The organism is Hoyosella altamirensis (genome assembly GCF_014191505.1).
Lineage (GTDB): Bacteria > Actinomycetota > Actinomycetes > Mycobacteriales > Mycobacteriaceae > Hoyosella > Hoyosella altamirensis.
This window is the reverse complement of record NZ_JACHWS010000002.1, coordinates 111,564-167,556: the sequence shown is the minus strand read 5'-3', so window position 1 is coordinate 167,556 and position 55,993 is coordinate 111,564. Positions and strand designations below refer to the sequence as shown.

The following is a 55,993-nucleotide window of genomic DNA, read 5'->3' as shown; positions in this document are numbered from 1 at the left end:
GCATCCTGGGCTACCCGCGGATCGGTCCGCGCCGTGAACTCAAGCGGGCTCTCGAGTCGTATTGGCGCGGTGGCATCTCGCAGGAGGAACTGGTTGCCGCAGGAAGGGAACTGCAGGAGCAGACCTGGAGCGAACTCGCTGCCACCGGGCTTTCTCAGGTGCCGGGGAACACCTTCTCTTACTACGATCATGTCCTTGACACAGCGTTTCTGTTCGGCGCGATTCCGCAACGGTTCAAAGCGCTAGAAGAAGAACTGAACCCGCTCGACCTGTACTTCACGATGGCTCGCGGCCGGCCCGACTTCCCGCCGCTCGAGCTCGTGAAGTTTATTAGCAGCAACTATTACTATCGCCAGCCGGAACTGGAACCGGAGATCGAGTTCGGGCTGAACGCTGATCACATCATCGACGAGATCAAGCGCGGCAACGAGGCTGGTATCGAACTCCGCCCGGTCATCATGGGTCCCGTCACCCTCCTCTTGATGAGCAAGGCGTCCGCGCAGGCGCGCGAGGGCTTTCAGACCCTCGATCTGCTCGATAGCCTGCTGACAAAATACGAAGATCTCTTCGAGCGCCTAGCGCGCGCAGGCACGACCTGCGTTCAGCTTGACGAACCGTACTTCACGCTCGAACGCACCGACGACGAACTCGACGCTTTCAAACGCGCGTACGAAACACTCGGGCATTCACCCCTGCGCCCACGGCTGCTCGTCACCGGTCAGTACGGTGATCTCGGCCCTGCCCTCCCGATTCTCGCGGCAACGAAGGTCGAGGCCATCGGGCTGGATCTGGTGACCGCGCGCAAGACTCCTGCCGAACTAGCCGAGATTCCAGGACTCCGGCGCAAGCGTATTTATGCGGGTGTCGTCAGCGGACGGAATGTGTGGAAAACCGACAAACTGGCCGCGCTCGACTACCTCCGGGAACTTCAGGAAGTTGTGCCGGACATCGTCGTGTCCACCTCGTGCACGCTGCTGCACGTTCCGGTGGACGTCCTCTCTGAGTTCGATTTGCTCGGTAGCGTTGCCGATCGCCTCGCGTTCGCCAAGCAAAAGGTCGGGGAAGTGGTTGCGCTAGCCCGTGCTCTGAAAGATGGCGCACCAGAGCGCTGGGTGTCACCGAGTGACGAGCCCATCGCTCCGCCAGACGACGCTGTGCGCAAGCGCGTCGCCGCGGTGACCGACGCTGACCGTGAGCGCGTCCCGTACGCCAAGCGCAGGGTTGCACAGCAGGAGGCGCTGCCTCTTCCCATCGTGCCCACGACGACTCTCGGCTCGTATCCCCAGTCCGCCGCGCTGAAACAGGCTCGATACGACCTCGGTCAAGACCGGCTCACGTATGACGAGTACGTGGGTGTGGTGAAGAGCGAGATCGAGACAGTCGTCCGGCTGCAGGAAGACATCGGGCTCGACGTACTGGTCCACGGCGAAGTCGAGCGAAACGACATGATTCAGTACTTCGCCGAATTGCTTGAAGGCTATCTCGTGACACGGAACGGCTGGGTGCAGGTCTACGGTTCGCGCTGCGTCCGACCGCCAGTCCTCTATGGTGATGTGTCGCGTCCGAAGCCTATGACAGTCGACTGGATCGGCTATGCGCAATCGCTTACGGACAAGCCGGTCAAGGCGATCCTGACTGGCCCCGTAACGATGCTCGCTTTCTCGTTCGTCAGAGAAGACCAGCCACTTCAGGAAACGGTCATGCAACTGGCGCTCGCTGTCCGTGACGAGGTAGCGGACCTGGAAGCCGCGGGCATCAAGGTTATTCAGGTCGACGAACCTGCGATTCGGACACTCTTGCCGCGCCGCATGGAGGGCCGCGAGGAGTACTTGAAGTGGGCGGTCGACGCATTCCGGCTCGCGACCGCGGGTGTTAAACCAGAAACGCAGATCCACACGCACATGGGCCTGTCTGGTGTCGCCGCAGTGGTGGAAGCGATCGAAGACCTCGACGCTGACGTCACCTACCTCGTTACCGCGACTAGGACCCTGTATTGGGTGCTCGACGCGTTGCAGAACGCCGGGCTTACCCGTGGCGTTGGGCCAGGCGTCTACGAGACTCACTCGGCACGGATCCCCGACATCGATGAGATCGATGAATTGCTCACTAAGGCTGTCCAGGCAGTTGAACCCGAACGTCTGTGGGCCAATCCCGATGGTGGGCTCAAAACCCGGCACTGGTGGCAGCTCGAGCCATCACTGCGCAACCTTGTGGCAGCCGCCCGGCGAATCCGGAGGCGCGCGAGCTAGGTGTGCCCGACCTCGTGTGACTTCGCCACCTGAAATCCCGTTTCGGCTCGCCATCTCGCCGCTGCGCGGTATTTCAGGTGGTGAAGTCATTTCGCATGGCCAGGGAGGTACGGCGCTGCCGTTAGGCGTCCTGCCTGAGCTTGCCTGCTCGTATAGGTCACAATGGTGCTGTGCAGCTGATGGACCTCAACGACGAAGCCAAGCGCCGCGATCTTCGCAAGATGAAGATGTTCTCGCTGGCCTTCCTGGCAGTGGCCGCTTCGATATATCTGTACTGCAGGTACCTGGAATCGCAAGAAGACCCCGCCGGCTGGGTGAGTTTTCTGCGCGCGGCGTCAGAGGCTGGCGTCGTTGGCGGCCTCGCCGACTGGTTTGCCGTGACGGCGCTCTTCAAGCGCCCCATGGGACTTCCGATTCCGCATACGGCGCTGATCAAGAAAAAGAAAGATCAGCTTGGCGAGAACCTCGGCACTTTCGTTGGGTCGAACTTTCTGTCGCGCGACGTAGTGACGCAGCGCCTCCAGTCTGCGGAACTGCCCAAAAAGGCCGGGGAGTGGCTGGCTGATCCGGCGCACGCCGACCGGATCGCGACAGAGGCAGCTGCGATGCTGCGGGCATTCGTGATGGTGCTGCGCGATGAGGACGTGCAGCAGGTTATCGACAACACGCTGGTTAAGCGCATCGCGGAACCGAAGTGGGGACCGCCACTTGGAAAGATTCTCGGCGAACTGCTGAAAGAGAACAGGCAGCAGCCCGTGATCGAGTTGCTCTGTGACCGCGCCTACCAATGGGCGCTCGGGTCGCAGGAAACGATAGACCGGATCGTTACGAGAGACTCGCCGACATGGTCCCCGAAGATGGTCGACTTGCTCGTCGGAGAGAAGATCCACCGTGAGCTAGTGGAGTTCGCATGGAAAGTCCGGTCTGATCCCGAACACGAGGTCCGCGTCGCGGCCAACCAGTTCCTCTTCGACTTCGCCGACGATCTGCAGAATGACGAGACCACCATCGCGAAGGCCGAGCGCATCAAAACAGAACTGATGAACCGGCGGGAGGTCACCGGTCTCGCAAGCGCGGCATGGTCACTCGTGAAAAAGATGATCCTCGAATCGGTGGACGACCCTAAGAGCACACTGCGGCTCAAGATCCGCGACTCCGTGATCAGTTTTGGCGAACGGCTAAAGGACGATGCGGCGTTACGTACCAAGGTTGAGCGCTGGATGACCGACGGCGCGGGGTACGTCATCGACAACTACGCGCATGAGATCACGAGCATCATCAGCGATACCGTCGCGAAGTGGGACGCAGATGAAGCGAGCGACAAGATCGAGCTGCAGGTAGGGCGGGATCTTCAATTCATCCGCATCAATGGGACGGTCGTCGGAGCCTTGGCTGGTTTGTCCATCCACTCCATCACTCATTTGCTGTTTGCGTAGCTAGTGTGAAAACCATCACACTGCATGTTCGACACAGCTATCGTGAGTGCTTGCAGCAGTTAGCACACGTGAGTACCCTCACGCACGTAGCCGGAGCAGAAGGTGGAGTTGATGGCCCAGGCTGACGGCGAGTTTGACGGCGCCAAAGATAATTCCGAGTTGATTGCCGAAGAGAGCGGCATCGACGCGGACGATGCCGCTGGCGGCGTCGATGAGCAAGACTCGCCTGAACGCTCCGCGGAAACCGACAATGAGGTCGGGGATGCGTCCGATCTAGAGAAGGACTCTGACGCCTCGCGCCAGGCTGGGGGACCTGCGGCGGTCCGCGTTGTCAGCAACGCGGCGCAGGACATCGGAAGCTTCATACGTGCGCAGCGTGAGCTGGCGCAAGTGTCGCTCCGTCAGCTCGCCGAACGTGCCGGCGTCAGTAACCCTTATCTCAGTCAGATCGAACGTGGGCTACGTAAACCGTCCGCTGAGGTACTCGGCCAAATTGCTAAGGGGCTGAGGGTATCCGCTGAGGCGCTCTATGTGCGTGCTGGAATTCTCGAACAGCGGCAGTCAAGTCCCGTGCGCGACGCGGTACTTGCCGACGCAACGCTCAATGAGCGCCAGAAGCAGGTCATCCTCGAAATCTATAACTCGTTCTGTCATGAGAACGAGGCCAGCCAGGAGTAGGCCACCTGTACTTCGCTGCTTGCTCCGCCCCGGGGTAAGTGCTCAATAGGGGGTGCTGTCCTTGGCGCACATACACGTCGACATTGATGGGGAGCAACACATGGCTAGGACAATCGAATCTGTGAAGACACCGCTGTTCGCGGCTGTCGGCGCGGGGGACTTGGCAGTAGAGGCCGTCGGGGGATTCGTGAAGGATCTCCGTGGTCGTGCGGCCACTGCAGCGACGGACACACAGGCGCGGGCGCAGCGCACCCGGGAGATCATCTCGTCGCTGCCGTCGCAGGTCCCGAGTGACTTGAGCGAGTTGCGCGCGCGGATCAATGGGGACGACCTGCGCAAGCAGGCGGAGTCGTACCTGCACAACGCTGCTGGGACATACGGGGAACTGGCGCAGCGCGGGGAGGGCCGTATCGAGTCGATCCGCCGCCAGCCTGTACTGGAGGCCCGCCTGTCGGAGGCAGCTGGAGCCACCGAAGAGGCGATCGAGGAACTTACGCGACGCTCACGATTCGTTCGTGATTTCGCAACCCGCGCTGTCGGGCGAATCGCATCGCGTTCCGAGAAGGCAGTCGATGCGGCGAGCAAGCAAGCCGCACAGGTTGCGGGCGCTGCTTCTGAAACGGCTTCACGTGCCGCCGAGACTGTAGCCGATGTCAAGGACACGGTGGTGGCGGAAGCTGCTGAGGTTCGCGACGCCGCGGCGGAACGCGTCGCAGATCTTGCCGACGAAACCAGGGAGACGTTGGCCGATGCGGCTGAGTCAGCCGAAGACACTTCGAAGGATGCGGCTGGTGCCGCGACGGATGCTGCAGAGAAGGCGAAGGAAGAAGTCGCCGAAACAGCCGAGACGGTAAAGAAGGCGCCGACGCGGCGCACTGCGACGAAGCGGGCCGCGACACCGCGCCGGAGCAGCCAGAGCAAGTCAGCCGCAGAGCAGTAAAACAGCCGCAATCTGCACGAGCTTGGGCCGCGGCAATCGGCACGGCCCAAGCTGTGTAGAACGGTCAATCAGCCACCACTAGAGTGGTGGTGTGCAAATACAGGCCTTTGTTTCGCTGCTCCTGACCCTCGCCGCGATCGGCGCGGGCGCGTTCGCAGTCGTTCACGCGGTGCGGCAGCGCCCAGACGCGTTTCCGGCTGTGGATAAGCTGACCAAGCCCGTGTGGCTCGCCATCCTCGGCGTGTCGACGTTTGTGCTGTTTGTTTTCAATCTGCCGAGCCTGCTGGGTTTCGTTGCGGTGATTGCTATCGGTGTTTATCTCGCGGACGTACGCCCTCGCGTGGATGAAGTTCAGCGCGGCCCCCGCTGGTAGCTGACACGTACGAAAGTTTCACCTTAAACCTTGACAACGGTCATTGTCTCAATGGTACGGTACTAGCGAGCCCCAACGAGGAGGCTTGATCGGTTTACGCCGATGGTGCCTTGAGGAGTGATCAATGTCGATCGTCCATGATAAGAGGCGAAGTGTCCCCGCGGAGGGGGCCTGCACTGAAGGTTCAACTCGCGTCTGCAGCGCCGCGGACGTCGATGATGTTGCCTTTCTTCAGGTGCGGACAACGGAGTCTAGCGCCGAAGAAACAGGCCGTCGACTGCTTGATTCTGCAGCTCGAAAGTCGTACGACCCCGCGACTGAGATCGATTGGGATGCGCCTCTCGATCCGTCGCTGTTTGGCATGACCCCTGAATGGTCTAGCTTGTACGGCACCGAGCTCTGGGAGCGAATGACTCCTGAGCAGCGGGTCACGTTGACTAACCATGAGGCTGCGAGCATCAGCGGCACCGGAATCTGGTTCGAGATGATTCTGATGCAGATGCTTCTGCGCGATATTTACTGGCGAGACGCATCAACCTCACACGTGCAATTCGGGCTTACCGAAATTGCCGACGAGTGCCGCCACTCGACAATGTTTGCACGCGCAGCCACCAAGATGGGTGTTCCATCATATAAGCCTGGCAAAGCCGTCATGCACCTTGCTAACGCGTTCAAGTCGGTAGCTACGGGCGCGCTGGCTTACGGTGGCACGCTATTTGCCGAGGAAATCCTCGACATGATGCAGCGCGACTTTATGCGTGACGAACGTGTGCAGCCCGTCACTCGGGCAGTCAGCCAGATCCACGTTCTAGAAGAGGCGCGCCATATTCGATTTGCGCGTGAAGAGACGATCCGCAGGATGCGAGAAGTCAACTGGGTCCAGCGCGAAGGTGCACGTTTGATCCTTGGTATAACCGCGTACTTCATTGTGACCGAGCTGGTTAATCCGGAGGCATACAAGGCTGCGGGCCTCGATGTCAAAGAGGCCAAGAAGGCTGCCCGAGAAAATCCGCACTACCAGCGCAAGGTCCGCGAAGGATCGCGAAAGTCTATCGAGTTTCTTGACAGCGTTGGGTTAATCGGCGGGCCATCGAAGTTCCTTCTGCGGCGAGCCAACATAATCTGAGGTTCGTTGAAACGGTCGGAAGAGATGGTCGCGGTATACTCCACGCAGGTGCTCACTGCGCCGAGCGATCGGCATAGTCACAACCCCTCCGTTCAGCGCGGAGGTGAGCGAAAGCGGGAGATGAAGGAATACCGGATCGACGATCTGGCACGCGCAGCAGGGATCAGTGTCCGAAATGTGCGTGTTTACCAGGACCGTGGATTACTGCCGCCGCCTCGTAAAGAGGGCCGGACCGGGTGGTACAACGAGTCCCATCTCTCGCGCCTGCGGCTGATTATCCGCATGCTTGAACGCGGTTACACATTTGCGACGATCAGTGAATTGCTCCTCGCCTCCCAACAGGGAATGAGCGTCGAGGACATACTTGAAACCGACGATATACGGGGCCCCCTGGGGTTCTTCCGATCAAAAGCAAAGGTCACACTTGGGGAGTTCCGAAAGATATTCGGCGACCCAGTTTCACCGGCGCCCGCAGAACGTATCAAAGTTCAGGGGGCCCTGGCCGCATCCGCCGACGAGTTGTCTGCCGTAAACCCGAAGTTGCTCGAGATTGCACAAACGCTCGTGGATTCCGGAGTCCCGCTTGAGAAGATTCTCGAGAGAGGGCAGATTGTGCGCGATGATTTGCGGGACGTCGCGCGCGTCTTCGTTTCCTCTATCACCGAGACGTTCCTGCCCGACGGGCTTGGCTCAGCTGAAGGAATCCACCTCGATGAAAAACGGATTGCGGAGCTTGCGGAACTGTCCAAGAAACTCCGGCCCCTCGCGAACCGCATCGTAGATGTCCTTTTCACTGAGGTTATGGAAATTGAAGTCAGCAGGGCAATCAATCGCGCTGCGACGGCACTCAACGGAGAATCTGAAGAAGGCGAGTCCGGCTCGCAAACTCGCTGACCGGTGGATGCCTGAACTTGAAATCCATCGAAAGCTGCACTGTGGGCCGAATTTTATAAAAACCCTACGCGGGGGCTTGCAAACTGGGCTATTTTGTAAAAAGATTACGTCTTAAGCGCAACGACGCGCTTGCCGGCAGTGCTGCCGGAGCCACGAACACGATGAGGTGAATCTGGTGAGATTCCCGGTGATTGGCCCAGCTATGGGGGCGGTCCCAATTACGCGGCCATTGGCGTCCATCGGGCTTGCACGTGAGGCGTTACTGGGAACAGTCTCCGCTTCAGCCCGCAAGCTTCTGGTCCCCGGGAGCGATGGCACCGTCCAGTTGCCAGATGCGGCCCCGCTGTCGAACCCCACACTTTTCTCCGAGATCACGGCTCCAGCCGCAGACCAGACGATCGTCTCGAAAGACGGAACCAAGCTGCACGTCCGCGTGTTCGGCCGCCCCGGGGCGCAGCCTCTTGTGCTCTCACACGGATGGACGTGTTCCACAGAGTTCTGGCGTCCACAGATCAATGCACTTGCGGACGAGTTCCGCATCATCACCTACGATCAGCGCGGTCATGGTCGCAGCGAACTAGGCCGCGCCAGACTCAGCCCGGAACTGCTGGCTGACGACTTCTCAAGTGTCCTTTCGGGGTCTCTGGCGCCCGGGGAACGCGCGGTGCTGGTCGGCCACAGCATGGGCGGCATGACCATCATGTCGTGGGCAGACAAGCACCGGGCGGAAGTGGCGCGCTACGCCTCGTCGGCTTTGCTGCTAAGCACAGCGTCAGACCGCCTGACGGCCGAGGAACTGGTCATCCCTCCCGTGCTCCGGAATGTGCCGGGCCGTCCGGTCCTGGTTCACGCGCTGATATCAGCCCCGGTACCCACGGGCCTGTTGCCGTCGGAGATTCTCCGCTACGCGACAATGGGAAGCGCTTCAACTCCGGAGCAGCGCGAATTCTGCCGCACGATCGTGAATGCTTGCCCGCGCCGGGTCCGCGGCATGTGGGGCACGGTGCTGGGGCGTCTGGATATCGCAAATGCACTGGATAATCTGGTTGTTCCGACGGGTGTCCTCGTCGGCAGCGCGGACCGTCTGACACCGCCGGTGCACTCCTACCGGATCAAGGATCGGCTAGAGATGTCCGGCAACCTGGAGTCGTTCAGCGAGATCGCGGGTATCGGCCACATGAGCCCGGTGGAGGCGCCAGAAATGGTGGTTTCTGAGATTCGCCGCCTCGCCGGTATCCCCGCATCGCATCGTCGCGTGGGCTGACCTAACTGAAGATCACGGTCTTCCTGCCGTGCACCTGCACCCTGTCCTCCAGATGCCAGCGCAGCCCCCGTGACAGGACGATCTTCTCGATGTCGCGCCCGTGGCGCACCATATCGGCGATCGAGTAGGAGTGGTCGATTCGCACAACGTCCTGTTCGATGATCGGGCCGGCGTCGAGTTCCGCGGTGACGTAGTGGCAGGTGGCACCAATAATCTTCACGCCCCGTTCGTGGGCTTGATGGTAGGGCCGGGCGCCAACGAACGACGGCAAGAAGCTGTGGTGAATGTTGATCGCCTTGCGCTTCCAATGCGCACACAACTCGGGCGGCAGCACCTGCATGAATCGCGCTAGGACGACAGCGTGCGGATCATGGGAGTCAACGAGTCCGCGCACCTGTTCAAACGCGGCGGCGCGTTGTTCCGGATCGGCCGGGAACGGAACATGCTGGAACGGAACGCCATGTGCCCGCGCGACCGGTTCCAGGTTCGTGTGATTCCCGATGACAGCGCAGATCTCGGCCGGCAGTTCACCTGTCGCGGCGCGACCGAGCAGGTCGTGCAAGCAGTGCCCTTCCTTGCTGACCAGGAGTACGATCCGCTTCGGCGCTCCGGTGTCATGCACGGACCACTCGGCTTCCTTGCCGAATGTGGCGGCGATTTCCGCAAAACGTCCCCGGAACTCTTCAAGACTCATCCGCACCGATGAAGCAGTAACAGCCTGCCGTGTGAAGAACCAGCCGGTATCAGGGTCAGCATGGTATGCCGCTTCCACAATCCAGGCACCGGCCCCCGCGAGGAACCCGGACAGGCGCGCCACAATACCCAGCGCGTCGGGACAGCCAAGGGACAACACGAAACGGCGTTCGTCAGAGACCGGGTTCAATACCATGCCGGTAAGTATGACAAGCTCACGAGAATGGATCCCCTCCGCAGTGTCACCCGTTCGCGTGTCGCCAGCATGATCGACCACACCTTGCTGAAGCCCGAGGCCACGACGAGTGATGTTGACGCCCTCATTTCGGAGGCACAGGAACTCGGCGTCCTCGCCATCTGTGTGTCGCCGTCGATGCTGCCGGTGAAGGCTGAGGGCCTCGTCGTCGCGACGGTAGCTGGGTTCCCTTCAGGGAAGCACCAATCACTCGTCAAAGGTGTCGAGGCGCGTATGGCTGTGGAAGCCGGTGCAGCTGAGGTCGACATGGTGATCGACGTCGGCCGGGCACTCGCAGGTGATTTCGATGCGGTACTCCAGGACATCCTCATCGTGCGTGAAGCCGCCGGCATGAAGACCGTGCTGAAAGTGATCATCGAATCAGCTGCGCTGCCCGACGAAGCCATCGTGCGTGTTTGTGAGGTCGCCCGAACTGCCGGTGCGGATTTCGTGAAGACCTCGACTGGGTTCCACCCGGCGGGCGGCGCCACAGTTCACGCCATCGAATTGATGGCGCAGACTGTTGGCGGCCAATTGGGCATCAAGGCGAGCGGCGGGATCCGCACACCCGAGGCCGCACAGGCAATGATTGCAGCCGGTGCGACACGGCTGGGCCTGTCCGGCTCGCGTGCCGTGCTTGAGGGCTTCACCGACTGACGAAGAGCGCCGTCAGAACAGTTCGCACACCACTTCTTCGTCTTCAGCGCGCTCGAGTTCCGCGCGGTCGCCTTCGAGTCGAACCTCGATGCCGTCGCCGGTGACGGTCATATCGGTGGGCTTCATCCCGAGCGGGAAATCAGCAAGACCCTCACCGATTGTCTGAATTATCGCTTGCGGGAGTTCACGCGGAATATTGATGCCGAGCAGGTTCGCGTCCGTGACCTCCAGCGAGATCGCCTCGTTCTGGATCGTCGGTGCGACTGTGACACTGAGCAATGCGCCCACGACCTGAACCTCGAGGGTCTGATCCGCAGGCCGGGGCTCGACCGCGGTGACAACCGCGAGGATGCCCTGCTGCTGCAGCGTCGCCAGGATGCCCTGTGAGGTCCACCTGATGTCAGCCGCGGAACTCTCGACCGTCGTCGCGATCTCACCGTCGTTGAACGTCTGCACACCGTTGAGCCGCAGATCCATATGCATACCGTCGGCATCGCCGAGCCGGTTGCCGGTGGTGGAAACCTCGACCCATGGTGTCTTGCCATCGACCATCTGCATGAGCATCGGCTTGCGGCTCATAGTGACTTCAACGTCAGACCCGATCGACTGGCTCATCGACTGTGCCATGCAGTCCGACACTCGGTTGCGCAGGTACAGTTCGCTGCCGACACCGACGGCGGCAATGCCAACGACAAGCACCACAACCACAATCAGGGCGATGCGGCTGCCACGGCGCTTCCGCTTGGGCGGTGGCGGATAGTTACGGTTACTTGTCATCATCGACTGCCATTCTGCCCGAGGGTTCTTCAGTCAGCGCTACGAGAACGCTGTGTTTTCCCTAAGGTCTTTCACACTGTGACTTCGGGGGCCACCTGAGCCCATTCGACGGTGAGGATGCAGTCACGCAATCTGCGGCGGGGAACATGAACGGGTACGCCCCGATCCCGCATGGCGAGAAGTGCGGCGCGCCAGCGCTGCCGTGGGCCGTAGGGCGCATAGCCCGCCGCGCGCGCCCAGCATTCGTCGGCGAGGTTCAGCAGATCAAAGATCCGCTCTCCGGGGACGTTCCGGTGGATCAGGGCCTTCGGAAGTCGCTCAGCCACATCCGAAGGCGTGGCGACAAAATGCGGATCCCACGCGAGTGTGAGACTCAGCGGCCGGTGCTTGTCGAGGAGGATCCACGCACAGCGGCGGCCAAGCTCGTCGCAAGTGCCGTCCATGATGAGACCATTCGGAGCGAGCCCCGTCTGCATCGCTGCCCACGCCGCTGGCACATCGGACTCGTCGTACTGACGCAGAACGTTGAATGCACGCACCAGGACGGGATGAAGCCCCGCGAGCTCGAATCCTCCGTACGCGAAATCAACCCTGTCCCCGCCCGTGACAACGCGGGCGGGATCGATCTCAAGCCCGACAACCCGAGTCTGGGGCGCGACGGCGCGAAGCCGGGCTGCGAGCTCGAATGTTGTTACCGGTACCGAGCCGTAACCCACGTCGGCGACGAGCGGTTCGGGCGTACTTTGGAGCACCCGCCGCACATCTGGATGGTGTACGAGCCACCGGTCGCCGCGGCGCAGGCGGTTCACCCCGGTGGTGCCGCGCGTAACCCGGCCTAACGCTCGGCTGCGAGCTCCGGTGGGGGCTCCGCGCGAGGAACGAGCCCCCAGCACGGTTACAGGTTCTTTTCGATCCAGTCTGCGGTGAACTTGTCCTCTTTCTCGTACAGATCGACGAGACTCTGCAGGACGAGCTTTTCAAGTTTGCCGCCCACGATGGGAACACTCACGCGGCCTTCGACCGTGGCGTCGACGACAGATCGGTCCCCGTCCGCCTTCAGCGTGCGGGTGCCTTTGACGTTACCCGGCCCGCCCTTCATCGTTGCAAAGAGTTCACCTGTCGACGTGCCGTCGAACTTAGTCCAGCTTTCTTTGCGTTCGATCACCATGTCGTTCTTGATGACGGTCTGAGCGACTGACGGGAGCTTAGAGCGAGGAATGAATTGTTCGAGTTCGACCGTGATGCCGGAGTCGTCCGCGCTGAACGAAGTGACGCGGGCATTGGTGCCGCCCACAGCAGCAAGACGGTCCTCCCAGTACTGCTTGGTGGCGATCGCTGTGAAGACTTTCTCAGCGGGAAACGGGAATTCTTTGTGGTACTCAGTGCGGCGAGCCATAACGGGCAGGTTACCGTTCTCTTGTGTCTGCCATCCACTCAACTGACGTTGTGGCGCGGCTCGCTGACGAGTTCGGCGCCGCGGTCTCCTTCGGCACGCCGCTCGCTGCGCACACCACGCTGCGGCTTGGCGGCCCGGCAGCGGCGATAGTGACCTGCACGACGACGGACATGCTCGCCGGCGTGGTCCGCAGGCTCGATCAGGAACAGGTCCCTGTCCTGATCCTGGCGGGTGGTTCGAATCTTGTGATCGCTGATGACGGCGTGGATGCGGTGGTCGTACGGGTGGCGGCAACGTCCTATTCAATAGACGGCGCTGTCGTCCACGCGGAAGCGGGCACGAACTGGGACACCGTGGTTGCCGCGAGTGTCGTTGCGGGCCTCGGCGGACTGGAATGTCTGTCCGGAATTCCGGGCTCAACGGGGGCGACGCCCGTCCAGAACGTGGGTGCCTACGGAGTCGAGATCTCCTCGGTTCTCCGCCGTGTGAAACTGCTCGACCGCGCGAGCGGCAACGTGCACTGGGTGGATCCCGCCGACCTGCACCTGTCCTATCGTCATAGCATTCTGAAGAACACCGACACCGCGGTCGTGCTGTCCGTCGAAATGGGTTTGCTTGACGACGGCCTCAGCGCGCCAGTCCGCTATGGCGAGCTGGCGCGCAATCTGGGCGCGGCAGAAGGAGACCGGGTAGCGGCCGCGCAGGTGCGTGACGCTGTGCTGAAACTGCGTGGCAGCAAGGGGATGGTGCTCAACTCTCAGGATCACGACACCTGGAGCGCGGGCTCCTTCTTCACCAACCCGGTCGTGTCCCGCGAAGACCTTCCACGCGTGCTTGCGGCCATCCATGAGCGCCTGGGTGACGACATCGCCGTGCCACAGTTCGCGAGCGCTGACGGCGGAGTGAAACTCTCAGCCGGATGGCTCATCGAGAGGGCCGGGTTCAGCCGTGGCTTTCCCGGCGAAGACGCTCGCGCGCGGCTGTCGACGAAGCACACGCTCGCGTTGACGAACCGCGGGGATGCGACGACCGCTGACCTGGTTGGCCTAGCACGTACGGTGCGGGACGGGGTGCGTGACGCATTCGGTGTGGACCTGCACCCCGAGCCAGTGTTTGTGGGCGCTCAGCTCTGACCTGGTTCCCGGTGGAACTTTCCGGGTCCCGCCTGTGCCCGCGGTTTGATCATCACTTGGTCGATGTTGACGTGAGAGGGACGCGTCGCGACGAAACTAATTACTTCGGCGATGTCCTCGGCGGACAGGGGAGTGAAGCCTTCGTAGACTTTAGCTGCGCGCTCGTCATCACCCTCAAAACGGACCTTGGAGAATTCCGTCTCGACTGCACCGGGAGCAACTTCCGTGAGGCGGACGGGCTTGCCGAGCAACTCGTCGCGCAGGGTGCGGTGCAGAACCCCCTGAGCATGCTTCGCTGACGTATAGCCGGAGCCTCCGCTGTAAATTTCGAGGGCCGCGATCGACGTGACTGTGACGATCAGTCCGTCACCAGAGTCGATCAGTTTCGGCAGCAGTGCTTTCGTCATCCGCAACGTTCCGAGGACGTTCGTTTCCCACATCCACCGCCAATTGTCCAGGTCAGCATCCATGACGGTTTCGAGCCCTTTGGCTCCGCCAGCGTTGTTCACCAGCACGCTGACACGGGGAATTGCTGTGGTAAACGCATGGACGGACTCGTCGTCGGTGACATCGAGTGGCAGGGCGGTACCGCCGATTTCCTGCGCCAGCGCCTCGATCCGGTCGACGCGCCGCGCCCCCACAATGACGTGGAACCCCGCGTCGGCGAGTGCCCGTGCGGTGGCTTCACCAATTCCCGAACTAGCTCCTGTCACGACCGCGACCCGAGTGTTTTCAGCGATATCCATGATGCTGATGGTAGTAGCGGCGATATAGCGTGGTCGTCATGTTCGCGATCCACCAGGCAATCAGCGCAGACGGAACCCGCATCGTGTACCGGGCGGCGGGCAACCGTGACAATCAGGCTCTTGTCCTGCTGCACGGCTGGGCGCAATCCTCGGCATGCTGGGGTGACGGCGTAATCGATTCGCTCGCGGAGTCGTACCGCGTGCTTGCTCTTGATCTGCGCGGCCATGGCTACTCGGATGCGCCAGCCGCGGGATACGACGACTCCCAGCGCTGGGCAGACGATGTCGCAGCGGTGCTCCTGCGTGACGCGGCTCGTGACCCGGTGCTCGTTGGCTGGTCGTACGGCGGACTTGTGGCATGCGATTACCTCGCCGTGCACGGCGTGCAAGCTGTGGCGGGTCTCGTCCTGGTCGGTGCGGTTACAAGCCTCGGTCGCGATCATCCTGGGGCGGTTACCGGTGACGCGATGAAGCGCGCCATTCCGGGTGCATTCTCTGAAGTGCCGAGAGACGCGATCCGTGCGCTCGGTGGTTTCGGGACGGCGCTTGTTCCGGAGCGTCTGAGTGGCGAACTCGGCGCCGTCCAGCAGGCTCTCTTCGGAGCAAGTCTGGCTACACCACCGCGGGTGCGTGAGGCGCTGTTCCGGCGAAGCGTGGACCATGACGAGATGCTCGGAGGCCTGAAATTGGCCGCGCTGGTAATTCATGGCACCGAGGATCAGGTCGTGGCCCTCGAGACCGCGAAACACAACGCGGAAATGCTGCTCAATGCGCATGCTTCCTTCTGGGCTGATTCTGGGCACGCGCCCTTCGTTGAAAATCCCGGTCGATTCGTGGAAGAGATCTCGAACTTTGTGGGTTCACTTAGGAGAGATGCTTCCGACAGCCGCCGACCCGGCGCGCAGAACCGCTGAAGAGATAGGTCAGGATATCGCCAGTGACCACCCCGGACACCCGCCGGTCTACGCGCGGGACTTTACTTAGCATGCCGTCGCTGCGCCGGATCGCTGTCATCACCGTCCACACTTCGCCGCTGGCGCAGCCCGGGACTGGGGATGCGGGCGGTATGAACGTGTATGTGCTGCAAACGGCGAAGGAACTCGCCGCGCGGGGCGTCGAGGTCGAGATTTTCACACGTGCTACCTCATCCGCAGATCCCGCGTCTGTCACGGCGGCTGATGGTGTGGTTGTCCGCAACATCGTTGCGGGCCCCTTCGAGGGCCTCGGCAAAACCGACTTGCCCAGCCAGATGTGCCCGTTCACCGCGGCAGTGCTCCGCGAGGAAGCGAACCACGCACCCGGCTACTACGATCTAGTCCACTCGCACTATTGGCTTTCCGGCCAGGTCGGCTGGCTGGCGCGCGACCGATGGTCAGTTCCGCTCGTCCATACCGCGCACACCCTCGCGGCGGTGAAAAACGCGTCACTCGCCGAGGGGGACACTCCGGAGCCGCTCGCACGCCGCGCGGGGGAGCAACAGGTGGCCGATGAAGCTGACCGCCTGGTCGTGAACACCGCGGATGAGCGGGCAGCGCTCCAGAATTACTATGACGCGGATCCCGCGAAGATCGATGTTGTTGCTCCCGGCGCTGATCTGACGGTGTACCACCCTGCGAGCAAGCATGCCGCGCGGGCAGCACTGGGGTTCGACGCGGACGAGACAGTGGTGACTTTTGTGGGGCGCATTCAGCCACTCAAGGCTCCGGATGTTCTGGTCCGAGCGGCCGCGGAGATCATTCGCAGGGAGCCCGGACTGCCGCTGCGCCTCGTCGTGGTCGGCGGGCATTCGGGCACCGCGGAACAGTCCTATTCGCTGGTCAGGCTCGCTCACCAGGCGGGCATCGCGGATCGCGTGACGTTCCTGCCACCGCAGCCGTCGGCGCAACTCGCCGACGTGTACCGAGCCTCTGATCTGGTAGCGGTACCCAGCTACTCCGAGTCATTCGGGTTGGTCGCTGTCGAGGCGCAGGCATGCGGAACACCTGTTATCGCCGCGGATGTCGGCGGACTGGGGGTCGCCGTCAATCATGGGGTTACCGGGACCCTTGTCAACGGCCACGCCCCAGGCCTATGGGCGAAAACGATCAGCGAACTCATCCATGATCATGACCGCCGGGCGCGCTATGCCGCCGCTGCGCCGGACCACGCGTCAAACTTCTCGTGGACCCACACGGCTGATGGGCTGCTGCGCAGCTACGACCGTGCGCTCAGCCGAACCGGTGTGAGCCCTGTGCTTGCGGGCGCTGACCGGTTCCGCAGCCGCGTTGCAGATCTTGCCCTGCGCCGCCAGCGAAACAATCGAACGGTCGAGCCCGCAGCGGCGCAGCGCTAACACGCAACGCGATGCCGTCTGCCGGATATCTGGCTGAAATCGATGCTGCCGGGCGTGGCACTCTGGAGGGGTAAGCATCCGGAAGGAGACGCGGAAATCATGGCTGACGAGGTCGCACGATCATTCGGCACAATCGAGGAAACGCTGACAGAACGGGAACTCGAGTTCGAGCGCCGCGGCGATGAGCACGTCATCGTGCAACTGCCTGGCGTGCGCAAGCTGAAAACCACCTGCTTGTTCACCGTGAGCGTGCACGGTGTGCGCATCGAGGCATTCGTGTGCCGCCATCCGGACGAGAACGAACCGGCAGTGCACCAGTACTTGCTGCAGCGAAACCGCAAGCTGTACGGGGTCGCGTACACGATTGACCGCAGTGGCGACATCTACCTTGTGGGGCGCATGGGTCATCACGCTGTGACACCCGACGAACTAGACCGGCTTTTGGGGCAGGTCCTCGAGGCGGCAGACGGCGATTTCAATGTTCTCCTCGAGATTGGTTTCATCTCGTCCATTCGCCGGGAATGGGCATGGCGGATCTCCCGGGGTGAGCCACTCGACAATTTGAAGGCTTTCGAACATCTCATCAAAACTGGAGATGGCAACGGCGGCATAGCTTCTGAAGCCGAGGCCGACGCGGGCGCCAGCCCGGGCAGTGGGCAGGGCGTGCACGGCTGACGGAACCGGGCTGCTCCCAAGGGCTGTGAGAAACTGCTCGGGGCGCGGTGCTACGGTGGGCAAAATCACACCGCGAATTCCCCTCAGCGAGGAGCGAGATGAGCTTCCACAGTCCCTTTCCCGATGTCGAGATCCCTTCCACGAGCATCTACGAGTTCCTCTTTGGCTCGCTAACGGATGCGGAGTTAGAACTTCCCGCCTTCGTTGACGGGCCGTCCGGAGCGGTGACTACCTACGGTGAGCTCATCGCGCACATCAACGGCGTCGCGGGTGCGCTTGCTGCGCGCGGTATCGAGCCAGGCGACGTCGTTGCGCTGCACTCACCGAATGTGCCGGCGTTCGGTTCGGTCTTCCACGGCATCCTCCGCGCGGGCGCCACGGCAACGACGATCAATGCGCTGTACACCGCCGACGACATCGCCAAGCAACTCGAGGACTCCAAGGCGAAGTTCCTCTTCACGGTGTCGCCGCTGCTTCCGCAGGCGAAGGCCGGGGCGGAACAAGCGGGCTTGGCAGCGGAAAGCATTGTTGTCCTTGACGGTTCCGAGGGATATGCCTCGTTGCGTGATCTGCTGACGGAGCTTGCACCGACCCCGCGCGTGACCATCGATCCTGAGGAGCATCTGGCGGTTTTGCCGTATTCCTCGGGTACGACTGGGCGGCCGAAGGGTGTCATGCTCACGCACCGCAATCTCGTTGCGAATGTGTGTCAGGCCAGTGAGGCACTCGGAGGCGGCCAGCACCGGATTCTTTCCGTGCTGCCTTTCTTCCACATCTACGGCATGACGGTGCTGCTGAACATTGCGCTTCGCAACAGGTCGACTCTGGTGACGATGCCGCGGTTCGACCTGATGGAGTTCCTGCGGATCACGTCTGAACACAAGTGCACTCAAGTCTTTATCGCACCGCCGATCGCCGTGGCGCTGGCAAAGCACCCCGCTGTGGACCAGTTCGATCTGTCCAGCGTCGAGCTCGTTTTCTCGGGGGCGGCGCCGCTAGACGCGAATCTTGGCCAGGCTGTCGCTCAGCGCCTCAACTGCCAGGTACGCCAGGGATACGGGATGAGTGAGATGAGCCCGGTGAGCCACCTGATCCCAGTGAATAGAGATGATGTCGCGCTCGACTCGGTTGGTTTCACCGTTCCCAACATGGAGTGCAAGCTCGTCGATCCGGGGACTGGCGAGGAGATTCAGGTTCCCGAGTCTGGTGTCAGTGAGCCCGGTGAACTGTGGTGCAAGGGCCCCAACATCATGCGTGGCTACCTCGGTAACGCTGAAGCAACCGCTGAGACGCTCGTGGAAGATGGGTACCTGCGCACCGGCGATATCGCTACCGTTTCGTCGGATGGTGTCGTGTCGATCGTCGACCGTCTCAAAGAACTCATCAAGTACAAGGGCTACCAGGTCCCGCCCGCGGAGCTAGAGGCGCTGCTGCTGACGCACCCGCAGATCGCGGATGCGGCTGTCATCGGTGTAATCGACGACGAGGGCGAGGAAGTGCCGAAGGCATTTGTCGTTCGCCAGGCAGAATCCGGGCTGACTGAGCAGGAGGTCATCGACTTCGTCGCGGAGAAAGTCTCGCCGCACAAGAAGGTCCGCGCGGTGGAGTTCCTCGATGCCGTCCCGAAGTCCGCGGCCGGAAAGATCCTGCGCAAGGATCTCCGGGCACGGGAGTCAGCTTCAGCCTGATGGCCAGGTCCGTCTCAGATGCTGAGGCGAGTACCCGGTGACAGCACACAAGGGTCCGGTGCTCATGCGAGTATGAAGGTATGAGTATCGGAACCCTTGTTTTGCTTCGTCATGGTGAAAGTGAATGGAACGCCCTCAACCTCTTCACAGGCTGGGTGGACGTGCATCTCACGGAAAAAGGCATCGGCGAAGGAAAACGAGCAGGTGAGCTTCTCGTTGAGAACGAGGTCCTTCCCGACATCCTTTACACGTCTCTGCTTCGCCGTGCGATCAGCACCGCGCACGTAGCCCTCGACGCCGCGGACCGGCTCTGGATCCCGGTAGTGCGCGATTGGCGGCTGAACGAGCGCCACTACGGTGCGCTGCAGGGTAAGAACAAGGCGCAGGTGCTCGCCGAATTTGGTGACGACCAGTTCATGCTGTGGCGGCGCAGTTACAGCACCCCGCCACCCCCGATTGAGCGCGGCAGTGAGTACAGCCAAGACACGGACGAGCGCTATGCGGATATCGACGGCGGACCGCTGACCGAGTGCCTGTCTGACGTCGTCACGAGGCTGATTCCGTATTGGGAAGAGACCATCGCGCGTGACCTGCGTGCCGGGAAGACCGTCTTGGTCGCAGCACATGGCAACTCGCTGCGTGCCCTCGTCAAGCACCTCGACGAGATCTCGGACGAGGACATCGCCGGAATGAACATCCCGACAGGTATCCCGCTGGTGTACGAATTCAGCGGCGACGATCTGAAGCCAGCCAACCCCGGCGGAACCTACCTCGATCCAGCGGCAGCTGCGGCAGGTGCGGCAGCGGTCGCAGCCCAGGGCAAGTAAGGCTTACGAACTGTCGACAATAACGATCATGAAGTGAATCCGTCGCGGATCTATCCGTTTAGTGAACAAAAGGGAAACGCGGATAGAGGAAACTGTGACGTGCATTGAAAAGTGCACGCGAAATTAGGGTGTCTGTTCCTTTTTCCGTACGATTTACACTGTGACGATCGTTCAGGCTGTACTGCTGGCGGTGCTTGCAGCGGCCATAGGTGCGATTGCCGGCTCGGCAATCAATTCGCGACTGCAGGCACGCGCCAAGGCGCGCGAGGATGCACGTGAGGGTCTGACAGTGTCGCAGGTCCTCGACCTCGTCGTCTCGTCCTCACCAATCGGGATCGCAGTTGTCGACGAGCACCAGCACGTGCTGATGTCCAATCTGCGTGTGGAAGAGCTTGGGGTGGTGCGTAACCACTTGCTCGATGACCGGGCATGGGTTGCGAGTCAAAAGGTGTTCGCCAATGGCGAGAGTGTTGATTTTGATGTGTCGGAAAAAATGCAGCCCTTCGTGCGCGGGGCTGTTGCGGTACGCGGCCACGCACACCTGCTCCATTCTGCCGATCCACGAATTGCCGTGATTTACGCCGAGGACGATTCTGAGCAGGTGCGCATGGAGGCGACGCGGCGCGATTTCGTTGCCAACGTCAGCCATGAACTGAAAACTCCGGTCGGTGCGGTCAGCTTGCTCACTGAGGCGCTGCTTGAGTCAGTCGACGATCCTGATTCGGTGCGCCACTTCGGTGAAAAGATGCTCCACGAGTCCAATCGACTTGGGAATATGGTCAGCGAACTCATCGCGCTGTCACGGCTTCAGGGTGCCGAGAAGCTTCCTGATCTCGATGTTGTTGACGTCGATTCGGTGGTGTCCGAAGCGATGGAACGCTCCTCGGTGTCCGCGGAAGCCGCGGAAATCACCATTACGACTGATTTCCCCAGTGGTCTCGAGGTACTCGGCGATCGCACGTTGCTCGTCACCGCCCTCACCAACTTGCTGTCGAATGCGATCTCGTATTCGCCTCCCAAGACCCCGGTCACAATCAGCCGGAATTTGCGGGACACCAATGTCGAGATCAGCGTGACCGATCGCGGAATTGGCATTGCCCCGGAATACCATGAACGGGTTTTTGAACGATTCTTCCGGGTGGATAAGGCGCGCTCCCGCGCAACTGGCGGGACCGGACTAGGGCTAGCGATTGTGAAGCATGTTGCCGCGAACCACAATGGTTCGATTCGCATGTGGAGCCGCCCGGGAACTGGATCGACTTTCACCCTTGTGCTGCCTGTCTACGTGGAGGCAGATGACGCGGCCGAGGAAACTCCCGTTGGCCGGGGATCAGGTGAGCCCAGAGTGGAACCCAGAGCGAAAAACAGAGAGGAAGTACGCCGGTGACAAGTGTGCTGATCGTCGAAGACGAGGAATCCCTGGCCGATCCGCTAGCATTCCTGCTCCGCAAAGAGGGGTTCGAGGTCACGATTGCCGCCGACGGTCCTGCAGCTCTTGATTCATTCGATGTTGCGGGCGCGGACATTGTTTTGCTCGACATCATGCTTCCTGGCATGAGCGGTACCGAAGTATGCAAGCAGCTGCGGGCACGCTCGACCGTGCCCGTGATCATGGTGACAGCCCGCGACAGTGAGATTGACAAGGTGGTGGGGCTCGAAATCGGCGCGGACGACTATGTCACGAAGCCTTACTCGTCCCGAGAATTGATTGCGCGTATCCGGGCGGTCCTGCGTCGCGGTGTGGAGCCTGAGGCAGAACCTTCGGGTGACACGGTTCTCGAAGCGGGGCCGGTCCGAATGGATGTCGACCGGCACATCGTGCAGGTCAGCGGCGCATCTGTGACGCTGCCACTGAAAGAATTTGACCTGCTGGAGTACTTGCTGCGCAACAGTGGACGCGTGCTGACTCGCGGCCAGTTGATCGATCGGGTCTGGGGCGCCGATTATGTCGGTGATACCAAGACCCTTGACGTCCACGTGAAGCGGCTGCGGTCGAAGATCGAGCAGGACCCGGCCAAGCCCCGCCATCTTGTGACTGTGCGAGGGCTCGGATACAAGCTCGAGCCGTGATTTCGGTCAGCCGCACTAGTTCTGAACAGCCGCGTTAGAAGCAGCTAACGCGGCTGACTCATTGCTACCGCGGCTGCTTAGCCCAGTGCGATCAGGCCTGCTTGGTGGCCGGGTGGATCGCGATGAGTCTGTGATTGCCCTGATCTCCGCGGCGCTTGCAGATCTTCGCGAGCTTCTTGTATGCGTCGTCGCCGATCAGCGCCCGCAACTCGGGGCCGTACGACTTCCAGACAGGTTCGGAACCGACGTGCGCTTCCGGTGAGGAGGTGCACCACCAGGTGAGGTCGGCGCCACCCGATCCCCAGCCGCGCCGGTCGAACTCGGTCAAGGTGGTCTTCAGGACCTGCTCGCCGTCGGGACGCGTTATCCATTCCTGCGAGCGGCGGATGGGCAATTGCCAGCACACATCCGGCTTGAGTTCGAGCGGATGTCTGCCCGTTCGCAACGCGAGACCGTGTAGCGAACATCCCGGGCCGCCGGCGAATCCAGGCCGATTCAGGAAGACGCATGCGCCGTCGTGCTGCCGGGTCCGAAGGGCATCTTCGCCCTCCAGTTCGTCGGTTTCGAAGATCTCAGGCTCGCCATAAAATTGCCAGTCTGCTTCGGTCAGTTCCTCCGCTGCCCGCGATACACGGTCGCGGTCTTCGTCGTCGGCAAGGAAAGCGCCATGGGAACAGCAGCCGTCCGATGCCCGGCCCGGCACAATGCCGTGGCATTTGGGGGTGCCGAATACGCAAGTCCAGCGTGAGAGCAGCCAGGTCAGATCGGCGCTGATGAGATGATCGGAATCCGCGGGGTCCAGGAACTCGACCCATTCACGTGGAAAGTCCGGCTCGACTTCGGGGACACTTGGGCGAGGCGGGGTCACAGCGTCCGACGGTAGCGGTCTAAGTTGGACATGTGCGCCTTGGGGTCCTCGATGTGGGCAGTAATACGGTTCATCTACTGATGGTAGACGCTCATCGCGGTGGTCATCCGACCCCGATGAGTTCGACGAAGGCAGCGCTGCGGCTTGCTGAGCAGATGGACAAGAATGGTGATCTGACGAAGAAGTGCGCCGACAGCCTTGTCACTACGGTTGCCGAGTTCTCAGGTATCGCGCAGTCATCCGGCTGTGAGGAGTTGATGGCATTCGCAACGTCCGCGGTCCGCGACGCGAAAAACTCTGAGGCTGTGCTGGCGCGCGTCAAAGAAGAAGCAGGGGTGGCTCTCGAGGTGCTCCCTGGCGTGGAGGAAGCCCGCCTCACCTTCCTGGCCGTGCGTCGCTGGTACGGGTGGAGCGCTGGGCGAATCCTGAACCTCGATATTGGCGGTGGATCACTCGAAATCAGCACGGGCATCGACGAAGATCCGGACGCGGCGATGTCCTTACCGCTGGGTGCGGGGCGGCTCACCCGGGACTGGCTTCCTGAAGACCCTCCTGATAGGCGCCGCATCGCTGTGCTGCGTGACTGGCTCGATGCTGAACTCTCCGATGTGGCGAAGCAGATCAGGGAAACCGGCAGACCGGATTTAGTGGTAGCCACCTCCAAAACTTTCCGGTCTCTGGCGCGGCTGACGGGGGCCGCGCCTTCCTCAGCTGGCCCGCGGGTGAAGCGGACCCTGACCGAAGCCGGGCTCCGTCAGATCATCGCCTTCATCTCACGGATGACAGCCTCCGATCGCGCGGAACTCGAAGGGGTGAGTTCGGATCGTGCTCCACAGATCGTCGCGGGCGCCCTTATCGCGGAGGCGGCTATGCGTGCGCTGTCGATCGATACGGTGGACATTTGCCCCTGGGCATTGCGAGAGGGTCTAATTCTCCGCAAGCTCGACACCGGGTTCGGCAATGGGGAAGCGGGCGAATGAGCGGCTGGGAGCGAGACACAGTGAGTGCAGTGCAGTGACGTACGGAATGCGGGGGACACCGCGCAACATCAGAGTGGGTCTGTCCACTGCCTCGGTCTATCCACAAAACACCGAGGCAGCGTTTCAGTACGCTGCTGAACTCGGCTATGACGGTGTCGAAGTTATGGTCTGGGCGGAGCAGATCAGCCAGGACACCGGCACGATTGCGGAGCTGTCGAAGAGGTACGGCGTTCCTATCCTGTCGATCCACGCGCCGTGCTTGCTGATCTCACAGCGCGTGTGGGGTTCCGACCCCGCGACGAAGCTGGACCGGTCCGCTCAGATGGCTGCGGACCTGGGCGCGGATACGGTGGTGGTGCACCCACCGTTCCGATGGCAGCGCAAGTACGTGGATGGCTTCGCGGATCAGGTTATGGGCCTTGAAGCGAGTACCGGCGTGAACATTGCAGTCGAGAATATGTTTCCCATGCGCGCCGACCGGCTGTTCGGGAAGCGAACGAAGTCTGCGGAGCGCATGCGTGTGCGGGGTGGCCCCGGACGTGCGGTCTCTGCCTTCGCGCCGTCATATGACCCGACCGACGTCGATCACCCACATTTCACTCTCGACTTATCGCACACCGCCACTGCTGGCATGGATGCGATTGAACTCGCGGACCGGATGGGGGAGCGGCTCGTTCACGTGCACCTCGCGGATGGACGCGGCGCATCGGTCGATGAGCATTTGCTCCCGGGGCATGGAACACAGCCGTGCGCCGAGATCTGTCAGCGGCTGGCCGAACAGAACTTCGAGGGCCAGGTCGTACTCGAGATCAGCACGAAGCATGCCCGCACGACAGGTGAGCGTTCCATGATGCTCGGCGAAGCCCTGCAGTTCGCCAGGAGTCATCTTGGCGTCAGTGCTGGCGATGCGTCGCAGCCCTGAGCCATCCACGGTGCGGCGGCTAGCGAGCGACGCCCCGGTCATGGCAACCTACTCGACATGACCACAATTGCTGTCATCGGCGGCGGACGCATCGGCGAAGCCCTGATTTCCGGACTGCTCGCATCAGGTCGCGAACCGCGTGACGTCGTCGTTTCCGAAAGGATGGCTAGCCGCGCCACCGAGCTGTGCCGGAGATTTGGTATCCGGGCGCTGTCACTTCGTGATGCGGCCGAAAGCGCGGATGTGGTGGTGATTGCGACTAAACCGGGGGACGTGGGCAACGTTGTCGACCACCTCGTCCAGGTGCTTGACGACTCGGATCGCGAGAAGACAGTCGTTTCTCTCGTCGCCGGTCTCACCGCGGGCTGGTACGAGGCCAAATTGCCCGCGGGCACGCCCGTTGTGCGGGTCATGCCGAACACTCCGATGTTGGTCAATCAAGGTATGTGCGTTGTCGCTCCGGGGCGCTACGCCGCTGAACAACACATCGCGCTGGTCGAGGAGATGCTGCGTCCGGTCGGGCGTGTGATGACGGTGCGAGAGCAGATGATGGACGTGATCACCGCGGTTTCCGGTTCCGGCCCGGCGTACTTCTTTTTGGTGGTCGAAGCGATGGCAGATGCTGCGGTGAGGCTTGGGCTTACGCGGGACGCTGCTATGGAATTAGTTGTTCAAACAATGACTGGATCGGCAGCAATGCTCCAGCGCACCCTCGATGAAGGTGGCCCCGCGGTGCTTACTGCAGCGAACGAGTTGCGCTACGCGGTGACGTCGCCAGGCGGAACGACCGCTGCCGGGTTGGCTGAACTCGAGCGGAACGGGTTGCGCACGAGCATCTTTGAGGCGCTGGAGGCGGCGCGGGATCGCTCGGTCGAGCTCGGTGAACAACTTGATTGATAGTTGCGGTAGCTAATACCACACAATCGATCTTGTGCCAATTAGGCACACCCGTCGCATTGTGCCCAGTTGTCCCGCTAAGCTCGATAGAGCACGCACGTGTCGACACCGTCGGAGGGGAAGCCGACGGCGCGAGTCGTGCTGGAGGTGAGAACAACATGGCGGCGGATGAATCGCCCACGGCAGGGTCGGCGGATAACGTCACCCAATCGGTTTTTGGAGCGACCAAGTTTCTGACGGTTGCTGAAGTGGCTTCGATGATGCGGGTTTCGAAAATGACCGTGTATCGGCTCGTGCACGGCGGTGACCTGCCAGCGGTTCGCGTCGGCAGGTCATTCCGGGTCCAGGCACAGGCCGTTGATGACTATTTGCGGAAGTCGTATTTCGACGCGGGATAGCGTTTCTGGACCCTCGGTTAACAGGTTGAGCGCGATCGCCGGTAACATCGATCCTCGGCGCGCTAGCCGACTGGCTTATAGTCAACGCCTGGAACGCCGGGCGCTGGCCCGGCCAGTGTTGAGCAGAGGGTTCACAGGGATCCTTTGGCGCAACTCGGCTGGCCGGCAGGTTCCACTATGCGCGGAAACGCGTGTGAAGCAGATGACGTTGAGCAGAACGAGGTGCACCCACAATGGGTTCAGTGATCAAGAAGCGACGCAAGCGTATGTCGAAGAAGAAGCACCGCAAGCTTCTGCGTCGTACGCGGGTGCAGCGTCGCAAACTCGGTAAGTGATCCGCGCGGGGCAGGGCCCGTCTTGGGTCTGCCCCACGCGTTGATGCAATGCATCCCTGCCCGTCACCCCCAAAGGTGGCGGGCTGGTGTGTTATCGCCGCCGCGCCAGGCGCGGGTGGATGTCGTGTTGACCGTTGTCTCACCTCCCCGTATCGGATTAGGGTGGGGGTGGTGAAAACGATGGTGGAGGGGCCAGGGACTTCCGGTATGGAGGTTCCTGGGGACGCCAGTTACTCAGCGGGGGCCAGCACAGTGGTGGATAGTACCGACAGTGACGTTGTGTCCATGCGCGATGAATCGTCGGATACATCGAACACCGAGGTGACAGAGACGCCAGCGACTGCCTCATCCAAAGCTGTTAGCGACGCGGATGAGGGTGACGCCGAGCGGCCTGCTCGGGACAACCGCCCACGCGTCGTTCTGGTCACCGGTGCGAGTCGCTTTCTCGGCGGCTTCCTGACAGCTCGTCTTGCGCAGAATCCCGATATTGAGCGCGTCATCGCGGTTGATGCCGTTCCGCCGTCGAAAGACATGCGGCGGCGAATGGGACGAGCAGACTTCGTCCGCGCCGATATTCGCAATCCGCTGATTGCCAAGGTGGTGCGCAATGCGGAGGTCGACACCGTCGTGCACCTTTCGATGTCATCGCATCCGTCGCGTGCTGGAGGGCGTGCGGCTACGAAAGAGATGAATGTCATCGGGGCAATGCAGCTGCTCGCCGCGTGCCAGAAATCCTCCTCCGTCAAGCGCGTAGTCCTGAAATCGTCTTCCACGATCTACGGATCGAGTTCCAAGGATCCCGCGATGTTCACCGAGGAGATGAGCGCGCGGCGGCCACCAAAAAGCGGCTACGCCAGGGACTGCCTCGATGTTGAGGGATACACGCGCGCTCTCGGCCGCCGCAGGCCTGACATCGCGACAACAATCTTACGTCTCGCGCCAATAATCGGTCCCCGGCTAGAAACGGAACTCAGCCGATTTCTCCTGCAGCCGCTGGTGCCGACGATCATGGGCCGGGATCCTCGCATGCAGCTACTGCATGAGGAGGACGCACTAGCGGCGCTTGAGCGCTCCACAATCTCGCAGGCATCTGGCACGTTCAATATCGCCGCGGACGGAGTGGTCGCCCTTTCTCAAGCGATCAGGCGTGCCGGCGGAGTGCAGGCCCCGATGTTCCCCGCCGCATTCGCGATGCTTTCGGGCCTGCAGAAACGTCTCGGCATGCATGACTACAGCAGCGACCAGTTCGATTACCTGGTGTTTGGCTGCGGCATGGACACCACGCGAATGCAGACCAGGCTGGGTTTTCTGCCGAAATGGACAACGCTCGAGGCGTTCGATGATCTTCTCCGAAGTCGCAGATCGACATCGGTCATTGATCCGGACACAGTACGCAGGCTTGAATCGAAGGTAGTCGCCGCGGCAGCGCGGTGGGCATGAATCCGAGGGAGACAACGGACGTGGCGAAAGTTATTCCGCTGCATGGCGATGGATATGGCCGCCGTGGCCGCGGGGCGCAGCAGGGCGAAGAGGAGTTCGTCGATCCCCACCATCCGTCAGCCGATGCGGACGCACCCATGGATCTCGCCGCGGAACCCGACGAGTCGGCCGAACCTGACGCGCCTGAGCAGGAAGACAAGGGGTCCGGTAATTTCGCGCTCCCTATCCCGATCCCGCTCGGCGGTGTGCGGCACAAACTTGCCGGGCAGGTCGCGGAGACGGCGGCATTCTTGCGACGCCGCGTTACCGGGGACTACGAGGTCGACGAGTTCGGGTACGACGAGCACCTCAACGATGGGGTACTGCTGCCGATCCTGCGGCCGCTGTATGAGAAATGGTTCCGCATCGATGTCTCGGGGATCGAGAACCTCCCCGATCGCGGTGCAGCGCTTGTCGTCGCGAACCATGCGGGCGTCATTCCGATCGACGGCTTGATGACTTCGGTCGCGGTGCATGACCACACCCCCAACCACCGCCCCATGCGAATGCTTGCCGCTGACCTGGTCTTCGAGACGCCCGTCATCTCAATGCTCGCGCGTAAAGCTGGCCACACCCTGGCCTGCAACCCGGACGCGGAGCGCCTGCTGCGCAACGGAGAGCTCACCGCGGTCTTCCCCGAAGGCTTCAAGGGAATCGGCAAGCCGTACGCAGATCGCTATAAGTTGCAGCGGTTCGGCCGGGGCGGTTTTGTCTCGGCAGCGTTGCGGACCGGTGCGCCGATCGTCCCGTGCTCGATTGTGGGTTCGGAGGAAATCTATCCGAAGGTCGCAGATTTCAAACTGCTCGCCCGACTGCTCGGACTGCCGTACTTCCCGATCACGCCGCTTTTCCCGATCCTGGGACCGCTCGGAGCGATTCCGCTGCCAACCAAGTGGCATATCGTCTTCGGGGAACCCATCGATACGCGTGAATACGGCAGCGCCTCGGCAGAGGACCCGATGGTCGTTTTCGACTTGACCGACCAAGTGCGTGAAACTATTCAGCAGACGCTTTACAGGGTCCTCGCGAATCGTCGGAACATTTTCCTGGGGTAAATCCCGCCCTCAGGCTCTGTTCGCCTCCGCGCGGCGGCTCAGGATGGCGGCCGCGGTGCCGCCAAGGGCGCCGAGTGCCAGCGCAGTAGGGATGCCGATCTTGGCCGCCTTGCGGCCGGTGCGGAAGTCCCGTATTTCCCAGCCGCGCGCCTTCGCGACCTCGCGCAGATCTGAATCAGGGTTGATCGCGACCGCTGTCCCTACAGTCGTGAGCATCGGCATGTCATTGAAGCTGTCAGAATATGCGGTGCAGCGGCGCAGGTTCAGGCCCTCACGAGCAGCAAGTGCACGGACCGCGTGTGCTTTCCCTCGCCCGTGCAAGAGGTCACCGACTAGCCGGCCCGTAAACAAGCCATTCTTGCTTTCAAGGACGGTGCCGAGCGCGCCGGTGAGGCCGAGCCGCTTTGCGATCACCTGGGCGAGTTCGAGTGGCGTCGCGGTCACGAGCCAGACTTGCTGCCCGGCATCGAGGTGCATCTGTGCCAGTGCACGAGTCCCTGGCCAAACCTTGTCGGCAATGAGATCGTCGTAGATCTCCTCCCCGAGCTCCATGAATTCGGCGGTAGACCGGCCTGCGATGAAGGCAAGCGCCTTTTCCTTGCCGCTGGCGACATCCTTGCTGCTCTCACGGCCAGTGATCCGGAACTTGAGCTGCTGCCAGCCGAATTTCGCCATATCGGATACCGCAATGTACTTGCGTGCGGCGAGTCCGCGAGCGAAGTGGATAGATGACGCACCCGAGACCATCGTGTTGTCGACGTCGAAGAACGCGGCTGCCGTCAGGTCCCTTGGTACTGAGGGCTCTTCCGCTGCCTCGAATTCCGCTTCGTGGAGCGCGTGCGCGAACTCAGCGCTTGCCTCGCCCGCGATGTTCGCGAGTTTCTCTGCCACGCTCATCCCAAAGGGTCTGCGCGATTCCCACCTGCTGCGCATCCACTCTGAACTTGTGCTCAGAAACCCTGAACGCTCTGGCACGTCCACCTCCCGCGTCGCCGCAACTCTTCCCCACACTAGACGTCGGCAACTATCGCCACACGGCAATGCTGCCGCCTGTGGTCCGATCCACTCTCAATCGCCGATTATCCTGCTGTACGTGGATAGTTCCCCTAATCAGAACACGAGTGGTGATCAAGCGGCACAGGCGCCCGTGGTTCTGTTGACCCGAGCCGGGTGCGCAGCGTGTGAAGTGGCGCGAAACGACCTCGAAGTTCTTCGGCGCAGTGCTGATTTCGAATTCGCTGTCATCGACGTCGACGTGGAAGCGGAGAGGGACCCAGACCTTCGGGCCGAATATGGAGATCGGCTTCCCGTAGTTCTCCTACATGGCGTAGAACACAGTTACGGCGACGTGGATCTCCCAAGGTTGCGCGCCGACCTGGCTAAGTGAGGTTTGCCTAATCATTCGGCCAGCTCACTCGACGAATCGGCGAAGTTGGTAGACGGCATAGCGAACCGTTACGGTTAAGTGAACAGTGCGTCGGGTTTACTGTGATGAGCAGTGATCCACTGGCTGGCGAGGAGCCTTCAACGTGAGGGAACACGATCTGCCCGAGTGGCCTGAGAGGTCCTGCCGTATGAGCGTGAGCGTACACCTCTCGTGCGGGCGAGTTGGCGCGAGCCCCTGCCTCGTTCTGAGATCGGATCGGTGAAACTGCTGTGAGTGTCTTGATGTTGGGGGTTTCCCACCGGAGCGCGCCCGTGCCGGTGCTCGAGCGCGTGGCGATTGCGGATCCGGACCGGCCGAAGATGCTCGACAAAATACTTACGTCGGCTCATGTGTCAGAGGCGATGGTGGTCTCCACATGTAACCGCGTCGAGGTGTATGCCGTCGTGGATGCATTCCACGGCGCGCTCGCCGACCTTACGAACCTCCTGGCGGACCATTCTGGACTTGGGCTGGGTGACCTGACCCGCCACATGTACGTCCGTTACAGCGAAGCTGCCGCCGAGCATCTCTTTGCGGTAGCCAGTGGTCTCGATTCGATCGTCGTGGGCGAACAGCAGATCCTCGGCCAGATTCGCACCTCGTACGCGGAAGCCGATGCGCATAACACCGTCGGCCGGACGCTCCACGAACTCGCGCAGCAAGCGCTCCGTGTCGGCAAACGAGTGCACAGTGAGACGGGGATCGACGCTGCAGGCGCTTCTGTAGTCTCTGTGGCGCTCGACCGTGCCGCTCGGATCCATGAGGGCCTCGACGGTCGCACGGCAGTGGTAATCGGTGCAGGTGCCATGGCGGGTCTCGCGGTCGCCCATCTGACGCGCGCAGGGGTCGGCGAGATCCTCATCGTCAACCGCACGCTGGAGAAGGCGCAGAACCTCGCGCGAAACGCCACGGAAAACGGTGCGACCGCGTCCGCGATGCACTGGGACCGCCTGGTTGAGGCGCTCGGCGCTGCCGACGTCGCGGTCACATGTACTGGTTCGGTCGGCGCGGTTGTCCACCTCGCTGACGTGCACCATGCAATATCTGCTCGTGCGGGTCGTGAACTCGTCGTGTGCGACCTCGGTCTTCCCCGCGACGTTGACGCGGCAGTCTCCGGCTTGCCTGGCGTGCATGTCCTGGACATGGAGACGTTGCAGCGCGATCCGGGAGCAGGTGCGGCGGCGTCCGATGCGGACGCGGCACGCAGCATCGTCGCCGAGGAACTGGCCGCTTACCTGGACGGCCAGCGGCTGGCGGAGATCACACCGACGGTGGCTGCCTTGCGCCGCCGCGCAGCCGAAGTTGTCGAGGCGGAATTGATGCGGCTCGACTCGAAACTTCCGGCGCTCAGCAACGGTGATCGTGACGAGGTGGCGAACACAGTCCGCCGCGTTGTCGACAAGCTGCTGCACGCGCCGACTGTCCGCGTCAAACAGCTCGCGTCCGCGCCAGGCGGGGACTCGTACGCTGAAGCCCTCCGTGAACTATTCGAGCTCAGCCCGGCGAAAGCCGAAGCGGTTTCCGCGGCCATGGAGTCCGCCCCGGGCGCGCTAGCAGATGATCACACCGCTGCCAGCCTCGACATCATGACAACCCGCAAGGGCCAGCCGGATGCATGAAGGCCAATCACCGCTGCGCATCGGTACGCGGGGGAGTGTGCTTGCGATGACCCAGGCCGGCACCGTCCGTGACGCGATCATCGCAGCCGGATATCCGGCGGAGCTCAAGATCATCCGCACTGCAGGAGACGCGAGCGCGGAACCTGTAGAGAAGATCGGTGTCGGTGTTTTCACTGCGGCCGTGCGCGACGCTCTCGCCGCGAAAGAAGTCGATGTCGCCGTCCACTCGTACAAGGACCTGCCGACAGCGCCTGACGAACGATTCATCCTCGCTGCTGTTCCGCCGAGGGAAGATCCGCGAGATGCGCTGATCTCACGGGACAGCAAAGTGCTAGGGGAACTCGCACCGGGGTCCGTCGTAGGCACGTCCGCGCCGCGCCGGGTGGCGCAGCTCCGAGCGCTCGGCCTGGGGCTCGAAATCGTGCCCTTGCGTGGAAACATTGATACCCGTATCGGGAAAGTGACTTCCGGCGAACTCGATGCCGTGGTACTCGCGCGGGCTGGCCTGGCGCGGGTGGGCCGTGTCGAAGAGATCGCGGAGTCGCTTGACCCCGTACAGATGCTTCCCGCCCCTGCGCAAGGCGCGCTCGCCGTGGAATGCCGTGCGGAAGAGCCCGAGCTCGCCGCGATACTCGCTAAGCAAGACGACCCTGACGCACGCGCGATGGTGAACGCGGAACGGGCGCTGCTTGCGGAACTTGAAGCTGGCTGTACCGCACCGGTCGGTGCACTTGCAGATGTCGTCGAATCACTCGATGATGACGGCGTGATTCATGAGGAACTGTTCCTCCGTGCTTGCGCCGCGGCGCTAGATGGGTCGCGTGTTATTCGCGCGTCGCGAACAGGCAGAGTGGACAAAGCCGTCGAAATCGGCCAAGAACTCGCGCGTGAACTGCTTGACTTAGGCGCACGTGAGCTGATGCCAGCGAACCTGGCTTCAGACTCCGGACCGCCTGGGTGACCCTCAGCTAGCCCCGTGACAAGATTTTGCTACCTGACTGGAGAATCGCCGATGAGCCGAGCACACAAGAGCACACCTGGCAGGATCCTCTTCGTCGGATCTGGGCCCGGTGACCCTGCTCTTCTGACGCTGCGCGCTAAGCAGGTGCTGGAGACGACGTCGATCGCGTTCACAGATGCCGACGTGAGTGACGCGGTGGCGAAGCTCGTTGGAACATGCATTTCCGAAGATGACGGTGACGCGACGTCAGAGGTGCGGCCTGCGCTCGGCGAGCCGTCGGAGGTCGCAAAGACACTGATAGCCGAGGCGCGCAAGGGGCACGACGTAGTTCGGCTAGTGTCGGGTGACCCGATGACCACGGACTCGGTGCTGGCCGAAATCACTGCGGTTGCACGCACGCAAGTTCAGTTCGAAGTTGTGCCGGGCCTCGCGCCAGCGGCGGCGATCCCCGCGTACGCCGGAATGCCGCTCGGTGCCGGACACACCGAAGCCGACGTCCGCGGTGACGTGGACTGGGCGGCGCTCGCCGCAGCCCCCGGCCCCCTCGTGCTGCACGCCACCTCGAGTCACCTCGCGGAAATGGCGAGCGCACTGGTAGAGCACGGTCTGGCACCGCAGACTCCCGCCGCGATCACCGTGTTCGGCACGACTTGTAAGCAGCGCACCATCGAAGCCACCCTCGCAACGCTGAACGCGTCCGGTTCGGAACTTACGGGTTCGCTCGTCGTGACGGTCGGTAAGGTCGTCGAGGCGCGCAGCAAGATGTCCTGGTGGGAGAACCGCGACCTCTACGGCTGGACGGTGCTGGTGCCCCGAACGAAGCAGCAGGCTGGTGAAATGAGCGACCGCCTGGTCAGTTACGGTGCCATCCCCATCGAGGTGCCGACAATTTCCGTGGAACCGCCGCGCAGCCCCGCGCAAATGGAGCGTGCGGTCAAAGGCCTCGTTGATGGCCGGTACCAGTGGGTTGTTTTCACTTCCACAAACGCTGTGAAGGCGGTGTGGGAGAAGTTCGAAGAGTTCGGCCTCGATGCCCGTGCGTTCTCGGGCGTGAAGATCGCTTGTGTGGGTGAGGCGACCGCTGAGAAGGTCCGCTCATTCGGCATCACACCTGAGCTCGTACCGTCTGGGGAACAGTCAAGTCAGGGTCTCCTCGCTGACTTCCCACCGCATGACGACGTGCTTGACCCAGTGGACCGCGTGTTGCTGCCCCGGGCTGATATCGCGACTGAAACACTGTCCGAAGGTCTTCGCGAGCGCGGCTGGGAAATTGACGACGTCACTGCGTACCGAACAGTTCGCGCCTCCCCTCCCGCAGCGGAAATCCGCGAGATGATCAAGACCGGCGGTTTCGACGCGGTGCTTTTCACCTCCTCGTCGACGGTCCGGAACCTTGTCGGTATCGCGGGCAAGCCGCATCAGCGTACGATCGTGGCCTGTATTGGACCGAAAACAGCGGAAACGGCGGCCGAGTTCGGCCTGCGCGTCGATGTGCAGCCAGACGTGGCGCAGGTAGGGCCGCTTGTTGATGCGCTCGCGGCGCATGCGGCGCATCTGCGGGCAGAAGGCCTGCTGCCACCGCCGCGTAAGCGTTCACGCGCCCGCCGCTGATTACCCCGCCGAGGAAGGCTGATGTTTCCTGCTCACCGTCCGCGGCGATTGCGGACAACACCGGCGATGCGACGCCTCACCGCGGAGGTGCAGGTTAATGCTCGTGACCTTGTGCTGCCAATGTTCGTGGCAGACGAGGTCAGCTCGCCCCGGCCTATCAGTTCGATGCCAGGGGTGTATCAGCACACTCTCGATTCGCTGCGACGCGCCGCCGCGGATGCGGTTGCTTCGGGAGTGGGCGGCGTCATGCTCTTCGGTGTGCCAGATCCGGATGACAAGGATCCACAGGGCCGGGCCGGGATCGATCCCGAGGGTGTCCTCAACCGGGCGCTGCGAGCGCTTCGTGGCGATTTGGGCGACGATACGGTCATCATGGCGGACACCTGTCTTGATGAATTCACGGACCACGGCCACTGTGGCGTCGTTGCCGAGGATGGCTCCGTCGATAACGACGCGACACTAGACCTGTATCAGCAGATGGCGGTGGTGCAGGCGGAGGCCGGAGCCCACGTGGTGTCGCCGAGCGGCATGATGGACGGCCAAGTTGCCGCGATCAGGTCCGCACTCGACACTCATGGCAAGCACAGCACCGCCATTCTTGCGTACTCCGCGAAGTATTCATCGGCGCTGTACGGGCCCTTCCGCGAAGCCGTCGGGTCGAGCCTGCACGGTACGCGGGCGTCGTATCAGCAGGACTGCTCCAACGTGCGTGAGTCGCGCCGCGAGATCTCGCTCGATCTGGAAGAGGGCGCGGATATGGTGATGGTGAAGCCCGCCATGCTGTATCTCGATGTCGTGCGCGAGACTGCTGAGCTTTCTGATGTCCCGGTCGCCGCATACCAAGTGTCCGGCGAGTACTCGATGATCAGCGCCGCAGCCGAACGTGGCTGGATAGACCGGGATCGTGGGATCACCGAATCGCTGACCAGCATCAAACGAGCGGGGGCGGATTTTATCCTGACATATTTTGCGGACGTCGCGATTGGCTTGCTTGACCGATGAAAGTGATGAGTTCTGAAGACCACGGCGATCGCGACGCGCCCCTCTACCCGCGGCCCCCGGATAGTGGTGCGCAGCTTCGGCCGCCCGACGAGGGTGGCCCCCAGCATCCAGGAACGGAACCGTCCAGGTCCGGGGTCCCCGAGCGAGTCCCGCCACACGATGTGATCACCGCGTTCCAGTTGTGGCTTGGTGTCATCGTGATCGGCGTGGTGATCGTCCCGCTGCGTCTCGTCGGGATGGTGATGAACATCGACGAGACGACGGACCTGTTCATGGACCAATTTGAGCAGCAGTCCGCGCTGGATCTCACCTACGAGCAGGCCCGGGTCTGGGCGTACGTGATCACTGGTGTTGCTGGTGTGCTGCTGCTTCTTCTGCTGAGCGTGCTCCTGGCTGTCGCTTTCACGATGCGGCGCGGCAAACCTTGGGCGAGAGTCGCGCTGACGGCTATCGGGGTTGTCTTTGGTGTATTCGCTGTGGCATCGGTGTTCGGTAGTGGCGACGGCGGGATATTGTCGTTCTTCGATTCTGGCCTCGGCATTGTGCAGGCGGTCTTTGCCGCCGGGGCGATCGTGCTGATGCATAGAGATGAGTCGAACCGATACTTCACGCGGGAGAAGCACGATGGAAATCGCTGAGCGTCGTCCCACAGTGGTGACGGCGGCCTACTGGCTGTGGTTCGTCGCCGCGGTGGTGTGTGTGCTTATGGGGCTCGCATATCTGCTCGTCACTGAGGAAGCGCTCCTTACGGCGCGGGAAAACATCGATGACGTCGGCGGACTAGTCAATTTGCTGCGCATGTACGGCGGCATATCACTGATCTCGGGTCTTTTTGTAGGCGTTCTCAGTGGGTTCGCTCGTAAAGGTGATCCCCGATTCCGGCGCTCACTCGTCGCGTTCTCCATCATGCTCGCGATCTTCCAGATAGCGACGATCTCGGTGTCCGGTTTCTACGCGGTGGCGATTGTCGTTCCCGCGATCACGGCGTGTGTCCTGGTCTACCGGCCGGCTGCTCAACCATGGTTTGAGCGATGACGGCCGAGATCGAGTTCTTTGAACCTGGCGCCCAGTGGCGGGCGCTCCTATTCGGTCCGGTCTTCTGCACGGTGGGCATCGTCGCCGAGATCTTTCTCGGTGGGCCCGTGCACTGGGTGGGCTGGCTGGTCGCGGCGGTGTTGCTGACTGCGGTGGTGGGGTGGCAAGTGTATGCGGGACGAACGCACCTTCGCGTTGAACTCACCCCGCACTATCTGCGTCAGGGTGAGGAAACACTCGCCCTCGAGGAAATCGCCGAGCTGCTGCCGCCCGAAGGAACTGATCGGTGGGGCCCAGGCGACTGGCAGATGGCGCGTGCGCTAGGTGAATTGCATGGCGTTCCGCGGCGCCGCACCGGCGTGGGACTGCGTCTGCAATCTGGCTCAATCGTGCAGGCCTGGGCCCGCGACCATGACACGCTGCGCGCGACTCTGCAGCGGCTGCTGGTGGCGTCTTGATGGGCAGGCCGCTGGCTGCGCTGATTTGTGGCCTTTTGTTGATCGTGGGGTCTGTCGCAAGCTGGTTCCGGGGCGTCGAATCACGTGTTGAGGACCTATCGGACCTCGGGCTCAGCCCGCAGACCGTGACGTGGTACTCGGGTCCATGGCTGACGGCCGCTGCCGTCCTCGCGGCCGCCGGTGGTGTGCTGCTCGTGTGGTGTGTGCGCGATTTTGCGTCGCGGCGCCACCGGCAGCGGTGACCGTCGCAACGATCCAGTAAACAACGCCGCGCGTGGCGCGGTTCTTGCTACTGGATCGTGCCGGTGGTGAACCGCACCTTGTCTCCTGGCCGCAGTTGTGCAGCAGCACTGAGATCGAGGGCGACCGCGATGACAGGATATCCGCCGGTGACGGGATGATCAGCGAGGAACAGTACAGGCTGACCCTCCGGAGGAACCTGCAGCGCACCAGGCACCATCCCTTCACTGGACAGTTCGTCATCCCGCGCACGCGTCAGTCTCTTCGGTCCGGCAAGGCGTGCGCCGACGCGATTCGAATCCGCTGTGACTTCATAGGTCTGGGATGTCAGCAGATGCGGGGCTGAGGGGTCGAACCAGTCAGCGCGGGGACCCAGTTGGACCCTGATGGTTACCGGTCCGGTGCCCGGCTCAGTGAATCCTTGGGGAATCACGTCCGCCGCCGGCCACTCTTCTTCGTCTTTCGCGACCGAGACGACGTCGCCCCGGCGTACCGGAGGCGGACCGAGCCCAGAAAGGGTGTCGGTGCTGCGGCTGCCGAGTACGAGAGGGCCAGCGATGCCGCCCCGCACAGCGACGTAAGTTCGCAGGCCAGCAGTCGGCATACCGATCTTGAGCGTCGCTCCGGCAGGAAGGACGATCTGCTCATGATGCGCGACTTGTTTGTCTCCGACGAAGATCGGTGCGCGCGCGCCCGTCACCGCGCAGACCATAGCTATGCGAGCCCTAGCAACAAACCCGCCGAGCGTTAGCTCCAGGCATGCCGCTGAGGGCCGGTTTCCAACGAGCCTGTTCGCGGCGTCCAGCGCTCGTGTATCCGCAGCACCGGACCAGCCCACGCCCTGATCGCCATAGCCGGGCCGGCCGCGGTCCTGAATGGTGGTCAGAGCGCCGGCCTGCAGAACTTCGAGCCCTTCCGTCATGGCGCCACCCTGAACTGGACGCGGACACCGGGCCGCAGCAACGCTGGCGGGTCGTTTTCCGGGTCCCACAAGGTTGCGTCGCTGGTGCCGATTAGCTGCCACCCTCCGGGCGAGCTTCGCGGGTAAATACCACTGAACTCGCCGGCCAGCCCGACACTCCCAGCTTCGACTTTCTTGCGGGGATCCCGCCGCCGGGGGACGTGGAGGCGCTCGTCACCCCCGACGAGATACGCGAAACCTGGCGCGAAACCGCCGAAGGCCACAGTCCAGGGCTTGCCGGTGTGAGCTTCGATGACGTCCTCTGTGCTCAAACCGGTGTGTTCAGCGACGTCGTCGAGGTCCGGACCGTTGTAGTTGACATCGATTGTGATGACCGTGCCCTCGGCTTCAGCGCTCGCGTTCCGCACGGGCAGTGAGCGGAGATGTGCGATGACAGCGTCAGCCGAAGTCCGTCCGGTATCGAAACGGATGAGCACCGTGCGTGCCGCGGGAATGACATCCAGGCTGCCAGGGGGAGGGGAGTCCTTCAGGCACGTGAAAGTGCTGAGGACGTCTTCCAGAGACGCAAGTTCCGCGAGAACCGCAGCGGGGCCTGCGGTGAGTATCCGCATGTGCGCGCTCCTTACGTGAACGGGGCGATGACCACGCCCGCAGCAGTGAACTTCTCCCTGATCTTTGCCGCTATCTCCACCGCACCGGGAGTGTCGCCGTGCACGCACAGCGATTCGGGGTGCAGGTCAAGCACGGTCTCATCTTCGGCAACCACCTGATGAGTCGTGACCATGGTGTACGCGCGGGCTGCGATCTCCGTCGCGTCGCTGAGCACTGCACCCGGTTCGCGCCGCGACACCAGCGCGCCCTGCGCCGTGTAGGCGCGATCCGCGAAAGCTTCGGTGACGGTTCGCAGGCCGGCCTCCTCAGCGAGGCGCAAGAGCGCAGACCCTGGCAGACCGAGGATCGGGAGATTCCGGTCGTATTGGGCGACCGCGTCGACGACCGCGGCTGCTTGTTCCTCGTGGTGCACAGCTGCGTTATAGAGCGCACCATGTGGCTTCACATACCGAACGCGGTCTCCAGCAACCCGGGCAAGGCCATCTAGAGCTCCGATCTGGTACAGCACGTCCGCAGTAAGTTCGTCGGGTGCGACGTCGATGAATCGGCGTCCGAATCCGGCGAGGTCCCGGTAGCTGACCTGTGCGCCGATCCGGACACCGTGATCGACGGCGCGCTGGCATGTGATCAGCAATGTCCGCGCGTCACCCGCGTGGAAGCCGCATGCAATGTTGGCGCTTGTGACGAGCGGCAGCATCGTGGCGTCGTCACCGAGAGCCCAGATGCCGAAGCTCTCCCCGAGATCGCAGTTGAGGTCGATGGCAGCCATAACTACTACGTTGTCACATCGCGGGCGTTACGCGGGTACTGCTGTTCCACGACGGCCGATTAGTCGGCACATCATGTAGATGAGGAAAGAAATGCTCGTGACGAAGACGGAGACGGGTACGCCCGGAGCGAGCGACAGGATGATGCCTCCGAGTGCTGCGGTCTGCGCGAACAGCAGAGCCAGCAGCGTGATCTTGAGCGGGTCGGCGGTGACCCGGGAGGCCGCTGCGGCTGGGGTGACGAGTAGCGATAGGACCAGAAGGGCGCCGACGATCTGGACTCCGATGGACACGGCAAGGCCGACCAGTACTGCGAAGACGACGGTCAGGAACTGGACGGGAACCCCCCGCGCGGCGGCGACTTCGGGGTCGGTGCTCGCGAACAAGAGTGGCCGGTAGACGGCGATCAGCGCGATGAGGACGATCGCCGCGGTCACGATCAAAAGCTGCAGACCTGCGGTGTTAACAGTCACGACCTGGCCGACGAGCAGCGCAAACTGATTGACTGTTCGGTCCGGATTGAGCCACAGGAACAGCACTGCAAGGCCGAGGCCGAAGGACAGAATGACAGCGATGACCGCATCACGCTCGCGGGATCTCGCGCCGAGAATGCCGAAGAGCAGCGCTGCGGCAACAGACCCAGCTATGGCACCGACGCCGACCGAGATGCCGAGGAGCAGACCACCTGCGGCACCCATTACGGAAAGTTCGCTGGTGCCGTGCACAGCGAAGGACATCTGACGACTGACGATCAGCGGGCCGATGACCCCGGCAAGGAGGCCGAGGATTGCGCTCGCGATGAGCGCATGCTGGACGAAAGACCGGCTCAGGAGGTCAGCGGTAGTGCTGAAGTCGAGGAACCGGACCCAGAACTCATTCATGATGGCTCCGGAAACTGTTCTTGAGGGTGGTGCTCTTGCCCAGCCCTCCCGAGGACATCAATGCTGTCGCCAGTGCCCACGACCACGATGCGGTCACGGACGCGAAGGACGTCGACGTCGGTCCGGTAAAGCTCTGACAGCACGCGTGACGTCATCACCTCGGATGGCGGGCCAATGCGGAAGCGGCCGTCCACGATGTAGAGGACGGTGTCGACCATCGGCAGGATCGGGTTGATCTCGTGGGTGACGAAAAGGACAGCCGTGTCAGCCAGGTGGCGCCGCGCGTCAATGAGCTCAGCTACCTTGCGCTGACTTGCGAGATCGAGGCTCAGCAGTGGCTCGTCGCAAAGCAGTAGACCAGGGTCGGACACGAGCGCCTGGGCGACGCGCAGGCGTTGCTGTTCCCCGCCTGAAAGGCGGCCAACCGGGGCATCTGCGTAGCTGGCCGCGCCGACCGCGTCGAGTGCTTCGCGGACGCGGTCATTGCGTTCACGGCGTTTCGCCGACGAGAGGGTGAGACCCCAATGGTGGCCACTGAGACCGAGACCGACGAGGTCGCGGCCACGCAGCGTGAGGCCGCGGTCGAGGGTCTTCTGCTGAGGGATGTATCCGATCCGATTGTCACCGGTGCGAACGGCTCCGCCGTAGGTGCGCACCGTGCCAGCTGCGAGGGGCTGAAGGCCGAGCAGCACCCTCAGCAGGCTGGTTTTTCCGGATCCATTGGGCCCGAGCACCGCGACGAACTCGCCAGGCGAGATGTCGAGATCGAGTCCATCCCAGAGCGATCGTGCACCGAAGCGCAGGCCAGCGCCCCGCAGAGAAACGACGGGGTTTCTCTGCGGGGGTGAACCCGGTGAAGAGGAAGGGCTAGGTGTCATGCTCCGGTCAGTACGCGCTCGAAGTCATCGAGAGTGGAGTGCATCCATTCAAAGTAATCCATTCCGGCCGGAAGTGATTCTGAGACTTCAATGACGGGAACGTCATTGTCTACGGCAATTTCCCGCATCCGTTGCGTGGTGGGCGACTCGGTCTGGCTGTTGTAAACGAGCGCCTGTGCTTCGCCGTCCGCCAGCAGGTCGCTGAACTGCGCCGTTACGGCCGCTGAGGGATCATTTCCATGCTCGACAGCGCGGGTGAATTCAGTCGGTGCGATGTCGATCACGCCCAGAGCTCCCAGCAGATATTCAGCCAGTGGTTCTGTTTGCGCAACCTCGATGCCTTCGGTGGTGGCGCGGATGTCGTCTGCGCGGTCTTCGAGTTCTTCGATGCGCTCTGACGTCTCCTCGGCGTTTGCGGAGAAGGTGTCAGCGTTATCGGGATCGAGTTCGCTCAGTTCATTCGCGATGGCGCGCGCGACGTCGCTCACGATGTGGAAGTCGTACCAGACGTGCTCGTTTGCTGCGCCATGTCCGTGGTCGTGATCGTGGTCGTTCGCACCCGCAGCATGGCCGTGGTCACCCTCATCATCGTGATGGTCAGCTTCGCCGCCACCTTCGTGCTCCGAATCATGACCGTGCTCATCTTCGCCATGACCATGCTCGTCCCCGTCGTGATGCTCCCCGTCGTGATGCTCCCCGTCGTGATGCTCGTCGTCATCAGTGTGCGCGTCATCGTGGCGCACGAGGAGCTCGTAGGCGCTCACCGAGCGTGGGCCGGGGTCGGTGGAGTCGATGATGTCCTGAACGAACTGGTCGTAGCCGCCGCCGTTATAGACCACCAGATCGGCGTCTTGCACTGTGGCAACATCGCGCGGTGTGCTCTCGTAGTGGTGCGGGTCGACCGCGGGATCGCTGATGAGCGCCTCAACAGACACCACGTCGCCGCCCACCTGGCGCGCAATGTCAGCCCACACGTTCGTGCTCGCGACGACGGTGATGGCGGTGTCGGCACCGGTCCCGGTGGCGGCATCGTCGTCACTGCCACACGCAGCCAGGCCGAATGCGGCGAGGCTGAGTCCGGAGACCAGGACGCCAGCAGTCTTTACTGCACGCACAAGTAACCCCTAGAGATTGAAATGGTAACGGTTTCCATCGCAGTCTAGCGTTCCAGCAGGGGAACTCTGAACCACATCTGACGTGATGGTGCTGGAACTCTGGCCCCGGTGCGGTTACCGTCCACCTATGCCCCGGTCAAGCAGGCCCCGTCGGCGCGCCACTTTGGCGTCCCTGGCGGCGGAACTCAAGGTCTCGCGCACGACCGTGTCTAACGCCTACAACCGCCCTGACCAGCTGTCACCCGAGCTTCGCGAGCGCGTGCTCGCCGCGGCGAAGGAGATCGGATACCCGGGCCCTGATCCCGTGGCGCGCTCGCTGCGCACACGTAAGGCGAACACAGTCGGACTGCTTCTGGACCAGCCACTCAGCTATTCGTTTCGCGATCCGGCTGCCGTGGAGTTCGTCGCTGGCCTTGCTGACGCGTGTGATTCTGCGGGCAAATCACTGCTCATCGTTCCCGCAGGGCCGGATCGCGACGATTTAGAGGCTGCGGCCGCGGTGCAGCGGGCGGGAGTCGACGGGTTTGTTGTTTACTCGGTCGCCGCAAACGATCCGTACCTCGCGGCGGCCCTGGAACGCCAGTTGCCAGTGGTGGTGTGCGACCAGCCGATCGATGTTCCAGGAACGTCGCGGGTTGGAATCGACGATTACCGCGCGATGCGCGAGCTGGCCGACGCCGTGTTCGCGGCGGGGCACCGCCGGATCGGAGTCATTTGTATGCGGCTCGGGCCGGATGATCGTGACGAATTTGTGGGCCGCGCCCGTGCGCTCTCGTCCCCACTCCCTGTTCAGAATGCGCGCATACGGGCGATTCTCGACGCTGCCGATATGGCTGGCGCAGAGGTGACAATCGCGGAGCGGTCCACGCACTCCCGCGACGCAGGTCAGCGGGCGGCCCATGAGCTCCGTCGGGCCGTTCCGTCGATCACCGCTTTCATGTGCACCACAGATGTGCTCGCGCTCGGGGCGCTTGCGTACGCCGCGGACGAAGGGATCCGCGTGCCCGACACACTGTCGGTGACCGGATTCGACGGCATCCGCGAAGCGCGTCGCGCGGGGCTCACAACGGTCGCCCAGCCTGCGGCCCTGAAAGGCAGACGCGCGGGGGAACTCCTCCTCGGCTACAGCCCAGACCGGTTGGCCGTGGAAATGGTGCCTACGGAAATGCTCCTCGGCGCTACTCTGGGCCCCGCCATGGGGCCCTCCTCATCGGGCTGACGCCGACAACAGTTGCGCGCAGCGGAGTAAACCGATGTGGCTGTACGCCTGTGGATGATTGCCAAGCGCGCGTTCGGCGACGGGATCGTACTCCTCGCTCAGCAGCCCGGTAGGTCCCGCGGCGGTAACGAGCTGAGCGAATAGTGCATCGGCCTGGGCCTGCTGGCCGGTGAGCAAATACGCTTCAACAAGCCATGCCGCACATAAATGGAACCCGCCCTCGCCGCCGGGCAACCCGTCATCGTGGTGATAGCGGTACACCGTTGAGCCGCTGCGAAGTTCCGCTTCGGTTGCGACGACAGTGGCCGCGAACCGCTCGTCTGAAGGATCAACAAGCCCCGACAGTCCGATGTGGAGCGTTGCAGCGTCGAGGTCGAGGCCGTCGTATGCTGCCGTGAAGGACCGTATTTCCTCATTCCAGCCCTTGTCACAAACCTGCTTGGCGATGACATCGCGCAGTGTTCTCCACCCGAGCGGAACAGTGAAGCCGAACTTGCTGGCGAGTTTGAGTGCACGGTCCACCGTCACCCAGCACATCACCTTCGAGTACACGTGATGACGCGGAGCGCCGCGGATCTCCCAGATCCCATGATCCGGCTCGGACCATCGTCGTTCGACCGCCGACACCATCGCCCGCACCAGTTCCCAGTCGCGCGCGGACACCGGCTCGTCGTAACCCGCGGTGATCCGGGCCTCGGAGAGATCATGGATGAGTTCGACGATCGGGCCGAAGACGTCAAGTTGCACCTGATTGTTGGCCGCGTTGCTCACTCGCACCGGGCGTGAACCGGCATATCCGGGCAGCGAATCGATGACGGCTTCAGGCGGCAAGGCTGTGCCCTGCAACGTGTACAGCGGGTGCAGCCGATCCGGTCCGGGCACGGTGTCGAGCACACGGTGGACCCACTCAAGATAATCCTCAGCCTCACTGAGTGAACCGCACGCCACCAGCGCCGACGCTGTCATGGCTGCGTCGCGGAGCCAGCAGAAGCGGTAGTCCCAGTTACGGACCCCGCCGATTTCCTCGGGCAGCGACGTGGTAGCCGCAGCAAGAATTCCGCCAGTCTCCGCGTGCACGAGGCCGCGCAGTGTCAGCGCAGATCGCTTCATCAAGGCAGGTTTCAGCGGCGGCAAAACGAGTTTCTCCGCCCATAACCGCCAGTAGTCTTCCGCTTGCTGGCGTCTTTCCGCTTCCGGCACCTTCATTTCGAGAATGTCGGACGTGCCGCAGCGCAGTTCCAGAACTACCTGTCCGTCCGCGGGGTGAACGGTTGCTGTGGCGGTTTCCTGAATTCCGTCCGAAGTCACTTCCCACTCGACGCCGGGGGAGCGGAGAACCATCGGATCGTTGGTGCCTTCGACGCGCAGTCCGTCATCGACCTTGATGATCCGGACCGGGACCTGTCCGAACTCTGGCCGGGGTGCGAAGCTCACGACCGCTGATGCCTCGCCCGAGATGACGCGTGTCAGGTCTGTACGGCCGATCGTGACGTCGTGCGGGAGGTAGTCCGTGACGAGCAGGCTCGCCCACCGCGTTTCGACCGTCATCGTGCCATCCACATATTGCTGGCTCAGCGGCAGCCCTTGGCGCAGCGGCCCGACCGTGAAGTGGCCCGCTGATTCGCCTCCGAGTAAGTGCGCGAAGATCGCTCCGGAGTCCGGCTCAGGGTGGCACAACCAGCTCAGCGCACCATCCGGAGTGATGAGCGCGACGTTGTTCGGACTGGCCAGCATCGTCAGTCGCTCGATCGGTGTGACGCTGTCACCGTGCAGCCAGGTCTTGCGCTCCTCGAGGAGCAGCGCCAGTGCGACTGCGACGTCTTCGGGTTCCTCGATACGGTGCCCGGCAAGCGATTCTCCGGGGCCGATCTTTACGCCCACGTCCGGCCCATGAAGTCGGCGGAATGCCTTCTCGTCAGTCACATCGTCACCGAAGAAGACCGCCGCGGTCGCGCCCTCCTGGTGCCGCAGAATGTCGAGCGCCTGCCCCTTGTCGGTGCTGATGACGGCAAGCTCGATGACGGCTTTGCCTTCCGTGACCTGGACGCCATCCCACTTCGCTGGCCCGCCGCACACTTGTTCAAGCGCGGCCTCGGCCACTGAATCTTCCGCGTTGCGGACGTGGAACGCGACACTCGCTGGCTTGGTTTCAATCGAAACTCCAGGGTGCGCGTCGGCGATCTGTACGAGTTCCTTCTCAATCCGCTGCAGCAAGCGCCGCGCGTCTGCGCTTATCGCATGCACGAAGCCGACTTCGAATTCCGAGCCGTGGCTGCCCACAAGGTGGACTTCTGCAGGCAGGCGCGACAGTGTCGCGAGGTCGCGGAGGGCGCGGCCGGAAATCACTGCGGCGGTAGTGGACGGCAGAGCGGCGAGCGTGCGCAACGCGCGCACGGCCTCCATGTTCGGGTGTGCCCGGTCTGGGTCCGAGACGATGGGGGCCATCGTGCCGTCGTAATCGCACGCGACAAGAAGGCGTGGTGTGCGGGCAATCTGTGACAGAGCGCGCCGCAGTTCGACGGGCAGATCCTGAGCACTCACGCGCCGAAACCCTTTCTCAGAAATTAATAATGCAAAAAGCCTAGTTCCCTCGGATACAGCCGATGAATGCGGGCATGATGCGACATGTATCACTTCCGGGTTTGGATCACCACGCCAGTTTTCAGCGGCGCAGCGAGGCTCCAGTTTCCCCCGCGTGCGGCGTTTCGGCAAGTGCATTCAGAAATGCGCGGGCCCAGCGATTCACATCGTGTGCGAGTACTTGCCGGCGAAGGGCCCGCATCCTCTTCCGTCCCTCTTCAGGGGCCTGATCAAGCGCAGCAAGCAGGGAATCTTTGACCCCGTCGATGTCGTGCGGGTTAACCAGATACGCTTGCCGTAATTCCGTAGCGGCACCAGTAAATTCACTCAGAAGTAACGCGCCGCCAAGATCACTTCGGCAAGCAACGTATTCCTTCGCAACGAGATTCATCCCGTCGCGGACCGGCGTTACCAGCATGACGTCGGCAGCGACAAAGAAAGCGATAAGCTCATTTCGTGGAATCGGGCGGTGAAGGTAGTGCACAACCGGGTGGCCGACCTCGCCGAAGTCGCCGTTAATTCGGCCGACTTGACGCTCAATCTCGTCACGCATGTGCATGTAGTGCTCAACACGTTCGCGGGACGGAGTCGCGAGCTGGACGAAAATGTTCTCCTTGGGGTCCAGGCGGCCTTCGGCCAGGAGCTCCTGGATCGCCGTCATCCGGATATTGATTCCCTTGGTGTAGTCCAGCCGGTCCACGCCGAGCATAATTCGGCGAGGATTGCCCAACTCTTGCCGGATCTGCTTTGCACGCTGGCGAATCGAACGTGATTTCGAAAGCTCGTCCAGTTCTCCAGAGTCGATCGAGATAGGAAATGCCCCTGCGCGCACGGTCCGGAACCCGACCTGGACCTCGCCGAACTTGGAGCGCACTCCGATTTGTCCGCGACTGACGGGGTGGCCGACGAGCCGGTTCGCCAGGTAGACGAAATTCTGTGCGCCGCCGGGTAAGTGAAAGCCGACCAGATCCGCGCCGAGTAGTCCCTCGATAATCTCCGTCCGCCACGGCAGCTGCATGAAGATCTCGATCGGGGGGAACGGAATGTGCTGGAAAAAACCGATCGTCAGGTCCGGCCTCAGCATGCGCAGCATCTTTGGCACGAGTTGCAGCTGGTAATCCTGAACCCACACCGTGGCGTTCTCCGCGGCGATCGCTGCGGTCTCCTCCGCGAAACGCCGGTTTACTTCGACGTAGGTGTTCCACCAGGTGCGGTCGAAAATCGGCTTGACGACAACATCGTGGTAGAGGGGCCAGAGCGTTCCGTTCGAGAACCCCTCGTAGTACTCCGTAACGTCACGGGATGACAATGTGACCGGATACAGCGACAGGCCGTCTTCCACGATGGGGTCGACGTCCACATCGGGCACCCCAGGCCAGCCGACCCAGGCACCGTGATTCTGCCGGAGAACCGGCTCGAGAGCGGTAACCAGACCGCCTGGGCTGCGCTTCCAGCGGGTAGATCCGTCTGGCAGTTTTTCCAGATCGACTGGAAGTCGGTTCGCTACGACAACGAGTTCAGGCGCCGACTCCCGTGACGCGCGCGCCTCGTCGCTTCCCGCGGATACGGACTTACCTGCCATTCCGGTCACCCCATCGGTGTGTTGTTGCTGCGAAGGTCGCACAGCTAGCGTCGCACAGATTGGGTGGCAGCCCACTGTGCGTCGCTACAACGTGCGGTGTCATTCAGCCTTGGCCGGCCCCGCCGTGCCCGGGCCGATGCCAAGCATCGACAGGAACATGCGGCACTCATCCGCGTCCTGTGCGTACGCAGCGACGACACGCTGCGCCTGCCGTGCCGTCTCATCTGCCAGCGGCTCGATGTCGTCGTCAGTGATTACGTCGTTCTCCCGGGCCGTAGCGGCCATCCGCTCTTCCTCCTGCAATATGTGCGACCTGCCGATCCATTGCGACTTTAAGAGAGCTAAGTGCCTTTATGCCACTCGATGCTGAGTTAGTGTCGGCTTCAGCGAATGTCATCGGGAGGCGAGATGTCATCAACGCGAGCGCCCAGCGCGGGCCGGTCGCGCGATGGGCAGGGCGTGCTGCGGCGCGTCTTTCGCCGCAACCGCGGACTATTCCCGCTGGGCACGCTGCTGCTGTGCGTATATCAGGTGGCCGAAACGCTGATCCCGATTGCCATCGGCCTGATCATCGACCGCGTCATCAGCCCGGCCGATGAGGATGCCCTCATTCAGTACGGAGCATTCCTGATCGGCTTATTTATTGTGATCGTCGTCACATGGCGTTTTGGTTCGCGGATCGTCAAGCGAGTCGTTGAGAATGAGGCTCACCGATTGCGGGTCGAGGTTGCGACCCGAATTCTTGATCCCCGGGGAGTCCGGCTGCGCAGTCGCGTCGGTGCGTTGCTGACCGTTTCGACCCAGGGTGCCGAAAACGCGGCCAGCGTTCTCAGCGTCGTCGCCCGGGGAGTTGCCGCGCTCGCCGCCGCTATAGTGGCGATCGGAGCGTTGCTTTACATCAATCTGACCCTCGGACTCGTGGTCATTGTGGCCACGCCACTGATCCTCGGCGGGCTGCAACGTGTCTCTCCGACCATCACTCAGCGAGCAAGTGCGCAGAATTCCGCCGCAGGATGGGCATCTGCGCTCGCGACCGACCTCGTCAGTGGCCTGCGCCCCCTGCGGGGGATCGGCGGCGAAGACATGGCAGCCCATCGCTACCGCACACAAAGCCGGATCGCGTTGCGCGCGGCAGTCCGGTCGGCGCGGATCAACGGCCTCTACACGAGCGCGTCATATACGGCCAACGGTGTGCTCGCTGTCGTTGTTGCTGGCTACGGAGGGTATCTTGCGCTCGCCGGCGAAATCAGCCCTGGGGAGCTGATTGCGGTGGTCGGCCTCTCACAATTCCTTCCCGGACCGCTCGGCGCCCTAGCCGCTATGCCGCGTGGAATCGCGATCGGGAGGGCATCGTCGCAGCGGCTCGACCGGATCCTCGGAGCGGAGTTCATTCTGACACCAGGTCCGCTTTCCCTGCCGAAAGGACGGCGCGATCTGGAGATCGCCAGCGTGTCGTACAAGACCCTCAAGGGTGTCTCCCTCAAGGTCGAGGCCGGTGAGCTGATCGGGGTGCTGAGCTATGACCCGAACGATGCAGACGCGCTTGTGGCGGTACTGTCCGGACGATTGCCCGTCGACGAGTACCGGGGCCGAGTCCTCGTAGGGGGCGTGCCTATCGCCGAGGTGGCGCCGGAACACGCGCAGCGGGCCCTCCTCGTTGAACCGCACCGGACGGACCTGTTCACCGGCACGATCGGCAGCAACGTCAGAGCGGGGCGTCCGGAGGCCCTCGACGAGCAAGTGGAAGTCGCGCTCGACGCCTCCGCAGCACGCGACGTGGTGACGATGCATGAGGAGGGTCTGGAGCATCCCGTGACCGATCGGGGCGAGAGTCTGTCCGGTGGGCAGCGTCAGCGCGTCGCGCTCGCGCGGGCGCTGGTCGCCGCGCCGTCTGTCCTCGTTCTGCACGACCCCACCACTGCGGTCGACGCAGTGACCGAGCAAACAATCGCGCAGGGCATCGCCGAACTGCGCCACCGTAGCGGCCCGCGCGTCCAGTCGACGATCATTGTGACGAGCAGCCCGGCCCTGCTCTCATTCTGCGACCACGTCGTCGTCCTCGAAGACGGGCAAGTAGCGAGGGTGTCTACCCACGAGCATCTCGCTGCGACGGATGAGAACTACCGGCGGGTGGTGCTGCGGTGACGGCGGCAACCGATACTCGTCCGCGCGCCCCTCGCCCGGCACTTCCAGTGGCCACGTCGCGGCAATGCGGCGTGTGGCTGCGGGCTGTGCTTCGCCGAGACCCCTGGCGGGCGGCGTTCGCGACGCTTTTCGCGGTCGTCGCCGCGGCCGCGATCATCGTGCCCGTTTACGTGCTCGGCCGACTTGTTGACGACGTAATCGCCGGGGCACCGACATCCCGCATCGTGATGGTGATAGTGCAGATCGGTATCGCCGCCATCGCGGCGGGCTTACTGTCCGGCGCCGCGACCTACCTGATGTGCCACGTGGGTGAAACAGTCCTTGCAAATTTGCGGGAACGCGCCCTCGAGCACGCGCTGCTGCTGCCAGTGCGCACTGTCGAGCGCGCCGGTAAAGGTGACCTGCTGTCGCGCGTGAACGATGATGTTGCTGCAATCGCTCGTGTGGTGGGTAACGCGGTCCCAGCGAGCTTTTCGTCGCTCACGCTGGCCGGACTCAGCTTCGTCGCCATCTTCTCGATTGACTACCGGCTTGGGCTTGGCGCGCTGGTATCGGTGCCGTTGGGCTTGGCGGTGCTTTTCTGGTACCTACCGCGGTCGGGGCCGATGTTCACAGCCGAGCGCGTCGCGCTGTCGGCGCGTTCGGAAGCGCTGGTCTCCGGGATGCAGGGTCTGCCCACGGTGCACGCCTACGGTCTGGAGACGGACCAGATCCGCTACATCAGCAGTGCGTCGAGCGAGGCGCGTGACCAGATGACGACGAGCTTCCGCGAATTGACGAGGTTCGTCGCTCGCGGGAAGCTCGTTCAATACATTGGGCTCGCCGCGGTGCTAGGGATTAGCTTCATACTCGTCCGCGATGGACAGCAGATCTCCGTTGGCGAAGCAACGATCGCTGCACTGCTCTTCCACCGGTTGTTCCTGCCAATGCAAGGATTACTGTTCTCCTTCAACGACATTCAGGCGGCGGGGGAGAGCCTGCGGCGGCTCGTCGGCCTGATCAACAGCGAGATGGTGCGCGAATCCGGAACATCCGCGCGCCCCGAGAATTCACGTCTCGAACTCCGGAACCTCGAGTTCAGCTACGACGGTGTCAAGCCGGTCCTCCACGGCGTGACGATCACTCTCGAGCCCGGGGAACGGGTCGCCCTCGTCGGCTCAACGGGGGCGGGGAAGACGACCGTGGCGGCGATTGCCGCGGGCTCGATCACGCCAGACTCGGGAGCGGCCCGGATCGGTGGTGTCAACCTCGGGGACCTCGGGGTATACGACCTGCGCAAGCACGTCGTCATCATCAGCCAGGAAGTGCACGTATTCTCCGGGCCCCTGTTCGAGGACTTGCGGCTCGCGAACCGTTTCGCCGACCACGACGCGCTGTATGCCGCGTTGCGCAAGGTAGGAGCGCTCGGCTGGGTAGAAGCCCTGCCCGAAGGCATTGCGACCATGGTCGGTGAAGGCGGCTACCAGTTGTCGGCTGCGCAAGCCCAGCAGATCGCGCTTGCCCGACTTGTGCTCGCGGACGCGCCAGTCGCGATTCTGGACGAAGCGACGGCAGAGGCGGGGAGTGCCGGAGCGCGAGAGCTCGAACACTATGCGTACGAAGTGATGAAGGGGCGTACAGCGCTGATCGTCGCGCACCGTCTCACGCAAGCTGCCCGGGCGGATCGCGTGGTGGTGCTTGAAGAGGGCCGGGTCGTCGAGGACGGCCCGCACAGGGAACTGCTGCAGAGAGGCGGAAGGTACGCCGAACTGTGGGATGCATGGGAAGGGCGAAACCCGGCGTAGTCTCGGCGGACCGACAGCCGTGATCAATATCGCGCTACGTTTCGAAGTTGCGCCGCCGCTCGCCGCGATCACCGGTTAAGCTGCCACAAAGTGCAAGGCGGCGTCACGCGGCACGTGTCAGCGGAGTGGTGTATCGATATTCACTGCGAGGCGGGCGAATGGACGAAGTGACGGCGCGCCTTGTACGGTATGGCGGTTGCGCTGTACGGGTGTATCAGCCGGAGACCGAACGGTCGTGACGCAGAATGCAGAGTGAGGATTGATGAGCACCAACCCCTTCGATGACGAGAACGGCCGCTTCTACGTGCTGATCAATGACGAAGAGCAGCACTCACTGTGGCCTGCTTTCGCCGAGGTACCAGCAGGGTGGCGCGTCGTCTTCGGCGAAGAGAGCCGTGCCGCGTGCCTCGAGTACGTCGAGAAGAACTGGACCGACCTGCGTCCCAAGAGCCTGCGTGACGCGATGGCTGCGGACGCTGATGACGACGACGAGTAACCCAGCAGCACCCAACTGAACTCACAAATTGGGCCCTAGCTCACGGCTAGGGCCCAATTTGTGCTTCGTGCTACTTGTCGTCGACGCGATCCGCGGCGCGGAGTCCGGTGGCCTCAAAAGCCTCGTCCAGCGACGCATGGCGAAACATGGAAACAACCTGATCGTCGACCACACGGAAGGCTGACGCTTGTACATCGAGATCGCGTTCGGACGCGGAGCGGTGCAACTCCTCCTCGACTACGACTACGCCGCCGCGGTAGTACATTCGCCCTGGGACGAAACCGGTATTTACGGACTCAGCCCAATCGCGCAGCGCGGCGATGCCCTGACTCGCGTGGTCGGGCGCAGCGATTTCGATGTCCTCACTCGAAAGCTGGACAAGAGTGGCAATTTCCCGGGTGTTCAGCGCCTCATGCCAAGCTAGTACCGTGGCGATCTCAGACGTGCTCATAGCTACACGCTAGCGGGTTTGGTGAGCCATTGTTCGGCGAAGCCCCATCCTGCTAGGGCAATCGTGTGCTGAGAGACGGCGATTGGGCGGAATCAGCGAATGCCGTTAAGATGGTTCAGGCTTCAGTAGGGCCGATGCTGGCGTGGCGCAATTGGTAGCGCACCCGACTTGTAATCGGGCGGTTAGGGGTTCAAGTCCCCTCGCCAGCTCTTGTTTTTCGAGGTCAGACCGCTTTTAGGTCTGGCCTCGTTTTCGTTGGTTCAAGATCAACACTGTTTAACCCACGTTTTTCAATCAACAACGGTTCGAACGCTCGCCGCACGTCTGGCGCGACTGCCGCCCGCTGTATGTAGTGCTCGCGAGTGACTCGCTCGCCTGAGTGGCCGAGCTGTGCGGTGGCTGCGCCTACTCCGAAGTCCCGTTCGATGAGGGTTGCTGTTGTCTTGCGGAACGTGTGCGGTGTCACCCATTCGAATTGGTCACCGCGTGCTGCGCGGAGCTGGCGGCGCACATTGTGCGGTGAGCGGGGAGTGCCACGGTGGGACGGGAACACGAGCCCGCCTTCGCTGGGGAGGTTGCGTTCGTGCTGGCGCTGTAGCGCTTCTGCGGCGAAGTAGGGGAGTGTGAGGGTGCGGTGACCTGCTTCCGACTTCAGGTAGGCCTCTCGGGTCGCCCTGCCGCCGTATGCGATCACTTGTCCTGCGACTGTCAGCCGCGGTGGTTCGGCATCGAGTTCGACTGCGGGCCACACCAGGCCGAGGACCTCACCGATCCGTAGGCCAGTTCCGAGCATTACGTCAACAAGGTCGGGAAGATCGGCGGCGCGGGGCGGGCCGTACTGGTTGCCCTGTGACCAGCCCGCGATCAGCGCCCGGTACCCACGGAGTTCTTCAGGCGTGAATACCCGAACTTGGCCGCGTTTGCTGCGGCGGGCGGTCGTATCCCGTACCGGGTTGTGTGGTACCGCGTCATGTCTCGCCGCAAGCCCGAACATTGCTGTCAGCACGACGCGTGCTTGCTTCGCCGTCGCATGCTTGTCGATGGCGCTAAGGGCTCGTTCGATCACACCCACGGACGCCTCACAAAGCCTCACCTCACCTAGCGCTGGCTCTATGTGCTTGTCGTAGGTGCGCCGATAGTTCGCGATCGTTTGCGGCCGCCGTGAATCCTCTTTCGCGATGGCCGTGAACCACACGGTAGCGAGATCCCGGATGCGCGTGTCGCCGGTGATTTCAACGGTGCCTGTGTCGCGCTGGCGGTCCCGCAATGCTTCCTTCAAGGCATCCTCGGCCTTGTTGCCTGTGGTGCCAAACCGCTCCACCTGCCGAGTCTTTCCGTCCCAATCACGGAACTGGGCGCGTGCACGCCACCGGCCCGGGCCGAGCTGGGCGCGCTTGATCTTCCCGTAAGTGCCGAGGGGCAGCGGTGACCTAGGCATCGCGGGGACGCCCTTGGGTAGGTGCTTCCCTCACGACTTCACGCCCGAGCAGTTCTTCGATTTGCTGAATGAGGCGGCGCCGTTCAGCTCGGGCATTGTGCGCACGAGACGCGATCAGGTCGGCGATATTGATGTCGGGCGCGCCTGGCGTGTCCTGGAACGCTTGCACGACCTTTGCGAGGTCCTCTTCGTCAGCCGCCTGTGCGGTTAGGTCTAGGTCGCGTACCTTCCTGGCCAGCTGCATGACCTGAGCGTCTATGTTTCCCGCTTTGCCCCTGGGTGGTGAGTCGATCCCGCTGAACGCATCTGCTGCTTCTATCGAGGGCATCGGCTCGCCGGGAATGAACTCGACGTAACCGTATGGCTGCTCGGGATAGAGCAACTGCACAGGTGGGACTTCGAGGGCTGCCGCCAGTACCACAAGTTCGGCGACGTCTAGTCGAGCGCCCCGTCTTCCGTACTCGAAGTTCGTTAACACCGAAGACCCGATTGGATTGCCGAGCTCTTCCGTTCGCTTAGCGAGCTTTGCGATCGAAAGATTCTTGTTTCGTCGTAGTCGTGCTACCTCGGAAGCCACCCGAGTGGCTATGTCCGCCGACCAGTTCTCTGTCATGGCAGCAGAGTTTACAGATGTTCTTGACAGGTGGGAACATAGCGGCCATTATTGCAGTCAGCAGCACGGAATCATCTTGATTCTCTGCTGTGAGAACACAACGAGGAGACTTTCACATGACCCCTGAAGAACTCGACAGGTTGGGAGTGGCAACCGACCTGCGTACCGCGGCTCGGGCGCTCGGTATCCCAGCATCAACCGCCTACGCTCACGCCCGCGCCGGTAACTTTCCCGTCCGCGTCATTCGTATCGGTAGCCGCTACACCGTGCCCGTCGCCGAGCTGCGCACCGTACTCGGACTCGGTGGTGCGGCGTGAATATTCCTGACCGGATGATGATCGTCGGTGAGGATGGTGCACCGTCGAGCATTGTTGATGTGGAGCGGCTGCAATCCGACGCCACCATCCTGACCTTCCAGTACGCGGCTGCTGCCGGTGATGATGCCGAACTGGATCGCGTCGCAAGAGCATGGACCGCGACGACAGACCCGGACTACTTCGGCTATTTGTGCGCCGCTGCGTTATCGCTAATGGTCCGGAACGTCCTGGACCCCACATTGGCGTTCGTTGATGCGATCGCCCCCGATCGCGACTTCCGGGGGAAGCTCCGCGAGGCGCGCGACAACGCTGAGAAAACGCTAGGAGGCACCACATGAGCGAAAAACAATGCCCCGCCCTGGTGGTGGGCGAGGCATCGAAGATCAACCCCGTTGAGAGTTAATCGGCTGGAGGACTCAATGATAACTGATCAACCTGACGCTGTTCATTCGTTATGGCTTGAGCAGGTTCGTTTGCTGAACAGGTTCCGTGCACATATGCAGGCCCGGTCGTTGTCCGGGCGCACGATACGCGAGCGGATCACGTACTTGGAGCGGGTCGCACACGACCGTGGCACGCCAGCGCACCTGCTCACCGAGGACGACATTATTGCCGCCCTCAGTAACCCGAAGATCACCGCCACCAGCAGACAAACCTACTTTTCGCTGCTGTCTACCTGGCAAACATGGCTCGTCAAAATCGGTGTCCGGGAAGACAA

Annotated in this window: 59 protein-coding genes and 1 tRNA gene (2 of these 60 only partly in view); 41 read left to right on the top strand and 19 right to left on the bottom strand. The window is 62.4% G+C overall.

Features of this window, described 5'->3' with window-relative positions:
* The 8 genes from metE to FHU29_RS09545 all read left to right on the top strand — a co-directional run.
* Positions 1-2,249, top strand: partial view of a 5-methyltetrahydropteroyltriglutamate--homocysteine S-methyltransferase gene (metE, locus tag FHU29_RS09580; RefSeq protein WP_064441230.1) — the 3' portion only. The gene continues 37 nt to the left of window position 1, outside the view; the window shows 2,249 of its 2,286 coding nt (coding positions 38-2,286); the start codon falls outside the window, past its left edge; it ends in the stop codon at positions 2,247-2,249.
* 179 nt (positions 2,250-2,428) lie between these two features.
* Entirely contained in the window at positions 2,429-3,685 is a 1,257-nt protein-coding gene (locus tag FHU29_RS09575) for a DUF445 domain-containing protein (RefSeq protein WP_064441229.1), read from the top strand.
* A 180-nt stretch (positions 3,686-3,865) separates the two neighbouring features.
* On the top strand, positions 3,866-4,363 hold the full coding sequence (locus tag FHU29_RS22885) for a helix-turn-helix domain-containing protein (RefSeq protein ID WP_423785874.1): 498 nt from the start codon (positions 3,866-3,868) through the stop codon (positions 4,361-4,363).
* 100 nt (positions 4,364-4,463) lie between these two features.
* A complete protein-coding gene (locus FHU29_RS09565) occupies positions 4,464-5,303 on the top strand; it encodes a hypothetical protein (RefSeq protein WP_064441227.1) in 840 nt (279 codons plus the stop codon).
* A gap of 91 nt (positions 5,304-5,394) precedes the next feature.
* Complete coding sequence (locus tag FHU29_RS09560) at positions 5,395-5,676, top strand: DUF2516 family protein (protein ID WP_013805414.1); 282 nt, start codon at positions 5,395-5,397, stop codon at positions 5,674-5,676.
* A 124-nt stretch (positions 5,677-5,800) separates the two neighbouring features.
* Complete coding sequence (locus tag FHU29_RS09555; RefSeq protein WP_221194902.1) at positions 5,801-6,802, top strand: AurF N-oxygenase family protein; 1,002 nt, start codon at positions 5,801-5,803, stop codon at positions 6,800-6,802.
* A gap of 48 nt (positions 6,803-6,850) precedes the next feature.
* Positions 6,851-7,696, top strand: a complete 846-nt coding sequence (locus FHU29_RS09550) for a MerR family transcriptional regulator (RefSeq protein WP_232323012.1) — start codon at positions 6,851-6,853, stop codon at positions 7,694-7,696.
* 175 nt (positions 7,697-7,871) lie between these two features.
* Positions 7,872-8,960 carry an alpha/beta fold hydrolase gene (locus FHU29_RS09545; protein WP_232323011.1) on the top strand — a complete coding sequence of 363 codons (1,089 nt, stop codon included), beginning with the start codon at positions 7,872-7,874 and terminating at the stop codon, positions 8,958-8,960.
* Between the two features lies 1 nt (position 8,961).
* On the opposite strand, the gene purU is transcribed toward FHU29_RS09545, so the two are convergent.
* Positions 8,962-9,849 carry a formyltetrahydrofolate deformylase gene (purU, locus tag FHU29_RS09540; protein ID WP_064441225.1) on the bottom strand — a complete coding sequence of 296 codons (888 nt, stop codon included), beginning with the start codon at positions 9,847-9,849 and terminating at the stop codon, positions 8,962-8,964.
* Positions 9,850-9,876: 27 nt separating this feature from the next.
* Here purU and deoC point away from each other — a divergent pair, with 27 nt between their 5' ends.
* Positions 9,877-10,545 (top strand): deoxyribose-phosphate aldolase, encoded by a 669-nt coding sequence (gene deoC, locus FHU29_RS09535; RefSeq protein ID WP_064441224.1) that lies wholly within the window; start codon positions 9,877-9,879, stop codon positions 10,543-10,545.
* Between the two features lie 12 nt (positions 10,546-10,557).
* Here the strand turns inward: deoC and FHU29_RS09530 are convergent, their stop codons facing one another.
* The 3 genes from FHU29_RS09530 to FHU29_RS09520 all read right to left on the bottom strand — a co-directional run bounded on the left by FHU29_RS09530 (position 10,558) and on the right by FHU29_RS09520 (position 12,718).
* The gene (locus FHU29_RS09530; RefSeq protein WP_083962411.1) at positions 10,558-11,325 is read right to left on the bottom strand and encodes an LmeA family phospholipid-binding protein; all 768 of its coding nucleotides are present in this window, start codon (positions 11,323-11,325) and stop codon (positions 10,558-10,560) included.
* Between the two features lie 68 nt (positions 11,326-11,393).
* On the bottom strand, positions 11,394-12,212 hold the full coding sequence (locus tag FHU29_RS09525; protein ID WP_064441265.1) for a hypothetical protein: 819 nt from the start codon (positions 12,210-12,212) through the stop codon (positions 11,394-11,396).
* A 5-nt stretch (positions 12,213-12,217) separates the two neighbouring features.
* Positions 12,218-12,718 (bottom strand): DUF2505 domain-containing protein, encoded by a 501-nt coding sequence (locus FHU29_RS09520; protein ID WP_064441223.1) that lies wholly within the window; start codon positions 12,716-12,718, stop codon positions 12,218-12,220.
* Between the two features lie 32 nt (positions 12,719-12,750).
* Here FHU29_RS09520 and FHU29_RS09515 point away from each other — a divergent pair, with 32 nt between their 5' ends.
* Positions 12,751-13,851: a UDP-N-acetylmuramate dehydrogenase gene (locus FHU29_RS09515; RefSeq protein WP_423785873.1), complete on the top strand. Its 1,101-nt coding sequence runs from the start codon at positions 12,751-12,753 to the stop codon at positions 13,849-13,851.
* Here the strand turns inward: FHU29_RS09515 and FHU29_RS09510 are convergent.
* Positions 13,842-14,597 carry an SDR family NAD(P)-dependent oxidoreductase gene (locus FHU29_RS09510; RefSeq protein ID WP_064441222.1) on the bottom strand — a complete coding sequence of 252 codons (756 nt, stop codon included), beginning with the start codon at positions 14,595-14,597 and terminating at the stop codon, positions 13,842-13,844. The two genes, FHU29_RS09515 and FHU29_RS09510, sit on opposite strands and share 10 nt — an antisense overlap.
* Before the next feature lie 38 nt (positions 14,598-14,635).
* Between FHU29_RS09510 and FHU29_RS09505 the strand changes: the two genes are divergently transcribed.
* From FHU29_RS09505 to FHU29_RS09475, 7 genes are all read left to right on the top strand, one after another.
* A complete protein-coding gene (locus FHU29_RS09505; protein WP_064441263.1) occupies positions 14,636-15,511 on the top strand; it encodes an alpha/beta fold hydrolase in 876 nt (291 codons plus the stop codon).
* A 71-nt stretch (positions 15,512-15,582) separates the two neighbouring features.
* Entirely contained in the window at positions 15,583-16,929 is a 1,347-nt protein-coding gene (gene mshA, locus FHU29_RS09500; RefSeq protein ID WP_064441221.1) for a D-inositol-3-phosphate glycosyltransferase, read from the top strand.
* Positions 16,930-17,028: 99 nt separating this feature from the next.
* The gene (locus FHU29_RS09495) at positions 17,029-17,604 is read left to right on the top strand and encodes a type III secretion system chaperone family protein (RefSeq protein ID WP_064441220.1); all 576 of its coding nucleotides are present in this window, start codon (positions 17,029-17,031) and stop codon (positions 17,602-17,604) included.
* Between the two features lie 98 nt (positions 17,605-17,702).
* The gene (locus FHU29_RS09490; protein WP_064441219.1) at positions 17,703-19,292 is read left to right on the top strand and encodes an AMP-binding protein; all 1,590 of its coding nucleotides are present in this window, start codon (positions 17,703-17,705) and stop codon (positions 19,290-19,292) included.
* An 80-nt stretch (positions 19,293-19,372) separates the two neighbouring features.
* The gene (locus tag FHU29_RS09485; protein ID WP_064441218.1) at positions 19,373-20,119 is read left to right on the top strand and encodes a phosphoglyceromutase; all 747 of its coding nucleotides are present in this window, start codon (positions 19,373-19,375) and stop codon (positions 20,117-20,119) included.
* Between the two features lie 160 nt (positions 20,120-20,279).
* The gene (locus FHU29_RS09480) at positions 20,280-21,506 is read left to right on the top strand and encodes a sensor histidine kinase (protein WP_064441217.1); all 1,227 of its coding nucleotides are present in this window, start codon (positions 20,280-20,282) and stop codon (positions 21,504-21,506) included.
* A complete protein-coding gene (locus tag FHU29_RS09475) occupies positions 21,503-22,189 on the top strand; it encodes a response regulator transcription factor (RefSeq protein WP_064441216.1) in 687 nt (228 codons plus the stop codon). The genes FHU29_RS09480 and FHU29_RS09475 overlap by 4 nt, the downstream gene beginning before the upstream one ends.
* 91 nt (positions 22,190-22,280) lie before the next feature.
* On the opposite strand, the gene FHU29_RS09470 is transcribed toward FHU29_RS09475, so the two are convergent.
* Positions 22,281-23,057 carry a DUF3109 family protein gene (locus FHU29_RS09470; protein ID WP_064441215.1) on the bottom strand — a complete coding sequence of 259 codons (777 nt, stop codon included), beginning with the start codon at positions 23,055-23,057 and terminating at the stop codon, positions 22,281-22,283.
* Between the two features lie 32 nt (positions 23,058-23,089).
* Between FHU29_RS09470 and FHU29_RS09465 the strand changes: the two genes are divergently transcribed.
* From FHU29_RS09465 to FHU29_RS09435, 7 genes are all read left to right on the top strand, one after another.
* Complete coding sequence (locus FHU29_RS09465; RefSeq protein WP_074390896.1) at positions 23,090-24,037, top strand: Ppx/GppA family phosphatase; 948 nt, start codon at positions 23,090-23,092, stop codon at positions 24,035-24,037.
* Positions 24,038-24,083: 46 nt separating this feature from the next.
* Positions 24,084-24,959 (top strand): sugar phosphate isomerase/epimerase family protein, encoded by an 876-nt coding sequence (locus FHU29_RS09460; RefSeq protein ID WP_064441262.1) that lies wholly within the window; start codon positions 24,084-24,086, stop codon positions 24,957-24,959.
* A 57-nt stretch (positions 24,960-25,016) separates the two neighbouring features.
* Positions 25,017-25,856 (top strand): pyrroline-5-carboxylate reductase, encoded by an 840-nt coding sequence (proC, locus tag FHU29_RS09455; RefSeq protein ID WP_064441213.1) that lies wholly within the window; start codon positions 25,017-25,019, stop codon positions 25,854-25,856.
* 158 nt (positions 25,857-26,014) lie between these two features.
* Complete coding sequence (locus tag FHU29_RS09450) at positions 26,015-26,254, top strand: helix-turn-helix domain-containing protein (protein WP_013805437.1); 240 nt, start codon at positions 26,015-26,017, stop codon at positions 26,252-26,254.
* Between the two features lie 233 nt (positions 26,255-26,487).
* On the top strand, positions 26,488-26,589 hold the full coding sequence (locus FHU29_RS09445; protein WP_003402602.1) for a 30S ribosomal protein bS22: 102 nt from the start codon (positions 26,488-26,490) through the stop codon (positions 26,587-26,589).
* A gap of 171 nt (positions 26,590-26,760) precedes the next feature.
* Positions 26,761-28,029, top strand: a complete 1,269-nt coding sequence (locus tag FHU29_RS09440) for an NAD-dependent epimerase/dehydratase family protein (RefSeq protein WP_157095252.1) — start codon at positions 26,761-26,763, stop codon at positions 28,027-28,029.
* The gene (locus FHU29_RS09435; protein WP_064441260.1) at positions 28,026-29,123 is read left to right on the top strand and encodes a lysophospholipid acyltransferase family protein; all 1,098 of its coding nucleotides are present in this window, start codon (positions 28,026-28,028) and stop codon (positions 29,121-29,123) included. Before FHU29_RS09440 ends, FHU29_RS09435 begins: the two co-directional genes overlap by 4 nt.
* A 9-nt stretch (positions 29,124-29,132) precedes the next feature.
* Here FHU29_RS09435 and FHU29_RS09430 read toward each other — a convergent pair whose 3' ends face one another.
* Positions 29,133-30,056, bottom strand: a complete 924-nt coding sequence (locus FHU29_RS09430; RefSeq protein WP_064441259.1) for an HAD family hydrolase — start codon at positions 30,054-30,056, stop codon at positions 29,133-29,135.
* A gap of 160 nt (positions 30,057-30,216) precedes the next feature.
* On the opposite strand from FHU29_RS09430, the gene FHU29_RS09425 reads away from it, so the two are divergent.
* From FHU29_RS09425 to FHU29_RS09385, 9 genes are all read left to right on the top strand, one after another.
* Entirely contained in the window at positions 30,217-30,510 is a 294-nt protein-coding gene (locus FHU29_RS09425) for a glutaredoxin family protein (RefSeq protein WP_083962410.1), read from the top strand.
* Between the two features lie 269 nt (positions 30,511-30,779).
* A complete protein-coding gene (locus FHU29_RS09420; protein WP_064441211.1) occupies positions 30,780-32,168 on the top strand; it encodes a glutamyl-tRNA reductase in 1,389 nt (462 codons plus the stop codon).
* Complete coding sequence (gene hemC / locus FHU29_RS09415) at positions 32,161-33,129, top strand: hydroxymethylbilane synthase (RefSeq protein WP_041450824.1); 969 nt, start codon at positions 32,161-32,163, stop codon at positions 33,127-33,129. Before FHU29_RS09420 ends, hemC begins: the two co-directional genes overlap by 8 nt.
* A 51-nt stretch (positions 33,130-33,180) precedes the next feature.
* Positions 33,181-34,740 carry a bifunctional uroporphyrinogen-III C-methyltransferase/uroporphyrinogen-III synthase gene (locus FHU29_RS09410; RefSeq protein WP_064441210.1) on the top strand — a complete coding sequence of 520 codons (1,560 nt, stop codon included), beginning with the start codon at positions 33,181-33,183 and terminating at the stop codon, positions 34,738-34,740.
* A gap of 21 nt (positions 34,741-34,761) precedes the next feature.
* Complete coding sequence (hemB, locus tag FHU29_RS09405) at positions 34,762-35,742, top strand: porphobilinogen synthase (protein ID WP_064441209.1); 981 nt, start codon at positions 34,762-34,764, stop codon at positions 35,740-35,742.
* 5 nt (positions 35,743-35,747) lie between these two features.
* Complete coding sequence (locus FHU29_RS09400; RefSeq protein WP_083962409.1) at positions 35,748-36,380, top strand: hypothetical protein; 633 nt, start codon at positions 35,748-35,750, stop codon at positions 36,378-36,380.
* Entirely contained in the window at positions 36,367-36,777 is a 411-nt protein-coding gene (locus FHU29_RS09395) for a hypothetical protein (RefSeq protein WP_064441208.1), read from the top strand. Before FHU29_RS09400 ends, FHU29_RS09395 begins: the two co-directional genes overlap by 14 nt.
* Positions 36,774-37,235, top strand: coding sequence for a hypothetical protein (locus FHU29_RS09390; protein ID WP_064441207.1), 462 nt, complete (start codon positions 36,774-36,776; stop codon positions 37,233-37,235). Before FHU29_RS09395 ends, FHU29_RS09390 begins: the two co-directional genes overlap by 4 nt.
* Positions 37,235-37,477: a hypothetical protein gene (locus tag FHU29_RS09385; protein ID WP_064441206.1), complete on the top strand. Its 243-nt coding sequence runs from the start codon at positions 37,235-37,237 to the stop codon at positions 37,475-37,477. Before FHU29_RS09390 ends, FHU29_RS09385 begins: the two co-directional genes overlap by 1 nt.
* A 47-nt stretch (positions 37,478-37,524) precedes the next feature.
* Here FHU29_RS09385 and FHU29_RS09380 read toward each other — a convergent pair whose 3' ends face one another.
* The 6 genes from FHU29_RS09380 to FHU29_RS09355 are packed head-to-tail and all read right to left on the bottom strand — an operon-like array spanning position 37,525 to position 42,650.
* Positions 37,525-38,397 carry a 5-oxoprolinase subunit C family protein gene (locus FHU29_RS09380; RefSeq protein WP_064441205.1) on the bottom strand — a complete coding sequence of 291 codons (873 nt, stop codon included), beginning with the start codon at positions 38,395-38,397 and terminating at the stop codon, positions 37,525-37,527.
* Entirely contained in the window at positions 38,394-39,008 is a 615-nt protein-coding gene (locus FHU29_RS09375) for a 5-oxoprolinase subunit B family protein (RefSeq protein WP_064441204.1), read from the bottom strand. The genes FHU29_RS09380 and FHU29_RS09375 overlap by 4 nt, the downstream gene beginning before the upstream one ends.
* An 11-nt stretch (positions 39,009-39,019) precedes the next feature.
* On the bottom strand, positions 39,020-39,778 hold the full coding sequence (locus FHU29_RS09370) for a LamB/YcsF family protein (RefSeq protein WP_064441203.1): 759 nt from the start codon (positions 39,776-39,778) through the stop codon (positions 39,020-39,022).
* A gap of 27 nt (positions 39,779-39,805) precedes the next feature.
* The gene (locus FHU29_RS09365; RefSeq protein WP_064441202.1) at positions 39,806-40,657 is read right to left on the bottom strand and encodes a metal ABC transporter permease; all 852 of its coding nucleotides are present in this window, start codon (positions 40,655-40,657) and stop codon (positions 39,806-39,808) included.
* Positions 40,654-41,535, bottom strand: coding sequence for a metal ABC transporter ATP-binding protein (locus tag FHU29_RS09360; protein ID WP_064441201.1), 882 nt, complete (start codon positions 41,533-41,535; stop codon positions 40,654-40,656). The genes FHU29_RS09365 and FHU29_RS09360 overlap by 4 nt, the downstream gene beginning before the upstream one ends.
* On the bottom strand, positions 41,532-42,650 hold the full coding sequence (locus FHU29_RS09355) for a metal ABC transporter solute-binding protein, Zn/Mn family (RefSeq protein ID WP_064441200.1): 1,119 nt from the start codon (positions 42,648-42,650) through the stop codon (positions 41,532-41,534). Before FHU29_RS09355 ends, FHU29_RS09360 begins: the two co-directional genes overlap by 4 nt.
* Before the next feature lie 127 nt (positions 42,651-42,777).
* On the opposite strand from FHU29_RS09355, the gene FHU29_RS09350 reads away from it, so the two are divergent.
* Positions 42,778-43,869, top strand: coding sequence for a LacI family DNA-binding transcriptional regulator (locus tag FHU29_RS09350; RefSeq protein ID WP_064441199.1), 1,092 nt, complete (start codon positions 42,778-42,780; stop codon positions 43,867-43,869).
* Here the strand turns inward: FHU29_RS09350 and otsB are convergent.
* The 3 genes from otsB to FHU29_RS09335 form a co-directional block, all read right to left on the bottom strand.
* Positions 43,858-46,410, bottom strand: coding sequence for a trehalose-phosphatase (otsB, locus tag FHU29_RS09345; protein WP_064441198.1), 2,553 nt, complete (start codon positions 46,408-46,410; stop codon positions 43,858-43,860). The genes FHU29_RS09350 and otsB overlap by 12 nt on opposite strands.
* Positions 46,411-46,531: 121 nt before the next feature.
* Positions 46,532-48,031 (bottom strand): alpha,alpha-trehalose-phosphate synthase (UDP-forming), encoded by a 1,500-nt coding sequence (locus FHU29_RS09340; RefSeq protein ID WP_074390895.1) that lies wholly within the window; start codon positions 48,029-48,031, stop codon positions 46,532-46,534.
* A gap of 99 nt (positions 48,032-48,130) precedes the next feature.
* Positions 48,131-48,316 carry a hypothetical protein gene (locus FHU29_RS09335; RefSeq protein ID WP_064441197.1) on the bottom strand — a complete coding sequence of 62 codons (186 nt, stop codon included), beginning with the start codon at positions 48,314-48,316 and terminating at the stop codon, positions 48,131-48,133.
* A gap of 123 nt (positions 48,317-48,439) precedes the next feature.
* On the opposite strand from FHU29_RS09335, the gene FHU29_RS09330 reads away from it, so the two are divergent.
* The 3 genes from FHU29_RS09330 (at position 48,440) to FHU29_RS09320 (ending at position 52,456) form a co-directional block, all read left to right on the top strand.
* Entirely contained in the window at positions 48,440-50,176 is a 1,737-nt protein-coding gene (locus tag FHU29_RS09330) for an ABC transporter ATP-binding protein (RefSeq protein ID WP_064441196.1), read from the top strand.
* Complete coding sequence (locus tag FHU29_RS09325) at positions 50,173-51,960, top strand: ABC transporter ATP-binding protein (protein ID WP_064441195.1); 1,788 nt, start codon at positions 50,173-50,175, stop codon at positions 51,958-51,960. The genes FHU29_RS09330 and FHU29_RS09325 overlap by 4 nt, the downstream gene beginning before the upstream one ends.
* A gap of 262 nt (positions 51,961-52,222) precedes the next feature.
* Positions 52,223-52,456: an MbtH family protein gene (locus tag FHU29_RS09320; RefSeq protein WP_064441194.1), complete on the top strand. Its 234-nt coding sequence runs from the start codon at positions 52,223-52,225 to the stop codon at positions 52,454-52,456.
* 70 nt (positions 52,457-52,526) lie between these two features.
* Here the strand turns inward: FHU29_RS09320 and FHU29_RS09315 are convergent, their stop codons facing one another.
* Entirely contained in the window at positions 52,527-52,907 is a 381-nt protein-coding gene (locus FHU29_RS09315; protein WP_064441193.1) for a nuclear transport factor 2 family protein, read from the bottom strand.
* A 136-nt stretch (positions 52,908-53,043) separates the two neighbouring features.
* Here FHU29_RS09315 and FHU29_RS09310 point away from each other — a divergent pair.
* Positions 53,044-53,116 (top strand) — tRNA-Thr (locus tag FHU29_RS09310).
* Positions 53,117-53,130: 14 nt separating this feature from the next.
* On the opposite strand, the gene FHU29_RS09305 is transcribed toward FHU29_RS09310, so the two are convergent.
* A complete protein-coding gene (locus FHU29_RS09305; protein ID WP_064441192.1) occupies positions 53,131-54,345 on the bottom strand; it encodes a tyrosine-type recombinase/integrase in 1,215 nt (404 codons plus the stop codon).
* Entirely contained in the window at positions 54,338-54,958 is a 621-nt protein-coding gene (locus FHU29_RS09300) for a helix-turn-helix domain-containing protein (RefSeq protein ID WP_157095248.1), read from the bottom strand. The genes FHU29_RS09305 and FHU29_RS09300 overlap by 8 nt, the downstream gene beginning before the upstream one ends.
* 116 nt (positions 54,959-55,074) lie before the next feature.
* Here FHU29_RS09300 and FHU29_RS09295 point away from each other — a divergent pair, with 116 nt between their 5' ends.
* From FHU29_RS09295 to FHU29_RS09285, 3 genes are all read left to right on the top strand, one after another.
* On the top strand, positions 55,075-55,275 hold the full coding sequence (locus tag FHU29_RS09295) for a helix-turn-helix domain-containing protein (RefSeq protein WP_064441190.1): 201 nt from the start codon (positions 55,075-55,077) through the stop codon (positions 55,273-55,275).
* Positions 55,272-55,613, top strand: a complete 342-nt coding sequence (locus FHU29_RS09290) for a hypothetical protein (RefSeq protein WP_083962408.1) — start codon at positions 55,272-55,274, stop codon at positions 55,611-55,613. The genes FHU29_RS09295 and FHU29_RS09290 overlap by 4 nt, the downstream gene beginning before the upstream one ends.
* 81 nt (positions 55,614-55,694) lie before the next feature.
* Positions 55,695-55,993: the 5' end (the start) of a tyrosine-type recombinase/integrase gene (locus FHU29_RS09285; protein ID WP_064441189.1), read on the top strand. It continues 571 nt past the right edge of the window; the window shows 299 of its 870 coding nt (coding positions 1-299); it begins with the start codon at positions 55,695-55,697; its stop codon lies beyond the right edge, outside the window.

Coding starts and splice junctions, on each gene's coding strand:
- FHU29_RS09575 (WP_064441229.1), top strand. CDS start 2,429: ATGGACCTCAACGACGAAGCCAAGCGCCGCGATCTTCGCAAGATGAAG.
- FHU29_RS09565 (WP_064441227.1), top strand. CDS start 4,464: ATGGCTAGGACAATCGAATCTGTGAAGACACCGCTGTTCGCGGCTGTC.
- FHU29_RS09555 (WP_221194902.1), top strand. CDS start 5,801: ATGTCGATCGTCCATGATAAGAGGCGAAGTGTCCCCGCGGAGGGGGCC.
- purU (WP_064441225.1), bottom strand. CDS start 9,849: ATGGTATTGAACCCGGTCTCTGACGAACGCCGTTTCGTGTTGTCCCTT.
- deoC (WP_064441224.1), top strand. CDS start 9,877: ATGGATCCCCTCCGCAGTGTCACCCGTTCGCGTGTCGCCAGCATGATC.
- FHU29_RS09530 (WP_083962411.1), bottom strand. CDS start 11,325: ATGATGACAAGTAACCGTAACTATCCGCCACCGCCCAAGCGGAAGCGC.
- FHU29_RS09520 (WP_064441223.1), bottom strand. CDS start 12,718: ATGGCTCGCCGCACTGAGTACCACAAAGAATTCCCGTTTCCCGCTGAG.
- FHU29_RS09510 (WP_064441222.1), bottom strand. CDS start 14,597: ATGGATATCGCTGAAAACACTCGGGTCGCGGTCGTGACAGGAGCTAGT.
- FHU29_RS09505 (WP_064441263.1), top strand. CDS start 14,636: ATGTTCGCGATCCACCAGGCAATCAGCGCAGACGGAACCCGCATCGTG.
- mshA (WP_064441221.1), top strand. CDS start 15,583: ATGCCGTCGCTGCGCCGGATCGCTGTCATCACCGTCCACACTTCGCCG.
- FHU29_RS09495 (WP_064441220.1), top strand. CDS start 17,029: ATGGCTGACGAGGTCGCACGATCATTCGGCACAATCGAGGAAACGCTG.
- FHU29_RS09490 (WP_064441219.1), top strand. CDS start 17,703: ATGAGCTTCCACAGTCCCTTTCCCGATGTCGAGATCCCTTCCACGAGC.
- FHU29_RS09485 (WP_064441218.1), top strand. CDS start 19,373: ATGAGTATCGGAACCCTTGTTTTGCTTCGTCATGGTGAAAGTGAATGG.
- FHU29_RS09460 (WP_064441262.1), top strand. CDS start 24,084: ATGCGGGGGACACCGCGCAACATCAGAGTGGGTCTGTCCACTGCCTCG.
- proC (WP_064441213.1), top strand. CDS start 25,017: ATGACCACAATTGCTGTCATCGGCGGCGGACGCATCGGCGAAGCCCTG.
- FHU29_RS09450 (WP_013805437.1), top strand. CDS start 26,015: ATGGCGGCGGATGAATCGCCCACGGCAGGGTCGGCGGATAACGTCACC.
- FHU29_RS09445 (WP_003402602.1), top strand. CDS start 26,488: ATGGGTTCAGTGATCAAGAAGCGACGCAAGCGTATGTCGAAGAAGAAG.
- FHU29_RS09435 (WP_064441260.1), top strand. CDS start 28,026: ATGAATCCGAGGGAGACAACGGACGTGGCGAAAGTTATTCCGCTGCAT.
- FHU29_RS09430 (WP_064441259.1), bottom strand. CDS start 30,056: ATGCGCAGCAGGTGGGAATCGCGCAGACCCTTTGGGATGAGCGTGGCA.
- hemC (WP_041450824.1), top strand. CDS start 32,161: ATGCATGAAGGCCAATCACCGCTGCGCATCGGTACGCGGGGGAGTGTG.
- FHU29_RS09410 (WP_064441210.1), top strand. CDS start 33,181: ATGAGCCGAGCACACAAGAGCACACCTGGCAGGATCCTCTTCGTCGGA.
- hemB (WP_064441209.1), top strand. CDS start 34,762: ATGTTTCCTGCTCACCGTCCGCGGCGATTGCGGACAACACCGGCGATG.
- FHU29_RS09400 (WP_083962409.1), top strand. CDS start 35,748: ATGAGTTCTGAAGACCACGGCGATCGCGACGCGCCCCTCTACCCGCGG.
- FHU29_RS09395 (WP_064441208.1), top strand. CDS start 36,367: ATGGAAATCGCTGAGCGTCGTCCCACAGTGGTGACGGCGGCCTACTGG.
- FHU29_RS09390 (WP_064441207.1), top strand. CDS start 36,774: ATGACGGCCGAGATCGAGTTCTTTGAACCTGGCGCCCAGTGGCGGGCG.
- FHU29_RS09385 (WP_064441206.1), top strand. CDS start 37,235: ATGGGCAGGCCGCTGGCTGCGCTGATTTGTGGCCTTTTGTTGATCGTG.
- FHU29_RS09380 (WP_064441205.1), bottom strand. CDS start 38,397: ATGACGGAAGGGCTCGAAGTTCTGCAGGCCGGCGCTCTGACCACCATT.
- FHU29_RS09375 (WP_064441204.1), bottom strand. CDS start 39,008: ATGCGGATACTCACCGCAGGCCCCGCTGCGGTTCTCGCGGAACTTGCG.
- FHU29_RS09370 (WP_064441203.1), bottom strand. CDS start 39,778: ATGGCTGCCATCGACCTCAACTGCGATCTCGGGGAGAGCTTCGGCATC.
- FHU29_RS09365 (WP_064441202.1), bottom strand. CDS start 40,657: ATGAATGAGTTCTGGGTCCGGTTCCTCGACTTCAGCACTACCGCTGAC.
- FHU29_RS09360 (WP_064441201.1), bottom strand. CDS start 41,535: ATGACACCTAGCCCTTCCTCTTCACCGGGTTCACCCCCGCAGAGAAAC.
- FHU29_RS09350 (WP_064441199.1), top strand. CDS start 42,778: ATGCCCCGGTCAAGCAGGCCCCGTCGGCGCGCCACTTTGGCGTCCCTG.
- FHU29_RS09340 (WP_074390895.1), bottom strand. CDS start 48,031: ATGGCAGGTAAGTCCGTATCCGCGGGAAGCGACGAGGCGCGCGCGTCA.
- FHU29_RS09335 (WP_064441197.1), bottom strand. CDS start 48,316: ATGGCCGCTACGGCCCGGGAGAACGACGTAATCACTGACGACGACATC.
- FHU29_RS09330 (WP_064441196.1), top strand. CDS start 48,440: ATGTCATCAACGCGAGCGCCCAGCGCGGGCCGGTCGCGCGATGGGCAG.
- FHU29_RS09320 (WP_064441194.1), top strand. CDS start 52,223: ATGAGCACCAACCCCTTCGATGACGAGAACGGCCGCTTCTACGTGCTG.
- FHU29_RS09315 (WP_064441193.1), bottom strand. CDS start 52,907: ATGAGCACGTCTGAGATCGCCACGGTACTAGCTTGGCATGAGGCGCTG.
- FHU29_RS09305 (WP_064441192.1), bottom strand. CDS start 54,345: ATGCCTAGGTCACCGCTGCCCCTCGGCACTTACGGGAAGATCAAGCGC.
- FHU29_RS09300 (WP_157095248.1), bottom strand. CDS start 54,958: ATGACAGAGAACTGGTCGGCGGACATAGCCACTCGGGTGGCTTCCGAG.
- FHU29_RS09295 (WP_064441190.1), top strand. CDS start 55,075: ATGACCCCTGAAGAACTCGACAGGTTGGGAGTGGCAACCGACCTGCGT.